General features: G+C 63.2%; 45 protein-coding genes, 1 tRNA gene and 2 rRNA genes (2 of these 48 cut by a window edge). 29 read left to right on the top strand and 19 right to left on the bottom strand.

What is annotated here, in order from left to right; genetic code table 11:
* Nucleotides 1-1042 carry the 5' portion of an ABC transporter substrate-binding protein gene (locus tag X757_RS149935; RefSeq protein ID WP_023669849.1) on the bottom strand. Its footprint begins 275 nt before the window's first position, so 1042 of the gene's 1317 nt are visible here — the first part of the coding sequence; it begins with the start codon at nucleotides 1040-1042; its stop codon lies beyond the left edge, outside the window.
* A 359-nt stretch (nucleotides 1043-1401) separates the two neighbouring features.
* On the bottom strand, nucleotides 1402-2085 hold the full coding sequence (locus tag X757_RS149940) for a TetR/AcrR family transcriptional regulator (protein ID WP_023704248.1): 684 nt from the start codon (nucleotides 2083-2085) through the stop codon (nucleotides 1402-1404).
* 111 nt (nucleotides 2086-2196) lie between these two features.
* Here X757_RS149940 and X757_RS149945 point away from each other — a divergent pair, with 111 nt between their 5' ends.
* From X757_RS149945 to X757_RS149955, 3 genes are read left to right on the top strand one after another with little or no spacing between them, the layout of a single operon-like run.
* Nucleotides 2197-3390 (top strand): Tm-1-like ATP-binding domain-containing protein, encoded by a 1194-nt coding sequence (locus X757_RS149945; protein WP_023726425.1) that lies wholly within the window; start codon nucleotides 2197-2199, stop codon nucleotides 3388-3390.
* Nucleotides 3391-3403: 13 nt separating this feature from the next.
* Nucleotides 3404-4258: a phosphoenolpyruvate hydrolase family protein gene (locus X757_RS149950; RefSeq protein ID WP_023726424.1), complete on the top strand. Its 855-nt coding sequence runs from the start codon at nucleotides 3404-3406 to the stop codon at nucleotides 4256-4258.
* Nucleotides 4259-4262: 4 nt separating this feature from the next.
* Nucleotides 4263-4679 (top strand): cupin domain-containing protein, encoded by a 417-nt coding sequence (locus tag X757_RS149955; protein WP_023698983.1) that lies wholly within the window; start codon nucleotides 4263-4265, stop codon nucleotides 4677-4679.
* A 171-nt stretch (nucleotides 4680-4850) separates the two neighbouring features.
* Here the strand turns inward: X757_RS149955 and X757_RS149960 are convergent, their stop codons facing one another.
* The gene (locus tag X757_RS149960; protein WP_023726423.1) at nucleotides 4851-6041 is read right to left on the bottom strand and encodes a Xaa-Pro peptidase family protein; all 1191 of its coding nucleotides are present in this window, start codon (nucleotides 6039-6041) and stop codon (nucleotides 4851-4853) included.
* A gap of 365 nt (nucleotides 6042-6406) precedes the next feature.
* Here X757_RS149960 and X757_RS149965 point away from each other — a divergent pair, with 365 nt between their 5' ends.
* The 6 genes from X757_RS149965 to X757_RS149990 all read left to right on the top strand — a co-directional run bounded on the left by X757_RS149965 (nucleotide 6407) and on the right by X757_RS149990 (nucleotide 12346).
* Nucleotides 6407-8011, top strand: coding sequence for an ABC transporter substrate-binding protein (locus tag X757_RS149965; protein WP_023669855.1), 1605 nt, complete (start codon nucleotides 6407-6409; stop codon nucleotides 8009-8011).
* A gap of 235 nt (nucleotides 8012-8246) precedes the next feature.
* Nucleotides 8247-9233, top strand: coding sequence for an ABC transporter permease (locus X757_RS149970; protein ID WP_023726422.1), 987 nt, complete (start codon nucleotides 8247-8249; stop codon nucleotides 9231-9233).
* The gene (locus tag X757_RS149975; protein ID WP_023726421.1) at nucleotides 9230-10060 is read left to right on the top strand and encodes an ABC transporter permease; all 831 of its coding nucleotides are present in this window, start codon (nucleotides 9230-9232) and stop codon (nucleotides 10058-10060) included. Before X757_RS149970 ends, X757_RS149975 begins: the two co-directional genes overlap by 4 nt.
* Nucleotides 10057-11058, top strand: coding sequence for an ABC transporter ATP-binding protein (locus tag X757_RS149980; protein ID WP_023726420.1), 1002 nt, complete (start codon nucleotides 10057-10059; stop codon nucleotides 11056-11058). Before X757_RS149975 ends, X757_RS149980 begins: the two co-directional genes overlap by 4 nt.
* The gene (locus X757_RS149985; RefSeq protein ID WP_023704256.1) at nucleotides 11055-11840 is read left to right on the top strand and encodes an ATP-binding cassette domain-containing protein; all 786 of its coding nucleotides are present in this window, start codon (nucleotides 11055-11057) and stop codon (nucleotides 11838-11840) included. Before X757_RS149980 ends, X757_RS149985 begins: the two co-directional genes overlap by 4 nt.
* Nucleotides 11837-12346: an L-2-amino-thiazoline-4-carboxylic acid hydrolase gene (locus tag X757_RS149990; RefSeq protein WP_023704257.1), complete on the top strand. Its 510-nt coding sequence runs from the start codon at nucleotides 11837-11839 to the stop codon at nucleotides 12344-12346. The genes X757_RS149985 and X757_RS149990 overlap by 4 nt, the downstream gene beginning before the upstream one ends.
* Nucleotides 12347-12356: 10 nt before the next feature.
* Here X757_RS149990 and X757_RS149995 read toward each other — a convergent pair whose 3' ends face one another.
* The 5 genes from X757_RS149995 to X757_RS150015 are packed head-to-tail and all read right to left on the bottom strand — an operon-like array spanning nucleotide 12357 to nucleotide 17394.
* Nucleotides 12357-13139, bottom strand: a complete 783-nt coding sequence (locus X757_RS149995; RefSeq protein WP_023686645.1) for a DeoR/GlpR family DNA-binding transcription regulator — start codon at nucleotides 13137-13139, stop codon at nucleotides 12357-12359.
* A gap of 2 nt (nucleotides 13140-13141) precedes the next feature.
* A complete protein-coding gene (locus tag X757_RS150000; protein ID WP_023692036.1) occupies nucleotides 13142-13945 on the bottom strand; it encodes an HAD-IIB family hydrolase in 804 nt (267 codons plus the stop codon).
* A 7-nt stretch (nucleotides 13946-13952) separates the two neighbouring features.
* Nucleotides 13953-15245, bottom strand: a complete 1293-nt coding sequence (locus X757_RS150005; RefSeq protein WP_084013567.1) for an iron-containing alcohol dehydrogenase — start codon at nucleotides 15243-15245, stop codon at nucleotides 13953-13955.
* Nucleotides 15246-15259: 14 nt separating this feature from the next.
* A complete protein-coding gene (locus X757_RS150010; RefSeq protein ID WP_023726418.1) occupies nucleotides 15260-16717 on the bottom strand; it encodes an FGGY-family carbohydrate kinase in 1458 nt (485 codons plus the stop codon).
* Nucleotides 16717-17394, bottom strand: a complete 678-nt coding sequence (locus X757_RS150015; protein WP_023726417.1) for a 4-hydroxythreonine-4-phosphate dehydrogenase — start codon at nucleotides 17392-17394, stop codon at nucleotides 16717-16719. Before X757_RS150015 ends, X757_RS150010 begins: the two co-directional genes overlap by 1 nt.
* A 237-nt stretch (nucleotides 17395-17631) precedes the next feature.
* On the opposite strand from X757_RS150015, the gene X757_RS150020 reads away from it, so the two are divergent.
* From X757_RS150020 to X757_RS1000000167965, 5 genes are all read left to right on the top strand, one after another.
* Nucleotides 17632-18945 (top strand): sugar ABC transporter substrate-binding protein, encoded by a 1314-nt coding sequence (locus X757_RS150020; RefSeq protein WP_023672935.1) that lies wholly within the window; start codon nucleotides 17632-17634, stop codon nucleotides 18943-18945.
* A gap of 67 nt (nucleotides 18946-19012) precedes the next feature.
* Nucleotides 19013-19942, top strand: a complete 930-nt coding sequence (locus X757_RS150025; protein WP_155922446.1) for a carbohydrate ABC transporter permease — start codon at nucleotides 19013-19015, stop codon at nucleotides 19940-19942.
* A gap of 10 nt (nucleotides 19943-19952) precedes the next feature.
* Nucleotides 19953-20786 carry a carbohydrate ABC transporter permease gene (locus X757_RS150030; protein WP_023726415.1) on the top strand — a complete coding sequence of 278 codons (834 nt, stop codon included), beginning with the start codon at nucleotides 19953-19955 and terminating at the stop codon, nucleotides 20784-20786.
* A gap of 12 nt (nucleotides 20787-20798) precedes the next feature.
* On the top strand, nucleotides 20799-21854 hold the full coding sequence (locus X757_RS150035) for an ABC transporter ATP-binding protein (protein ID WP_023726414.1): 1056 nt from the start codon (nucleotides 20799-20801) through the stop codon (nucleotides 21852-21854).
* Nucleotides 21851-22015 (top strand): hypothetical protein, encoded by a 165-nt coding sequence (locus X757_RS1000000167965; RefSeq protein ID WP_023726413.1) that lies wholly within the window; start codon nucleotides 21851-21853, stop codon nucleotides 22013-22015. Before X757_RS150035 ends, X757_RS1000000167965 begins: the two co-directional genes overlap by 4 nt.
* Nucleotides 22016-22037: 22 nt before the next feature.
* Here X757_RS1000000167965 and ggt read toward each other — a convergent pair whose 3' ends face one another.
* From ggt to X757_RS150060, 5 genes are read right to left on the bottom strand one after another with little or no spacing between them, the layout of a single operon-like run.
* Nucleotides 22038-23624 (bottom strand): gamma-glutamyltransferase, encoded by a 1587-nt coding sequence (gene ggt / locus X757_RS150040; RefSeq protein WP_023726412.1) that lies wholly within the window; start codon nucleotides 23622-23624, stop codon nucleotides 22038-22040.
* Nucleotides 23625-23665: 41 nt separating this feature from the next.
* Nucleotides 23666-24967 carry an FAD-binding oxidoreductase gene (locus X757_RS150045; RefSeq protein ID WP_031251324.1) on the bottom strand — a complete coding sequence of 434 codons (1302 nt, stop codon included), beginning with the start codon at nucleotides 24965-24967 and terminating at the stop codon, nucleotides 23666-23668.
* A gap of 2 nt (nucleotides 24968-24969) precedes the next feature.
* Complete coding sequence (locus tag X757_RS150050; RefSeq protein ID WP_023698836.1) at nucleotides 24970-26352, bottom strand: glutamine synthetase family protein; 1383 nt, start codon at nucleotides 26350-26352, stop codon at nucleotides 24970-24972.
* 6 nt (nucleotides 26353-26358) lie between these two features.
* Nucleotides 26359-27642, bottom strand: coding sequence for a glycosyltransferase (locus X757_RS150055; RefSeq protein WP_023726410.1), 1284 nt, complete (start codon nucleotides 27640-27642; stop codon nucleotides 26359-26361).
* 10 nt (nucleotides 27643-27652) lie between these two features.
* Entirely contained in the window at nucleotides 27653-28591 is a 939-nt protein-coding gene (locus tag X757_RS150060) for a GntR family transcriptional regulator (RefSeq protein ID WP_023698838.1), read from the bottom strand.
* Nucleotides 28592-28826: 235 nt separating this feature from the next.
* Between X757_RS150060 and X757_RS150065 the strand changes: the two genes are divergently transcribed.
* From X757_RS150065 to X757_RS150105, 9 genes are all read left to right on the top strand, one after another.
* The gene (locus X757_RS150065; protein WP_023698839.1) at nucleotides 28827-29891 is read left to right on the top strand and encodes a spermidine/putrescine ABC transporter substrate-binding protein; all 1065 of its coding nucleotides are present in this window, start codon (nucleotides 28827-28829) and stop codon (nucleotides 29889-29891) included.
* A gap of 94 nt (nucleotides 29892-29985) precedes the next feature.
* Nucleotides 29986-30828: an ABC transporter permease gene (locus X757_RS150070; protein ID WP_023726409.1), complete on the top strand. Its 843-nt coding sequence runs from the start codon at nucleotides 29986-29988 to the stop codon at nucleotides 30826-30828.
* A 186-nt stretch (nucleotides 30829-31014) separates the two neighbouring features.
* Nucleotides 31015-31806, top strand: coding sequence for an ABC transporter permease (locus X757_RS150075; RefSeq protein ID WP_023672946.1), 792 nt, complete (start codon nucleotides 31015-31017; stop codon nucleotides 31804-31806).
* Nucleotides 31803-32876 (top strand): ABC transporter ATP-binding protein, encoded by a 1074-nt coding sequence (locus X757_RS150080; protein WP_023726408.1) that lies wholly within the window; start codon nucleotides 31803-31805, stop codon nucleotides 32874-32876. The genes X757_RS150075 and X757_RS150080 overlap by 4 nt, the downstream gene beginning before the upstream one ends.
* A 10-nt stretch (nucleotides 32877-32886) precedes the next feature.
* A complete protein-coding gene (locus tag X757_RS150085; RefSeq protein WP_023726407.1) occupies nucleotides 32887-34161 on the top strand; it encodes a glycosyltransferase in 1275 nt (424 codons plus the stop codon).
* A complete protein-coding gene (locus X757_RS150090; protein ID WP_023672949.1) occupies nucleotides 34158-34508 on the top strand; it encodes a cupin domain-containing protein in 351 nt (116 codons plus the stop codon). Before X757_RS150085 ends, X757_RS150090 begins: the two co-directional genes overlap by 4 nt.
* Nucleotides 34509-34529: 21 nt before the next feature.
* Complete coding sequence (locus X757_RS150095; protein ID WP_023672950.1) at nucleotides 34530-34871, top strand: cupin domain-containing protein; 342 nt, start codon at nucleotides 34530-34532, stop codon at nucleotides 34869-34871.
* 23 nt (nucleotides 34872-34894) lie between these two features.
* Entirely contained in the window at nucleotides 34895-35239 is a 345-nt protein-coding gene (locus X757_RS150100; protein ID WP_023672951.1) for a cupin domain-containing protein, read from the top strand.
* A 20-nt stretch (nucleotides 35240-35259) separates the two neighbouring features.
* A complete protein-coding gene (locus X757_RS150105; protein ID WP_023726406.1) occupies nucleotides 35260-36768 on the top strand; it encodes an aldehyde dehydrogenase in 1509 nt (502 codons plus the stop codon).
* A 55-nt stretch (nucleotides 36769-36823) separates the two neighbouring features.
* Here X757_RS150105 and X757_RS150110 read toward each other — a convergent pair whose 3' ends face one another.
* Nucleotides 36824-37363 carry an invasion associated locus B family protein gene (locus tag X757_RS150110; protein WP_023672953.1) on the bottom strand — a complete coding sequence of 180 codons (540 nt, stop codon included), beginning with the start codon at nucleotides 37361-37363 and terminating at the stop codon, nucleotides 36824-36826.
* A gap of 270 nt (nucleotides 37364-37633) precedes the next feature.
* On the opposite strand from X757_RS150110, the gene X757_RS1000000168945 reads away from it, so the two are divergent.
* The 5 genes from X757_RS1000000168945 (at nucleotide 37634) to X757_RS150140 (ending at nucleotide 52747) form a co-directional block, all read left to right on the top strand.
* Complete coding sequence (locus X757_RS1000000168945) at nucleotides 37634-48562, top strand: hypothetical protein (RefSeq protein ID WP_156933431.1); 10929 nt, start codon at nucleotides 37634-37636, stop codon at nucleotides 48560-48562.
* A gap of 2069 nt (nucleotides 48563-50631) precedes the next feature.
* Nucleotides 50632-51138 (top strand): phage tail protein, encoded by a 507-nt coding sequence (locus tag X757_RS150125; protein WP_023672955.1) that lies wholly within the window; start codon nucleotides 50632-50634, stop codon nucleotides 51136-51138.
* 12 nt (nucleotides 51139-51150) lie between these two features.
* Nucleotides 51151-51672, top strand: a complete 522-nt coding sequence (locus X757_RS150130; RefSeq protein WP_023672956.1) for a phage tail protein — start codon at nucleotides 51151-51153, stop codon at nucleotides 51670-51672.
* Nucleotides 51673-51681: 9 nt separating this feature from the next.
* Entirely contained in the window at nucleotides 51682-52209 is a 528-nt protein-coding gene (locus X757_RS150135) for a phage tail protein (RefSeq protein ID WP_023672957.1), read from the top strand.
* 10 nt (nucleotides 52210-52219) lie between these two features.
* Nucleotides 52220-52747 carry a GNAT family N-acetyltransferase gene (locus X757_RS150140; protein WP_023712261.1) on the top strand — a complete coding sequence of 176 codons (528 nt, stop codon included), beginning with the start codon at nucleotides 52220-52222 and terminating at the stop codon, nucleotides 52745-52747.
* A 15-nt stretch (nucleotides 52748-52762) separates the two neighbouring features.
* Here X757_RS150140 and X757_RS150145 read toward each other — a convergent pair whose 3' ends face one another.
* Both X757_RS150145 and X757_RS150150 read right to left on the bottom strand, forming a co-directional pair.
* Nucleotides 52763-53341, bottom strand: coding sequence for a 2OG-Fe(II) oxygenase (locus X757_RS150145; RefSeq protein WP_023672959.1), 579 nt, complete (start codon nucleotides 53339-53341; stop codon nucleotides 52763-52765).
* Nucleotides 53342-53412: 71 nt separating this feature from the next.
* A complete protein-coding gene (locus X757_RS150150; RefSeq protein ID WP_023672960.1) occupies nucleotides 53413-53682 on the bottom strand; it encodes a hypothetical protein in 270 nt (89 codons plus the stop codon).
* A gap of 238 nt (nucleotides 53683-53920) precedes the next feature.
* On the opposite strand from X757_RS150150, the gene X757_RS150155 reads away from it, so the two are divergent.
* A complete protein-coding gene (locus X757_RS150155; RefSeq protein ID WP_023712260.1) occupies nucleotides 53921-54715 on the top strand; it encodes a SapC family protein in 795 nt (264 codons plus the stop codon).
* Nucleotides 54716-55037: 322 nt separating this feature from the next.
* Here X757_RS150155 and X757_RS150160 read toward each other — a convergent pair.
* The 3 genes from X757_RS150160 to X757_RS150170 all read right to left on the bottom strand — a co-directional run.
* Nucleotides 55038-55114: transfer RNA gene (locus X757_RS150160), tRNA-Met, on the bottom strand.
* Between the two features lie 320 nt (nucleotides 55115-55434).
* Nucleotides 55435-55549, bottom strand: a 5S ribosomal RNA gene (gene rrf / locus X757_RS150165).
* Between the two features lie 202 nt (nucleotides 55550-55751).
* Nucleotides 55752-57671, bottom strand: a 23S ribosomal RNA gene (locus X757_RS150170) (it continues 882 nt past the right edge of the window).

Genomic DNA, 57671 nt, shown 5'->3' with positions numbered 1-57671 from the left:
TCTGGGTCTCGTCCTTGATGAACCATTCAAGGAACTTCGTCGCCTCTTCCTGCTTCTTGGAGTAGGAAACGATGGAGATGCCCTGACCGCCGAGTGCGGCGAACTGATCGCCGTTCGGGCCTGGAGGATTGGCGAAGAAGCCGGTGTTCTTGGCGTTCGGGTTCGACGCCTCGTTGATCAGCGAGGGGAAGAACGCGAAGTAGTTCATGCTCATCGCGGCCAGGTTTTCGGTGATCGCCTGATTGTCCTCGACGAAGAACGACTTGGCCCAGCCCGGAGGCGTGAACGTGTAGAGTTCCTTGTAGGCGTCGAGTGCGGCGATTGCCTTGTCGGAGTTGATGAAACCGTCGACCTTGTAAGTCTTGTAGTCACCCAGTTCGCCGCCGAAGGAGAACAGCGCGTTTTCGAAGCCCATCGCCATCGCGTCATAGGAATTGTCGGTGTAGATGGCGATGCCGTATCGCTTCTGATCCGGACGATAGAAGAACTCCGCGATGTCGCGCAGCGCCTTGAAATCCTTCGGCACGTCGAGATCGTAGCCGTATTTGGCCTTGAAGGCTTCCTTTTCCTTCGGGTCCTCGAACCAGTCCTTGCGATAGGACCAGCCGACAGCGTCGCCTTCGAGCGGGATCGCCCAGTACTTGCTGCTGCCGCCCGGATACTCGGCGTAATATTTCACCGTTGCCGGCGCCATCACTTCGCCAAGCTTGTGCTTGTTGAAGAAGTCGGTCAGGTCGACATAGTGGCCACCGGTCGAGCCGGCGCCGAGCCATTGCGAGTCGCCGACGACCATATCATAGGCGTCGCCATGGGCGTTGAACTCGGTGAAAGCCTTGGTCTGGAAGTCGGACCAGGGCGTGGTTTCCACCGTGATCTTGACGCCGGTTTCCTTCTCGTACTCGTTGCCGAGTTCCTGCAGATAATTGGCCGGATCCCATTCCGCCCAAAAGATGGTGAGCTCCTTGTCCTGCGCGTAGACGGACGTTCCGCAGGCAAGTACTAAGCCGATACCAGCAAGCAGGCTGGTCATTGTCTTGCGCATAATGATTTCCTCCCTTGTGCGCATTCTACCTTGTCATGCGAGCCGGCGGTGAAGCCGGCCCTGGTAGTTCCTCCCGAGATCGCACCTTCCGGTTCCAAGCCTCCTCGCTTTGCCGGAAAATGGATTGCAGCTCTCACTTTTGATCCGCTTTTTCTGTCCTGATCTGGTATTACCAATTTTGGATAGCCGTCAAGCTCTTTCTTGGATCACCACCGGACCTTGTATAACCGGATTTTTCATGTATCCGACTGTTTTCCCTGAATTTTCCTACTCGTTGATATAGGAGAGCCTTGTTTCGGCACTGCCATCCCGGTTAACATCAATAGTGGGCATCCAAATCTGGTCGAACCAGATTGGCGCTATTTCGCCAATGCCGCTGTTGGGGCCGCATCGATTTCAGCCGTCGATTCCGCCACCGCGGCGCGCACAAGGGCGCCCGCCGCCCATTGCGCGACCGACCGCATGCCGCGGCTATCGAGCCCCCATATATCCTTCAGCACGATCAGCACTTCGACGCCGAACATCATCGACAGCGCCTGCGCCAGGCGCTTGAACTCGCGCGGCGGCAGCCGGCCCTTGAGCGGTGCGATGGCATCCTTCAGCAGCTGGACGCGATGTCCGCGCGTGAATTGCGGCTCGCCGCCCAGCGTGCCCGCCTGCCGCTGCGCCCATTGGTCGAGCGACAGTTTCAGCGCTGCCTTGAAAGTTGCCTCGAAAGCTTCGATGCGCGGCATGGCGGTATCGAACAATTCGGCAACGCGCCGCCCGGCATCGGTGGACGTCGATTGCCAGGTCAGGATCGGCCCAAGCCCCTCGTCAACCACCGCCTGCACCAGGGCTGCCTGGCTGGGGAAATAGCGATAGGCGGTGGCGCGCGACACTTGCGCCGCCTCCGCGACTTCGCTGACCGACGGGGTGACGCCCGCCTGCATCAGCCGCGTCGCCGTCTTCAGCATCAGCCGTTTTGTGCGGGCCCGTGGGCCGCGTTCTGCAGCCTCGTTGGCGTCGTCGTTCCCAGCGGCTTGTTGACGTGAGACTTCCATGTCAATACGATACGCGCGTCTCAAAAAATTGCAATGACCTTTGCCCACCGAAAGGCCGGCAAAGGGCGACAGGCGGCCCGGCGCCGGTCGGCCGGTGACGGGAGAAACGCGATGAAGCGCATCTACGTGGTGGGCACAGCCGACACCAAGGGCGAGGAACTTGCCTTCCTGGCCGATGCTATTGCCGCCACCGGCAGTTCGGTTGCCCGCGTCGACATCGGAACGCGCGGTGCCACGGTGCCGGTCGATATCCCGGCCAGCGAGGTCGCGGCGCATCATCCGGGTGGAGCCAGTGGCGTGCTCGGCATCGATGATCGCGGCACGGCAGTGGCCGGCATGAGCGCCGCCTTCACAAATTTCATTCAGTCGCGCGACGACATATCAGGCGTGATCGGCATTGGCGGCGGCGGCGGCACGTCGATCATCACTGCCGGCATGCGCGCGCTGCCGCTTGGGCTGCCCAAGATCATGGTCTCGACGCTCGCCTCCGGCGACACCGCGCCCTATGTCGACGTCTCCGACATCATCATGATGCCATCGGTCACCGATATGGCGGGACTGAACCGGCTGTCACGCGTCGTGCTGCACAATGCGGCGCAGGCAATCGCCGGCATGGCCGCCAGGCCGGCGCCGACTGCCACCGGCAAGCCGGCACTCGGGCTCACCATGTTCGGCGTCACCACGCCTTGCGTGACCGCCATCGCGGATCAGTTGCGCGCCAACTATGACTGCATGGTTTTCCACGCCACCGGCACCGGCGGCCGCTCGATGGAGAAGCTCGCGGACTCGGGCCTGCTCGCCGGCGTCATCGACATCACCACGACGGAAGTCTGCGACCTGCTGTTCGGCGGCGTGCTGCCGGCGACGGAGGACCGCTTCGGCGCCATCGCCCGCACCAAGCTGCCCTATGTAGGCTCGGTCGGCGCGCTGGACATGGTCAATTTCTGGGCGCCGCCGACCATTCCCGAGAAGTTTAGGGGCCGGCTGTTTTACGAGCACAATCCCAACGTCACGCTTATGCGCACCACGGCGAATGAATGCCGCGGCATAGGCGAGTGGATCGGCACCAGGCTCGCTCGCTGCGAGGGCCCTGTGCATTTCCTGATCCCCGAAAAAGGCGTCTCGGCACTAGATATCGAGGGCGGCGCCTTCTTCGACCTCGAAGCCGACGCCGTGCTGTTCGATGCCATCGAGCGCACCATCAGGCCGAGCGCCACGCGCCGCGTCACACGCCTGCCGTTGCACATCAACGATCCGGAATTTGCCAAAGCCGCAACCGCGGCCTTCCTCGACATCGCCAGATAGTGAGAGTCAACAAATGCCCGCAATACCGCGCAAGGACATATTGAAGAAGTTCAAGGCGATGATCACCGACGGCGTGCCCATCGTCGGCGGCGGCGCCGGCACCGGCTTGTCGGCGAAGGCCGAGGAAGCCGGCGGCATCGACCTCATCATCATCTACAATTCCGGCCGCTACCGCATGGCCGGGCGCGGCTCGGCTGCCGGCCTGCTCGCCTATGGCAACGCCAACGAGATCGTCAAGGAAATGGCCTACGAGGTGCTGCCGGTGGTCAAAAAGACGCCGGTGCTGGCCGGTGTCAACGGCACCGATCCGTTCGTCATCATGCCGCTGCTGCTTGCCGAGCTGAAGACGATGGGCTTTTCCGGCGTGCAGAATTTCCCGACCATCGGCCTGTTCGATGGCAGCATGCGCCAGAGTTTTGAGGAAACCGGCATGGACTTCGGGCTGGAGGTCGACATGATCGCCGAGGCGCACAAGCTCGATCTTCTGACCACGCCCTATGTCTTCAACCCCGACGAGGCGCGCGCCATGACAAAAGCCGGCGCCGACATCGTCGTTGCCCATATGGGGGTGACGACCGGCGGCTCGATCGGAGCCACGTCGGCCAAGTCGCTCGACGACTGCGTGGTCGAGATCGACGCCATCGCCAACGCGGCGCGATCGGTGCGCAAGGATGTCATCCTGCTTTGCCATGGCGGACCGATCTCCATGCCGGACGACGCGAGATACATCCTCGACCGCTGCAAGGGCCTGCATGGCTTTTATGGCGCGAGTTCGATGGAACGGCTGCCGGCTGAAGCCGCGATCGCCAGGCAGACGGCGGATTTCAAGGCCGTCACGCTGCACGACCAGAAGAAAAAGAAGGGATGAGATCATGACCGACAAGAGCAAGGTGTTCGTATACCCGAAGGACGTGAGCGCCTTCGGCTTTGACTGGGGCAAGCTGTCGCTGACAGTCGCGCCGGAAGTAAATGGCGCGACGCGCTTTTCCGGCGGCGTCGTCGACCTGCCGTCAGGCAAGGGCCACACGCGCCACAACCATCCCGGCGCGGAAGAGATCATCTTCGTCATCTCAGGCAATGGCGAGCAGATGGTGGAGGACGAGGAGGGCAATCCGGTCGTCGCCAAGGTCGGCCCCGGCTGCACCATCTATGTGCCGGAAAGCCGTTTCCATTCGACACTGAACACGGGCGATGGGCCGATGCAGCTCTTCGTCGTCTATTCGCCGGCCGGACCCGAACTGGTGCTGCGGGAGTTGCCGGATTTCAGGTTGATTCCGGCGGGGAAGTAATCGCGAAAGGCCCCCTTCATCCGGCCGCTTCGCGGCCACCTTCTCCCCGAGGGGGAGAAGAGGCAGAAGCCAGCGCCGGCGCAAACTCCTCTCCCCTCGGGGAGAGGTCGGATAGCCCCGAATTGCCCTTCGAAATTCGGATGGCAATCCGGGTGAGGGGGTAGCGCCGAGCTAGGCTATCCCACCTCTATTCCACCCCCGTGCCCGATCCCCAAACATCACATACCCCGCATCCGTCACCGCCAGCGTATCCTCCAGCTTGATGAACCCCCGCGTCGGGTGAAGCATGGTCGTCTCCACCGACAGCACCATGTTCGTCTCCAGCGGCTTGGCCGAATAGGTGCCTTCATAGGTGACCGGGTGGTTGGTCATCAGGAACGGCGCTTCATGGGTGATCAGGCCCATGCCATGGGCGAAGAAATCCGTATAGGGCGCGACCTTCGACGCCTTCAGCACGCCCTCCGCGTGCGAAATCATATCGCCGCCGATGGTGCCTGCCCTCACCTTCGAGAACGCCGCCTGCTGCACCGTCTCGACCTCGGCCAACAGATCTTCCAGCTCGGCATCCGGTTCGCCCAGAATGCCCATGCGGCAGAGATCGCCGATATAGCCGTGATAATTGCCGCCGGAATCGATCGACAGCACCTCGCCCTTTTCCCAAGCCTGCGGTGACGCCGCACGGTTGTGGCTGGAGCCCAGCGTCAGCAGGCAATATTCGAAATGCGCGCCGCGATTGGTCTCCTCGCGCCTGAGCTGCTCGATCATCTCGGCCTTGGTCGTGCCTTCGCGCGCCCACTGGATAGTCGCCAACATGGAATCGGTGATCAGCTCGGAGGCGATGCGCAGCTTCTCCAGCTCGGCGTCTGTCTTGATGGCGCGCATGCGCTCCAGCATGTCGGTCGCGTCGATCAGCTTCGCGTCCGGCAACGCCTTGCGGATCAGCGCATAGGCATCGGACGGCAGGAAGGCCGGCTCGATGCCGATGCGGGCGCCTGCCTTGCCGATCTTGCTGACATGCTCGACCGCAAGATTGGCGGCGTCGAGCGTACCCCAGCAGGCGGCATGCAGCGTCGGCGTCCAGAACGGGTTGTTCTGGTGCTCGGCGCCTTCCATGCGGTTGCCGATATAGGCGGCATGATCCGGCCCGCCCTTCTCATAGACGACAACAGGCAGATAGCGGCTGTGGCCAATCGCATCCATGGCGGCGAAGAAGATGAATTTGTAGCCACCGAGCAGATATTGCGTGTTGTGCTTGGACGTCGCCAGCAGCACATCGATGCCGGCTTCCTCCATCAGCCGGTCGACCCTTGCCTGGTCGAACGGGATATTGCTGACGGCATTCTTGCCCGGGGCAATGTTCATTGTTCTCTCCCTGATTTCCGTGGGATCGCCGGCCGCGCTGCGCCCGATTCCCTTGGCTGTCGGTCAAATCTGCATCATTTTGTCCACTCTGGTCCAGCCAGAAATAGGTCAAATTGCTTCAGCGGGCGGTCGCCAAGTCGTCTTTGCTGCATATCAAGGCAATCTGGTCCTACCAGAATATCAGAATGAAAGGGCCACCTCTAAACTGGTCCAGCGGACGAAAATTTCAAAGCCAAGCAAGGATGCGCCAATTCCGTCTCTGGCGAAACCCTTGGCAAGGGCCATAATCGCCGCGAGGATGCTGGCGGGTGCCGCCAGCTTCGAGGGGTGCGCCCATCTGGTCGCGGAGAGGACGGAGTTCGGTCATGTCAGATATTTCCAGACGCACGCTGCTTGGCGGCTCAGCTTTGCTGCTGGCCTCCACCGCCCTGCCCACATTCAGCTGGGCGCAGACGCCGAAGAAAGGTGGCCGGCTGGTGCTCGCCGCCGATTCCGAGCCGCGCAATCTCAACCCGGCAATCGTCGCCTCCAACGGCGTTTTCTTCATCTCCAGCAAGATTGTCGAGACGCTGGCCGAAGCCTCGTTCGACGGCAAGGACGGGCTCGAGCCCCGCTTGGCGCTCTCCTGGGAAGGTGCTGCCGACGGGCTCTCGGTAACCTTCAAACTGCGCGATGGCGTCAAATGGCATGACGGCAAGCCGTTCACCTCGGCCGACGTCGCCTTCTCGGCGCTGCAGATATGGAAGCCGCTGCAGAATCTCGGCCGCACCGTGTTCAAGGATCTGGCCAGCGTCGACACCCCCGACGATCTCACCGCCGTGTTCAAATTCGCCAAACCGACCCCGTTCCAGCTGATACGCAATGCCTTGCCGGCGCTGAGCAGCGTGGTGCCGAAACATATCTACGAAGTCGGCAAGATCGAGGACAACCCGGCCAACAATGCCCCCATCGGCACCGGCCCGTTCAAGTTCGGCGAGTACAAGGCCGGCCAATATTACAAGCTGACAAGGAATGCGAACTATTGGGGCAAGGACGAGCCCTATCTCGACGAGATCATCTATCAGGTGCTGCCGGACCGCACGTCCGCCGCGGCCGCACTCGAGGCCGAAGAGATCCAGCTCGCCGCCTTCTCCGCCGTGCCACTGGCCGACCTCGACCGCATCTCGAAAGTGCCGGGCCTGAAGGTCATCTCCAAGGGCTATGAGGGGCTGACCTATCAACTCGTCGTCGAGATCAACCATCGCCGCAAGGAACTGGCCGACGTGAAGGTGCGCCAGGCGATCGCGCATGCCATCGACAAGGATTTCGTCGTCAAGACGGTGTTCCTCGGCTATGCCGCCACCGCTACCGGTCCGGTGCCGAAGAACGACCCGCAATTCTACACCGCCGACGTGCCGACCTATCCCTTCGACGTCGCCAAGGCCAACGCCCTGCTCGATGAGGCCGGCTACACCAAGGCCGATGATGGCAAGCGGTTTGCGCTCAAGCTTTTGCCGGCACCCTATTTCAACGAAACAAAACAGTTCGGCGATTATCTGCGCCAGGCGCTGGCCGCGATCGGCATCGACGCCGTGATCGTCAACAACGACTCGGCCGCGCACATCAAGGCCGTCTACACCGACCACGCCTTCGACCTCGCCGTCGGCCCGCCGGTGTTCCGCGGCGATCCTGCGATCTCGACCACAATCCTGGTGCAGAGCGGCATTCCCGACGGTGTGCCGTTCTCCAACCAGGGTGGCTACAAGAACGCCGAGCTCGATGCGCTGATCGCCAAGGCATCGGAAACGCTGGATGCGTCAGCGCGCACCGACCTCTACAACGAATTCCAGAAACAGGTCGCGGCCGACCTGCCGCTGATCAACGTCGCCGAATGGAGCTTCATCAGCGTCGCGCGCGATACCGTGGGCAACATCGCCAACAACCCGCGATGGGCGGTGTCGAACTGGGCGGACACCTATCTGGCTGGCTAGCGATCAGCCCGGCATGCTTGCGCATCGGTTGGACGAATGCTCATCATCAGGGATGAGAGTTCCTTCACGCCTCTGTTCTGTCCTGCCGGATAGCGCCAACCTTCACCCTCCCCCTTGTGGGGAGGGTCGATCCGCGAAGCGGAGCGGGGTGGGGGGAGGCTCGATCCGGCGTACGCCNCCACCCCGCTCCGCTTCGCGGATCGACCCTCCCCACAAGGGGGAGGGTAAGGCAGCCATGACCCGTGCCCTCACCCTCATTCGCCGTCGCCTCGTCGGCAGCATCTTCGTGCTGCTGATCGTCATCATCGGCACATTCCTCCTCCTGGAAGCCGCCCCCGGTGACGCGGTCGACGCCTACATCGTCTCGACCGGCGGCGACGCCGGCATGATCGAATTGCTGCGTCATCGCTGGGGCCTCGACCAGTCCGAGCTGACACGGCTCGCCAACTATCTCTGGGCGCTGCTGCATTTCGACCTCGGCCAGTCCGTTACCTTCTCGCGGCCAATTCGCGATGTTATCCTGGAACGCCTGCCGACGACACTGCTCCTGATGGTCACCGCCACCGCGCTCTCCTTCGGGCTCGGCTCGGCGCTCGGCATCTACGCCGGCGCCAGACCCGGCAGCTTTCGCGACCGCTTCCTGTCGATCGGCTCGCTGGCGCTTTATGCGGTGCCGGGCTTCTGGCTCGGCCTGGTGCTAATCGTCGTCTTTGCCGTCGACCTGCGCTGGCTGCCGATCGGCGGCATCGAGAGCCTGGCCTCGGACAAGACCGGTTTTGACCGCGCCACCGACATCGCCGTCCACCTCGTCCTGCCGGTTTCCGCGCTCGGCTTCATCTATCTCGCGCTCTATCTGCGCATGATGCGCGCCGGCATGGCCGAGGCGTGGCGGCAGGATTTTGTACTCGCCGCCCGCGCCAGGGGGCTGTCACGCCGCCGCATCGTGCTCGCCCATGTCGCCCGCAACGCGCTCTTGCCGCTGGTCACCATGCTCGGCCTGCAATCGGCGCAGATGCTGGGCGGCAGCGTCGTCATCGAAAGCGTCTTTGCCGTGCCCGGGCTCGGCCGGCTGGCGCAGGAAGCGGTCGCTTCGCGCGACACGCCGCTGCTGCTCGGCATCATCCTCACCAGCGCCGTCCTCGTCATTGCCGTCAACCTTGCAGTCGACATCGCCTACGCCTTCCTCGACCCGCGCGTCGGCGCCAGCGAGGCCAGCGCGTGAGCGCGCTGCCGCGGTTCCTGCGCCGGCCGGAAGCGGTCGCCGGCGCGATCATCCTGGCGCTTCTGTTCGCCATGGCGCTGTTTGCGTCGCTGCTCTTCCCCGGCGACCCGCAGGCCATTGCCGGACCAGCACTGCTGCCGCCGTTCCAGGACTGGTCGCTGCCGCTCGGCACCGACCGGCTCGGCCGTGACGTGCTGTCCGAACTGTTCCACGGCGCCCGCACCTCGCTGGCGGTCGGCCTGGCGGCGGCAGCGGCGGCACTCTTCATCGGCGCGGTCGTCGGCACGCTGGCCGGCTTTGCCGGCGGCCTTGTGGACGAGGGGCTGATGCGCATCACCGATGCCTTCCAGACCGTGCCGAGTTTTCTCCTGGCGCTGGCCTTCGTCAGCGTCGTCGGGCCGTCGCTCGGCGTCGTCGTCACGGCAATAGCGCTTGGCGCCTGGACCGGACCGGCGCGTGTAGCGCGCGCCGAAGTGCTGTCGATCCGCGAGCGCGATTACGTCGCCGGCGCTCGCGTCATCGGCATGCATCCGCTTGAGATCGCTTTTCGCGAGGTGTTGCCCAACGCGTTGCCGCCGGTGCTGGCCTTGTCCTCGGTGATCGTGGCCGCCGCGATCCTCACCGAGGCAGCGCTGTCCTTCCTCGGTCTCGGCGACCCCAATCGCGTCACTTGGGGCGGCATGATCGCCGAGGGCCGCACTGTGCTGCGCACCGCGCCCTTTCTGTCGATCGTTCCGGGCATCGCCTTGGTGCTGACCGTGCTTGGCGTCTATCTCACCGGCGAAGGCGTGGTCGAAACGACGGCGGTGCGGAGGAGCCTGTCGTGACCGCACTGGCTGAGATACGCGATCTGTCAGTGCGCTATCGGCGAGATGGCAGCGAGGTGACGGCGCTGAAGGGGGTCAGCCTGGATGTTATTGCCGGCGAGCGGCTGGCGATCATTGGCGAAAGCGGTTCGGGCAAGAGCACGCTGGCGCTGGCGGTGGCTGGACTGCTGCCGGCGAGCGCCAAGATTGAAGGACATGTCAAGTGGCAATTTCAGGCGCCGCGATCCTTCCCACCCCCCTCTGTCCTGCCGGACATCTCCCCCGCAAGGGGGGAGATCAGCAGCTTTGCCGACGGCTTCCCTTCTGCAACGTTCGTGGTTGGCGAAGGCGGAGATGAGAGAGCAATCTCCCCCCTTGCGGGGGAGATGTCCGGCAGGACAGAGGGGGGTGTGACGGCACGCCGACCTCTCAAATTAACCGAGCCCAGCACGCTCCCCCTTCCCGGTCGCGACATTGGTTTCGTCTTCCAGGACCCCTCCGCCAGCCTCGACCCCGTCATGACCGTCGGCAAACAGATCGCCGAAGTCGCCCGCACCCACCTCGGCCTCGACTGGCCACAAGCTTACGCCAAAGCCAAAACCCTGCTCCAACGTGTCCGGCTGCCCGACCCACAAACCGCCATGCGTGCTTTCCCGCACCAGCTCTCCGGCGGCCAGAAGCAGCGCGTTGCTGTTGCCGCGGCCATTGCAGCCGGTCCGAAACTGCTGATCGCCGATGAGGCGACCAGCGCGCTGGACACCATTGTGCAAGCCGAAATCGTCAGCCTCATTCGGCAACTGGTGGCGGAGGACGGCATGACGCTGCTGTTCATCAGCCACGACATCGCGCTGGCCGCCGAACTCGCAGAGCGTATCGCTGTATTCCGGAACGCCGAACTGATCGAACTCGGCCCGACGGAGCAAATCATAAACGCCCCGCGCCATGCCTATACGCGAACGCTGCTCAACGCCCATCTCGGCCTCGACGCCGATCCGCTGCTACGACGGGCGCCGGCATGAACTTGCTCACCGTCTCCGGTCTTACCAAGCGATACCGTCGTGGCGGCAAGGCCATCGCGGCCGTCGACGGTGTCTCCTTCGCCATCGAACCCGGCGAGACGCTGGCGCTGGCCGGGCCCTCCGGCAGCGGCAAGTCGACGATCGCGCGGCTGGTGCTTAGGTTGATCGAGCCCGACGCCGGCACCGTCCAATTCGAAGGCGATGACTTTCTGCTCTTGAAGGGTGCGGCCCTGCGCACCAAGCGCGCGCGCCTTCAAATGGTGTTCCAGGATCCGCTCGCCGCGTTCAACCCGCGCGCCACGGTGGCTCGCGTGCTTGACGATCCCTTGCGCATCCATGCCATCGCTTCCCGCGCCGAGAGGCCGGCCCGCATTGCTGCCTTGCTGGATCGCGTCGGGCTGGCAGCCGATCTCGCCCCGCGCGCCATTCACGAAATCTCCGGCGGCCAGCGCCAGCGCGTCGCCATCGCCCGAGCCATCGCGACCAAACCGTCGCTGATCGTGCTCGACGAGGCGGTGTCGGCGCTCGACGTTTCGGTCCGCGGACAGATCCTTGAGTTGCTGCTCGACCTGCAAGCCAGGGAACGGATCGCCTATCTCTTCATTTCGCATGATCTCGGCGTCGTACGGGCCATCGCCCACCGCGTCGTTCTTCTCAACGCCGGGCGGATCGCCGAGAGCGGCGACCCCCGCAACGTAGTCGACGCGCCGCAATCGGCAATCGGCAAGGCGCTGGTTGCGGCGGCGCCAAGATTGGACAGAAGCAGCAGGCAAGTACCATGACCGAACCAGAAGCCAGAGCCGAAAAACTCTCGCGCGAACTCGATTCCGCCTTCCGCAACCGCGCCGATCTCTACCGTCTGTTTCTCGACGAGCTGACCGGCGAACTCGGCGCGGAAAAGGCCGAGGCGATCATGATCCGCACCATCGAGCAGCGCGGCAAGGAGGTGGCGGCGGCCGCCTTCGCCCGTTTCGGACCTAACGACGCGCCGGCCATCGGCGAGGCATTTTTGGCCGTCAGCCCGGATGGCGGCCTGATGTATCCGACCGATGTCGAGCGCGGGCCGGACCACATCGCCTTCAAGGTGAAGCGTTGTCCGCTGAAGGACGCCTGGGTCGAGGCCGGTGTCGGTGATGAAAAACTCGCCACGCTCTGCCGCATCGCCGGCGCTTTCGACCGTGGTCTGTTCGAGGCAACGGGCGTGCGCTTCGACAATGTCACCTGGACGCCGGGCCACGGCCCCGGCTGCTGCCACATCGCGCTGACCAACAGGGATGCCGCCGGATAGCCAATGCTGATCAGTCGGCGGCAAACACATGCAGCTCCGTGCCCGCCTGTTCGGCAGCAGTGCGCAGGTCGGCCTTCGGTTCGCTGTCGGTGACGATATCGGCAATGTCATCGAGCCCGCAGATGCGTTCCAGACTGCTGCGGCCAAACTTGTCGTGGGTCACCACCAGCACCGTCGACAGTGAACGCGATATCATTGCGCGTTTAACGGCTGCGGCGCCCGAGATCATGTCGCTCGGACCATCGGCGCTTATCCCCGATGCCCCGATAATGGCGACGTCGGCATTGTAGCGGCGCAGGAACTCGACGGTGTCTTCGCCAAGCACGCTGCCTTCGCGGCTGTCATAGGTCCCGGGGCAAAGCAGCACGCGGAAGGTCGGATTGGCGCCGGCCACCGAGGCCACGCCGGTGGAATTGGTGATGATGGTCAGGTCGCGCTTCAGCTGCGAAAGGTTGCGCGCCACCTCATAAGTGGTCGAACCGCCATCGATCATCACGATCTGGCCCTTCTGGACCAGGCCCGCTGCGCCGCGGCCGATGCGGGCGCGCTCCTCGACCAGGGTCAGGCCGCGCTCCGAAATCACCGGCTCTGATGTCACCAGCGAGATCGTCGCACCGCCATAGGTGCGGTTGATCAGCCCGGCATCGCCGAGTTCGATGAGATCGCGGCGGATGGTCTCGCCGGCGACGCCGATGCGCCGTGCAAGTTTGGAGATGCGGATGGACGCCGACCGGCGCACTTCCGAAAGGATAAGCGCGTGCCGCTCCTTCTTCGTCAGTCGGCCCTGATCCATGATTATTCCATTCCCTTTGCAGCAATCAGTGCGTCGGCAAGCTCGGCAAACCCTTGCGCGCCGCGCCCGCTTGTGACGAAGGCAGGAGATGCCGGAAGTTCGCCGGCGAAGTCCAGCACATTAGCGACACCGACGCTGTTGGGGAAGAAGCCGAACATTGGCGCATCGTTTGGACTATCGCCGACGAAGACAATGCTGTCCTTGTCGTGGTCTATGTCTATACCAAAACAGTCGCGCAAGAATAGCCGGCTTGTTGACAGTTTGTCGTATTTGCCGAACCAGCCATTGACATGGATGGACGAGATTTTCGCCGCCGCTCCATAGCGCTGAAAGATAGCGACGATCTTCAGCACTTCAGATTTGGGCAGCGGCGCGACATCCTCGCGAAAATCGATCGCCAAATCGGCTTCGCGATAGGCCTGGTCAGCGGCGACCGCCGCACCCGGAATTTCCGCGAGCACGGCGCGTTCGATCTCGCGCAGGCGCGCCGCGTCAGCCTGCCTTTCCCCGGCACTCCTGGCATAGTGACGAACGATGCGCTTGGCAGTGCCGTCATAGCGGAAATAGAAAGCGCCGTTCTCGCCGATCACGCCATCGACCGGCCATTGCCGCGCGATCAGGTCGCACCAGCCGGCAGGGCGGCCGGTCACCGGCGCGACAAGGAAGCCGGCCTGCTTCAGCCGCTCGAGCGCCGCATAGGCTTTTGCCGGCAGCCGTCCCTTGTCGGTCAAGGTGTCGTCGATATCGGTCAGAACGACGGCGATGTTGCGCCGGTCTAGCGCGGTGAAGTCGGCAAGCGGACGCAGCACCCGCTCAGGCTCCCGCCGCAACCGTTTCGAGCGAGGCAGCCGCGACGTCGAGCATGGTGAACCTGTCGCGGATCAGCCGGGCATTGGCGACCGCCTCGTCGTAGAAGCCAGCCGGTATGGCAACCTCCTGCGGCGTGGTCGGCGCGCCGGCGGCGCGCAGTGCTGCCGCGATCTCGCGCGCCGGGCGTGCCACCCGCACCAGCCTTTCACGATGCGAGCGCCATTGCTTGGCCAGCATGGTGTTGATGGCGTTTGCCCGTTCGCGGTCCAGCAGCTTGGGCTTGAATGCCGCCCAGCAGGAACGTCCGAGCGTTTCGCCGAAGATCTCGATGAAGCGTTCTGGCGTATCCGCGGACGGCGCGAGCTGCAGCTCCGGCAGTGCCAGCACGCGCTCCTGCAGCCGCGCCATCGTCAACGTCGTCACCGCTACGTGTTCGCCGTGATGCGCCTCAGGCAATCCCTGGCCCCGCATGTCGATATAGTGGGCGATCAGATGTTCGCCCTGGCTGGCCGGATAAGAGCCGCCGCACAGTGTCATGCCGAGACCGGACATGACCAGCGTGCGCACCAGCACTTCCATCGCCTCAAGGTCGCCGGTCCCGAGTTCGCCGGCCTTGGCGATGAGCGCCTTCTCGTCCTCGGCCAGAAGCATGAACGGCGCCTGCCTGTAGGGCGTGCCGAGCAATAGATGCGCCATCAGCCAATCGGTCTGCGCGGTCGGCCGCGCCATCGAATCGCCGAAGCCGGCAGCGATCAGCCGGTGCGGCGCCCGCGCCATGACATCGAGATCGAGGAAGACGCCGACCGGCAGGCTGGCCGTCAGCGATTTCTTCAGGCCGTCCTCGGTGATTGCCGCCGACACCGAGGTGTAGCCGTTCATCGATGGCGCGGTGCCGAACACCGCATAAGGTTTTTGGGTGAGATGGGCAGCATATTTGGTGATGTCGTTGATCGAGCCAGATCCGACCGCGACCAGGCCGCTGGCGTCTTTCGTGCGTGCGATCACCGATCGCACCGCGTCCATGTCCGGATGCGGATGGCGCGGCAGGATGATCTTGTCGACATCGCTGCTGCCACGCAGTCCGATCGACACCCTCTCACCCAGCGCCAGCCTTGTGTCGGGATCCATGACCACGGCGAGCTTGCGGCCGAGCGGCAGCGGCTTGACCAGCGCATCGGCCTCGTCGCCGAGACCGCGCCCTATGACGATGGTCTTCAGCGGCACCGACAGCATTCCCTGGCTGTCCGGGTCAGGCAGCGTGCCGGCAATAAGGCGATCGAGCATTTGTCTGGACATAGGATGCAGTCCGGTCAATCAGCATGAAGCGGGGTCAGGGCATCGAACAAGGTGCGATACCGGCGGTAACTTCTGTCGTAGGCGGCCTTGGCGGAAGGATCAGGGTCGATCGTCTCGATGTGGCCGGCCAGCCTTTCAGCCGCCTGCTGCACTGAGGAGGTAAGGCCGATGGCTGCGGCGGCAAGGATTGCCGCACCGATCGGCGAGGCATCGGCCGCACCCGCGATCTCGACCGGCCTGTCGCTGACATCGGCACGGATTTGCGCCCATACCCGGCTGCGCGCGCCACCGCCTGAGAGCCGGATGCGATCCGTCGCGATATCGAGATCGTCCAGCCGGTCGACCACGTCGCGCATGGCAAAGGCACAGCCCTCCAGCACGGCACGGGCACAAGCGGCTTTGCCGTGGAAGGATGTCAGGCCGTAGAAAGCGGCACGCGCTTCGGCGATCCAGCGCGGCGCCATGGCACCGGACAACGCGGGCAAGAACAGCAAATCGTCGCTGCCGGCAACCACCGTCGCCGCCAGTTCCGACATCGCCGCCGGCGAATCGACGCCGAAGGTTGTTAGAAACCACGTCACCGCGCCGCCCGAGAGCCATCCGGGATTGGAGATGAAATAGCCGTCGCCGAGAAAGCCATGGGTCTCGACCAGGCCGCCGGGGTCGAGGCGAAGCGTGCCGGACACCGCGCCGACCACTTCGGCCGTGCCGAGATTGCAGGCGACGACACCGGGCACGACGACCCCGGCGCCTATGGCGGCCGAAAAATCATCGCCGGTGCCAACCGCCAGCGGCGTGCGCACGGGCAGGCCGGTGAGCTCGGCGCCGGCGTGCGTCAAGGCGCCGGCGATCTCAGATGCATCGTCGATGCCGGGCAATTTATCTGCATCGATGTCGAAGGCCGCCAGCAGATCGCCGGCATAGTTGTGCTCCTTCAGCCCATAGAGCATGGTCGTCGAGGCCAGCGCGTGATCGATGACGGCACGACCGCACAACGCTGCGACCACGAATGATACCGGTTGATGCCAGAGCGCCACTCGGCGCGCTTCGGGCAGGTTGCGCGCGGCCCAGCGGATTTTCGCCGCCATATGCGTGGCGTCCAGAACGAGACCGGTGCGCTCGCGGATGAAGTCCGGATCGATGGCGGCGATCTCTGCCGCCGCGCGCCGATCCATCCAGATGATGCACGGCGTCAGGGCCTGGCCGCTGCTGTCGACCGCAACACAGCCGTCGAGTTGGCCGGCAATGGCAATGCCCTTGATGTCGGACGGCGCAAGCCCAGCCTTGTCGAGCGCGCCGGCAATGGCCGGCTTGAGCGCCGCCAGCCACAGCGCCGGATTCTGTTCGGCCCAGCCGGGCGCCGGGAAGGCCGGCTGGTACAACACAGCGGCCTCGCCACGCAGCCGCAATTCGTCATCGACAACGATCGCCTTCAGGCTTTGTGTGCCGAGATCGATGCCGATGACTGGCATTAGACACGCTCGCAATCCGCGAGAACATCCCGCAGTTGCGAGAGGATAGAACCTTTCGTCGGCGAATAGGAACCGTCGAACACCGCTGTGCCAATGGTAAAAGCGTTGGCGCCGGCCAGCTTGATCGCCTTGATCCGATCGGCTGATGCCACGGCGCCGGCGACGATCAGATGCCGCGACGGACCAAGCCCGCGCCGGGCTGCGCGCACCAGTTCGGCCGGGTCGGCCTCGGTGGCGCGATAGGCGAGGATGTCGCATCCCGCACAACCCTTCTCGGCGAAGGCGCGGCAGTCGGCCTCGACATCCTCGGCCGAACCGCCGAGCTTGGTCGGATGGCCGACCGGCCGACCCGGAAAAGGGTAGTATTCGGTGCCGCTCCCCTCCAGCAACGCCATGATCTCGTCGACCTGGGTTCCACCGAGCAGGCGCCGGACGCCGAGATCCCTGGCGATGCGCGCGGAATTAAGGCAGGCCTCAGCCGTCGTCGAGACAACTTCCATGTAAGTGGTGGCGCCTGTCCGGCCAATGGCGACAGCGAGCTTGCGCAGCACATCCGGCGCGACGCCAATATCCTTGAAGCCGACATGCTTCAGGCCGACCGGCTCAATCAAATCGACCAGGTCGAGACAGTCCTCGACCGTGCGATCGTTGCGCGTCAGCATGAAGATGAAGTCCATCCGAAAGGTCCCTCGCCTGGTCGGGAAAGCCGGTTTGCTGCCGGTCTGTTAACACCTTCCAACCATTTGTTGCAAGGTGCCACATTTTGATTTGCAGTACCACACATTTTATGACAAAACGGGCGCCGGCCCGCCAGGCACGACTTCTAGGGAGAGGGAAGAATGCTCAAGCCGCTGAGACGTACCGCGTCCAGACTGCTCGTCGCAGTCGTATTTGTGTGGCCCCTGACGTGGCAAGTGACACAAGCGGACGCGTGGGATCTGAAAGAGGCGTCGAAACCCTATAGCGGCCAGACCATCCGCATGGTCGGCGAGGCGCTGCCGCCGCTCGAAGCGCTGAAGAAGATGGCGCCGGAGTTTGAAAAACAGACCGGCATCCATGTCGAAGTCGAGATGTACGAGCACTCGGAAGCCGTCAACAAGGTGCAGCTCGATCTCAACTCGCACCGCGGCCGCTACGACGTCATCATCCAGCCGCATCGCGAACTCGGCAAGTTCGCCACCAACAACCATCTGGTCGAAATCGCCAAGATGATGGCCGACCCGGCTTTGCGCGATCCGAGCTTCGAGCCGGAGAAGCAGCTCTACCAGACCGCCTGGCACGAAATCTCCTGGTATGACGGCAAGGAGTACGGCTTCCCCTTCACAGTGCTCAACATGTTCATGTGGTATCGCTCGGACCTGCTCGCCGATCCCAAGGAGCAGGCAGGCTTCAAGGCCAAGTATGGCTACGGCCTCGCTCCCGCCAAGGACTGGAAGCAATACCGCGATATCGCCGAATGGTTCTATCGCCCCGACCAGGGTTTTTACGGCACCGCCCTGCAGGGCAAGCGCCATGAGGCACTGTGGTATGAGTGGCTCAATTTCCTTTATTCCTTCGGCGGCGACGTGCTCGACGTGAAGAGCGGCTCGGCCTGCGGCCCGGTCATCGTCAACAGCCCCAAGGCCGTCGCCTCGCTCGAATATTACAAGAGCCTGCTGCAATTCTCGCCGCCGGACAGCCTCAACTATTTCTGGGATGATGTCATGGCGCTGATGCAGCAAGCCAAGGTCGCCGAGCTGATCATGTGGAACGACGCAACCTATGCCGTATCGGTCGACACCACGGCCTCCACCGTGGTCGGCAAGGTTGGCTTCGATCTCGTGCCGCAAGGCGACGGCGGCAAGATCGGCCAGGTCGAGGGCTGGACCTATCTGATCCCGGTCTATTCGAAGAACCAGCAGGCCGCCTTCCTCTTCGTCCAGTGGATGATGGGCTATGACCGCCAGCTCGAGCAGCATCTCAATGGCGGCGCCTCGGGCCGGCCCGATGTCTATGCCTCGGCGGAGGTGCAGAAACTGCCCTACGCCAAGGCGTCGATGGAGGCCAACGAGCATGCGGTGCCGAAGGCGACGCTGCCGCAATCGGCCGAGATGACCGACATACTGGTGCGCGAACTGTCATCCTACCTCGCCGGCGAAAAGGAGGCGCAGGCCGCCCTCGACACCGCCGCCACCGACATCTCGACACTGCTCGGTTCTTGCGCACCCATGACCTATCCGGCACGATAGGCCTTGAGATGTCGCGCAGAGGCTACCCGCACAAGCGGGTAGCCGTTCTTGTCCGCAGGAAACGCCCGTGACGAACCGCACTCCATCGCCGCGCGGAATGCCGCTTCTCGACCGTGGGGTGGGGCCGCTCTTGATGCTGCCGGCGACGCTGCTCGTCGTCGTCTTCCTGGTCGGCCCGTTCTACTACATGGTCTACACCGCGCTGACCGACCTCAGCTTCGCCGACGCCAGCCATGCCGGCGCCTTCGTCGGTTTCGACAATTTCCGCAAGCTGATGCGCAACGACCCATTCTTCTGGGCATCGTTCCTGCTGACGCTGAAATTCGTCATCATCGCCGTCGGCCTGGAATTCCTGCTCGGCTTTGCGCTGGCCTTCCTGATCTTCCGCTTCGTCGCCAGCCAGCGGCTTCTCACAACACTGCTGCTCATCCCGATGATGATCGCGCCGGTCGCCGTCGGGCTGATCTGGCGGCTGCTGTTGCAGGGCGATTTCGGCATGCTCACCTTCTACATGCGCAAGGTCGGCCTGCTGGCGCAGAATTCGGCGGTGCTTTCGGCACCCGACCTGGTGTTTCCGACCATCGTCGCCATCGATGTCTGGCAGTGGACGCCTTTCGTCACCCTGATCATGCTGGCCGGGATGATGAGCCTGCCGCGCGCGCCGTTCGAGGCGGCGATGATGGATGGCGCAAAACCGTTTCAGATCTTTCGCGATGTCATGCTGCCGCTGCTGCGGCCCGTCATCGCGCTGGTGCTATTGCTGCGCGGCATCGATGCCTTCAAGGAGTTCGACAAGGTTTTCCTGATGACCGGCGGCGGTCCGGGAACGCTGACCGAACTGGTGTCGATCTACGCCTACCGCGTCAACTTCCGCAACTGGGATCTCGGCTACGGCGCCGCGGTCGCCTTCATGATCTATCTCGTCGTGCTGATCCTGTGCTCGGTCTTCTACAAGGCCGTCTACTGGTCGAGCCGCAAGCAGGCGGCGGCGTTTTGAGGGCGCTGCGATGATCGATCAATCCACCAACCGCGCCTGGAGGAGCTTTGCCTGGGCCGTGCTGCTGGTCGCAGTGGTTGTTGCGCTGACGCCCTACGTCTGGATGGTGCTAGCCTCGTTCAAGAACCGCGTCGACCTGTTGTCCTCGGTGCCGAAATGGGCTTTTACGCCGACGTTCTCCAACTATCCGGCGGTCTTCATCGACAAGGAATACTGGCCGCTGGCGATCAATTCGGTGCTGATCTCGGTATCGTCGACAGTGTTGTGCATCGTCATCGGCGCGCCGGCCGCCTACGGCTTTGCCCGCTCGAATTTTCCCGGCAAGGAAGACCTGTTCTTCTTCTTCCTGACCACGCGCATGGCGCCGCCGATCTCGATCGCCGTGCCGCTGTTCCTGTTCTTCACCTCGCTGGGCCTGATCGACACCATCTACGCCGTTGTGATCGCCCACACCTCCTTCAACCTGTCGCTCGTCGTCTGGATGATGCGCGGCTTCTTCGCCGAAATCCCCAGGGAGATCGACGAGGCCGCGATGATGGACGGCCGCTCGCGGCTCGGCGCATTCTTCTTCGTCGTCGCGCCGCTGGCCGCACCCGGCATCGGCGCGACAGCAGTGCTCTGCTTCATCCTGTCGTGGAACGAGTTCCTCTATGCCTTCATCCTCGTCGCTTTTGACGGGCGGCCGCTGACCGTCGGCATACCGGGGCTGGTGACGCCGCATGGCACGCTATGGGGCCAAGTCGCGGCGGTCGCGATCGTGGCAACGCTGCCGATCGTGCTTTTCACTTTCCTTGTCCAGAAACAGCTCGTCCGCGGCCTCACCTTCGGCGCGGTCAAGGGTTGAAGGGATCCTTGCATGGCAATTGTTTTCGACGGCGTCACCAAGGCCTTCCCGGACGGGACGGTGGCGCTGCAGGCGCTCGACCTTGCTTTCGAGCCCGGCGAATTCCTGGTTCTGCTCGGGCCCTCTGGTTCCGGCAAGACGACGGCCTGCCGGCTGCTCGCCGGGCTGGAGCGGCCGACCGCCGGGCGCATCATGGTCGAAGGCCTGGATGTCACCGATCTGCCGCCGCGCCTGCGCGGCATGGGCATGGTGTTCCAGAATTACGCGCTCTACAGCCATAAGAGCGTCTACGAGAACATCGCCTATCCCTTGCGCATCCGAAGAATGCCGGCCGCCGAGCTTGACCGCTGCGTCCGCGCCATGGCCGAGCTGCTCGAAATCACCCGTTACCTCGACCGCCGCCCTTCGCAATTGTCGGGCGGCCAGGCGCAGCGCGTCGCTGTGGCCCGCGCCCTGGTCTGGCAGCCTAGCCTCTGTCTGATGGACGAGCCGCTGTCCAATCTCGACGCCTTGTTGCGGCTCCACATGCGCACCGAGCTGAAGCGGCTGCATCGCGAGCTGAAAAAGACCTTCGTCTTCGTCACCCACGACCAGGAAGAGGCGATGACGCTGGCGACCAGGGTCGCGGTGCTGCGCGAAGGCGCGCTGATCCAGTACGACGACCCGCGCGAGATCTACCGGCGCCCGGCCAATCGCTTCATCGCCGAATTCATCGGCCGTCCAGCGATGAACACGTTCGATGGTGACGTCCGCGCCGGCGTCTTCCACGCCAGCGGTTTCACTTGCCCGCTGCCGGGAAAGCCTGATGGTCCCATCGTGCTCGGCATTCGCCCCGAGCAGATCCAGCTTGTCGACGCGACTGCCGGCGATGCCATCCTGTTTGCCGTCGACGTCGTCGAACCGGTCGAGCCGGACGTGCTGATCTTCGCCAAGAGCGAGGCGAATGCGCTGATCGTCAGGACAGTGAATGTCGATCGCGCCTTCGATCCCGGCCAGCCGCTTTATCTACGCTTTCCGCCGGCGGCGCTGCACACGTTCGATGCGGTTTCGGGAGCGCGGCTGCCGTGAGCTCGCTACTCGCTTTGGTGCCGCTCGCCGCCGCGGCACTTGTCTGGCGGCTGTTCTACAGCTTCAACCGGTCGCGGCGCTGGTTCTCGATGGGGGAACTCATCTTCTGGGACGCCATTGCACTGGTAATCCTGCAGCTTGTCTGGCTGATCTGGTTCTGAATGCGCATTCCAGTAACGCAGATCAGTAGCCCAGCGCACAACCGTCCTTGCGAGGATCGGAGGCACCGGTGAGCGTGCCCTTTTCCCAATCGATCAGCACCAGCTGGCCGCCGCCATGCGGCTCCTCGGCGATCGAAACCTGATGACCGCGCTGACGCAGGCCGGCGATCGCCTCAGCCGGAATCCCGCGCTCGGCCAGCACGGCATTGTCCTTGTAGAACACCCGTGGCGCATCCAGTGCCTGCTGCGGGTCCATCCCGAAATCGATCATGTTGGTCAACAGATGGACATGGCCGAACGGCTGGTAGCCGCCGCCCATCACCCCGAACGGCATCACCACCTTACCCCCTCGCGTCGCCATGCCAGGCATGATGGTGTGCATCGGTCGCTTTCGCGGCGCGATACGATTTGGATGGCCTTCCGTGAGGCGAAAACTGCTGCCGCGATTCTGCAGCACGACGCCTGTCTTGGGACCGACGACGCCGCTGCCGAAGGAACCGAAGGTCGAGTTGATGAAGCTGACTGCATTGCGGTCGCGGTCGACCACGGAGATATAGACGGTGTCGCTGCGCGGCAGCTCAAGCCGCGGCAGATGCGTCATGGCGAGGGCCGGATCGATGGCGGCGCGCAGCCGCTCCGCATAAGCTGCCGACAGCAGTTGTTCGACGGGGACCTGGACGAAATCCTGGTCGCCGATGAAAGTATCGCGGTCCTGGTAGGCAAGCCGGCCGGCTTCGATCTCGAGATGCAGCCGCTGGGCACTGTTCGGCTCCAACGAACCAAGGCTGAAGCCCGAAAGCACATTCAGCATGATCAGCGCCGTCATGCCCTGATTGTTCGGTGGCATCTGATGGATATCGTAGCCGCGATAGGACGTATTCACCGACGTGACGTAGTCGCCTTGGGTCTCGGCGAAATCCTCCAATGCATGCAGCCCGCCCAGCGCGCGAAGACGTTCCACCAGATCGTCCGCGACTTCACCTTCATAAAACCCTGCACGGCCTCGGTTGGCGATGATGCGCAAGGTGTCCGCCAAGTGCGGCTGCCGATGCACATCGCCGGCTTGCGGCGCCCTTCCCTCGGGCAGGAATATGCGCGCGGCATGTTCATCGGCTGAGAGCAGGGCGACCTCGTCGGCCCAGTCGAAGGCGACGCGATCATGAACGACATAGCCTTGTTCGGCATAGCGAATGGCTGGCGCCAGCGCGGCGTCGATGCCCTTTTTTCCGTGGTCCTCGAGTAGCCGGCACCATGCATCGATGGCGCCTGGTATGGTGACGGCATGCGGTCCGGCCGCAGGCAGTTCGCAATGCCCCCGCTCCAGATACCATTCGGCGGTTGCCGCAGCGGGCGAACGCCCCGAGCCGTTGAAAGCGAGAACATCGCCCTCGCCTTTGGGACTGTAGAGCACAAAACAGTCGCCGGCGATGCCGGTCGATTGCGGCTCGACGACGCCTTGCACCGCCGCAGCGCACACAGCGGCATCCATGGCATTGCCGCCGGAGCGCAGCATGTCGATGGCGGCCAGCGTCGCCAGCGGATGCGATGTCGCCGCCATCGCTTCTGTCGCGCGAACTGGCGAGCGTCCGGGGGACTGAAAATCACGCATGCAATCGCCTCCAATGATTTCGCGCCCGCCGGCCGCAGCCTTCAATGCTTGATGCGGTCGCGCATGGCGTACCACAACATCCCCAGCACATAGAGCGGGCCCCGCAGCGCCGTACCGCCCGGGAACGGCATCGGCGTCAGCGTCGAGAACAGGTCCAGCCGCGAGGCGTCGCCCGTAATCGCTTCGGCCAAGAGCTTGCCCGACAGCGTTGACAGGATGACGCCCTTGCCGGAATAGCCATGCGCGAAATAGACCTCGCCATAGTGCCCGACATGCGGCAGCCGCGACGTGGTCACCGACACCAGACCGCCCCAGGCATGATCGATGCGGCAGCCCTTCAGTTGCGGGAAGGTGGCCTCCATGTGCGGCCGCACGAAGCCGGCGATGTCGGCCGGCGGCGATGGCGTGTAGCGCTCGCCGCCGCCGAACAGCAGCCGACCGTCCGCCGACATGCGGTAGTAGTTGACGACGAAGCGCGTGTCGGACACCGCGACATTGGCCGGGATGACATTGTGTTTGCCCTCCAGCGGTTCGGTGGCGACGATGTAGCTGCCGACCGGCATGATGCGGCTGTTGACGCGCGGCTCCAGCCCATGCAGCAACGCGTCGCCGGCCAGCACGACATGTTTGGCCCTCACCGACCCCTGCGCCGTCGAGACCCGGATCGAAGGCTCGCGCTTCAGCTTTACCGCGACGGAATTTTCATGGATGACGACACCGGCCGCCACGGCGGCACGGGCAAGGCCGAGCGTGTAGTTCAGCGGATGCATATGGCCGCCAAGCGGCTCATACATCGCGCCATGATAGGGCGTGTCCACCTTGCCGCGTGCCTGCGCCGCCGACAGGATCTCGACGTCGCGGAACTTCATCACGCTCTCGAGGCATTTGGCCTCGTCTTCGAGATCCCTGAGGTCGGAGCCATTAACGGCACCGACGAGATGGCCGGTCAGCCGCAGATCGCAATCGATGGCGTGGCGCTCGATGATGTCGAGCACCAGGCCCCGCGCCTCGAAGGCGAGGTCGAACAGCGCCTTCGCCCGCTCGGGGCCGTAAAGCTTGACCAACCCCTTGGCGCCTTTGCGCAGGCCAGGGATCATCTGGCCGCCATTGCGGCCCGACGCGCCCCAGCCGATCTTGCCGCCTTCGAGCAGCACCACCTTCAGGCCGCGCTCGGCGGCATGAAGGGCGGCCGACAGGCCGGTGCAGCCGCCGCCGACCACCACCAGATCGGCGCCGACATCTCCCACCAGCGCCGGATGGTCCGGCGCCGGATTGGCGGTGGCGACATAATAGGAATTGCCGATATCGAGGCTCGAATTGAAACCCGTTGAGCCGGAGGCCATGATCACACCTTCAGCAGCAAATGGTCGCGTTCCCAGCTCGTCACCACGCTCTGGAACAGGTCGAGTTCGACGCTCTTGACGCGCAGATAGGTCTGGAAAAAATCCTCGCCGAGCAATGCCCGCACCGGCTCGCAAGCAATGAAACGATCAAGCGCCTCCTCCATCGTTTTCGGCAGCGTGCTTTTGATCTTGTAGGCATTGCCCGAGGCCTCAGCCGAGCGCGCCAGCTTCTGCTCGACGCCGAGATAGCCGGCAAGCAGCGAACCGGCGATCGCCAGATAGGGATTGCAATCCGCTCCCGGCAAGCGGTTCTCTACCCGCCGGGCGGCGCGGCCACCTGCCGGCACGCGCAGGCCGCAAGAGCGGTTGTCATGCGACCATTCGATGTTGGCCGGTGCGCTGTGGTTCGGCCGGATGCGGCGGAACGAGTTCACGTTGGGTGCGAACAGCGGCATGATCTCGGGCACATATCTCTGCAGGCCGCCGATGAAATGGCCGAACATTTCGGTGTCTGCATCATCTCTGTCGGCAAACAGCGCGGCGCCTGTCGTTTCATCGACGACAGACATGTGCAGATGCATCGAGCTTCCCGCCTGCGCCGCGATCGGCTTGGCCATGAAGGTCGCGTGCATGCCGCTCTGTTGCGCCGCTTGGCGAGTCAGCCGCTTGAACAGCAGCACCTGGTCGGCGAGCGGCACCGCGTCGCCGTGCAATAGATTGATCTCCAGCTGCGCGGTGCCGGACTCATGGATCAGCGTGTCGAGCGGCAGGCCGGCGGCTGCGGCATAATCATAGACGCGCCTTATCACCGGCTCGAATTCTTCCAGCGCCACCATGTCATAGGGATGCTGCGAGCCCTCGGCGCGGCCATTGGCGCCAACCGGTGCCGTCAGCGGCTGGTCGGGATTCGGATTGGGCGCGGTCAGATAGAATTCGATTTCCGGCGCCACCACCGCGCGCCAACCGCGCTTCCGGTAGAGATCGAGCACGGCGCGCAGCACATGTCGTGGCGAGGCCATCCAGGGCTTGCCTTGCATGTGGAAGGCGTCGGCGAAGACATAGGCTTTGCCGACGCCACCGCCCGGCGCCAGGCACAGCGTCGACATATCAGGCACCATGCGCATATCCGGGTCTTGATAGGCAAAGCCTTCGTCGATGGAACCGGAGTAGCGGCCATCGATGCTGACCAGGAAAGCGCTGCTCGGCAGGTAGAGTGCGCGGTCTTCCAGCGCCTTGAGGAATTTCACCGTCGGCAGCGCCTTGCCGCGCAGCACGCCATTCATGTCGGGCACCAGGCACTCGACCTCCGTGATGCCGTGCTGGGCGAGCCAGGCCTTGGGATCGTTGCCGGTGAAGAGAGCGGTGTTGGTATTTTTGTCCTGCATTTTGGTTCACGTACCTATGAGAGAGAGTATGGCTTGCGCGGCCACATCCGTTCCAGGGGTCAGCGCCATCTTGGCAGCATTGTCCCTGAGGCGGGCGCGCATCGCATCGTCGGCCAGCAGGCCGAGAATGGCTCTCTCCAATCCCCCTTCCGTCCAGGCGTCGCGGCCGATATGGTCGCCGACACCTGTCTCTCCCGCGCGTTGCGCATTGTCGTGACCGTCCCAGCAATAGGGCATGATCAGCGACGGCACGCCGAAGCGCAGCGCCTCGCAAAAGCTGTTGTTGCCGCCATGGTGGATGAACAGGTCCGACTTCGCCACCACCGAAGGCTGCGGAAACCAGGCGTCGAGATAGACATTGTCCGGCACCGCGCGATAGGCGTCGCGCAGGCCGCCGGCATTGACGATGAAGCGCGCCGGCAGCCTGTCGAAGACGGCGAGCATGCGCTCGATCAGCCCGACATCCATCGCGCCGAGGCTGCCGAAGCTGACATAGACCAGCGGGCCGCCATTGCGCGGAAACACCGGCACCTCGAATGGCCCTTCCGAACGCACGCAGCCTTCGAGATAGACAAAGCGTTTGGGGTCGAGCGGCTCGGCCCGCTCACGCCGTACGATCGCTGGCGTCAGCAGCAGATTGAGGTCGGGTGATGTCTCGAGGAACAGGCCCTTGGGCAACGGCGCCAGGCCGGCATCCGCACGAAAACGGTTGAAGCGCTCATGCGCGGGTGCGGAGGCCGCGAGATAGCGCGCTTCGAACGCCGCACGTTGCGGGTCGTCGGCACCCATCCCCGAGAGATAGGGCGGCACCTCGGCATCCGGCAGTTCCGTCTCGGCACAGGAGACGACGCGCACCCACGGGCAGCCGGCGGCGGCGATCGCCGGGAACATGATGACGTTGTCGAGCACCACCGCGTCCGGCTTCAGCCGCGCCAGCAATTGGCGCAGCGGCGCCTCGGCGTTGACGGCGGTGTCGACGATCGCTTGCCAGGTCGGCGCGACATAGGTCTCGAGCTGGTCGATCGGGCTCAGCCGGAAATGCGGCAGGTGCCGGCGCACGAAGGCCTGCCAATAGCTCTGGCGGTCGCTGTCGCTCAGCGGCTCATCCGTCGGCAGATGGTATTCCTGGAAGCCATAGTCGGTAAAGACGCCGGAGAAGCCGGCATGGCAGATGAAGACGGGGCGAGCGCCCCGTGCGCGCAATGCCTGTGCGATACCGACGCAATTCAACGCGGCGCCGAAACTGGCTTCGGGAAACAGCGCGACGGTCGGGCTGGCTTTACGCGTCAATTATTCCTCTTCAATCCGGCCGGCTGATCATGCTGAACAGTGCGGGAGCTCCGCGGCTGGCTGCTTGCGGTCGCTGGCTGCGGGAGAGCCGCAGGTGGATGCGAAGCAGATCGGCAGCCACCTCATACTGCCGGCTTTCAAGATAGTCGAGTATGCCCGAGTGTTCGCGCAACGATTGCCGCAGCCGAAACACGTTGACGCCGGAATAGATGCCCGGCAGCCGGCGCAGGCGGAGATGATCGGCCAATGCATCCGACACAAAACGGTTGGCGCAGCCCTCGGCGATCATGCCATGAAAATCCATGTCCAGCCGCTGGAACTCGCGCGTGTCGAATGTCTCGTCCGGCAGCGCTGCAAGCGCTTCCATGCCTTGCCGCAACATTGCTGCCCGCGCCCCGTCCAGCCGAAAGCCTGGCGTCAGGATGGCCGCCGGCTCCAGCACCAGGCGGAACTCGTAGCTTTCGCCTTGCGCCTCCGGATCGTCCGGCGCGCGGCGAAACAACCAGGATTGCCCAGGCGCACGATCCAGAAGATTCTCGTCGGTCAGTTTGTTAAGTGCTTTTAGTACCGTCTTGCGATCAGCGTCGTAGCGTCGCATCAGCCCCGCGATGGTCACCGTCTGGTCCAACCGTCGCGCCGAGCGGTCGCGCAGGATGGCTTCGGCGAGCTCGTCTTCCTCCGCACTGGGTAGTTCGGCGGCAATGGCGGGCTGGGCGGCGAGGTCGACCGTCAGATGATAACCGCTGTCGGCCTCCCAGCGCACCACGCCCCGTTCCGCGAGCAGGCCGAGTGCGGCGCGTACGGGCGTGCGCGAGACATTGCACAGCGAGGCGATCTGCTGTTCGGGCAGGCGGGCGCCAGGCTCGAAGCCACGCTGCCGCGCCACATCCAGGATGCGCTGCGCCAGATCGAGATGGTTGGTGCGAGGTCGTCTGGCTACGGCTTGCATGACTTTTCTCGAATGCGAATGTGGCGCATTGGTCTGGCTGATCGCCGGAACAGGGACAATCGGCCAAATTCCTCCGTCGGTTGACAGATTATGGATTGACGTACTTTTTTCTGCAATAGTACTGTCGGCACAATCGGCGAGAAAAGACCGAGGGAACAGGATCGAGGCAGGCGCGCGCGTCGCCGGCCTTGGTCCGGCAAATGATTTCGACGATCAAACCGAATGGGAGACTGCCATGACCGCTACCAGCCTGCGGCGCCGTGCGCTCAATACATCCTCAATCGCTCTCGGTCTCGCCCTGACGCTCTCGGGGCCGGCCGCCGCAGCCGACCTCGTTATTTCGAACTGGGATGGGTACATGGCACCCGACGCCATGGCCGCTTTCAAGACCGCCACCGGCGTTGCCGGCGAAGTGGTGGTGCACGCCACCAATGAAGAGATCATGGGCAAGCTGATTGCCGCCGGCGGCAAGGGCTATGACGTGGTCTTCGTCTCCTCGCCCTTCGCCGAAGTATTAAACAAGCTTGGCCTGACCGAGCCGATCGACCATGCCAAGATCCCCAACCTCGCCAACCTCTATCCCGAAGCGACCAAGCTGCCGCACGATGCCGGCAACGCTTTCTCCGTGCCTTACACCTGGGGCACGACGGGCCTCTGCTACCGCTCTGACCTTGTCAAGACGGCGCCCACGAGCTGGAGCGACCTGCTCGCCCCTTCCGACGAGATGAAGGGCAAGACCACCATGCTGGCGACCGATCGCTGGCTGCTGGCCGCCGGGCAGCTCGACAAGGGCTATTCGGTCAACGAGACCGACCCGGCCAAGATGGCCGAGGTCAAGGACCTCCTGATCTCCGCCAAGAAGACCCTGCTCGCCTATGACGACACCACCTTCTATTCCAAGCTGGTTTCCGGCGAGGCGCTGATGGTGCAGGCCTGGGACGGCTGGTGCAATTACGGCATCGCCGACAAGCCGGAGATCAAATACGTCATCCCTAAAGAAGGTTCGGACCTGTGGGTCGACACGATGGTGGTGATGAAGGCGTCCGAGCACAAGGACGACGCCTTCAAGTTCATCAACTTCATGCTCGACGCCAAGAACCACGCCTGGGCGGCGCAGAACATCGACTACAAGGTGCCGAACAAGCCGGCGATGGAAAGCCTGCCGGCCGACTTCCTGGCCAAATTCCCCAACATGGCGATGCCGGTGGCCGATCTCGTCAAGTTCGAGCAGTTGCGTGACGTCGGCGAAGCCCAGCGCGACTATTCCAAGATCGTCAGCGAGATCAAGGCCGCGCAGTAAGCGGCGCAGACTTCACGGCCGGCAGCACTTCTGCCGCCGGCCCTGAGCGGTACCCGAGAAATTGTCCCAGACCCGACTTCGTTCCTCTCTGCTGATGGCCCCGGCGCTGGTCTGGCTGACCGCGCTGATGGTTATCCCATGCGCCCTGGTGCTGGCGCTCGCCTTCTTCCGGCGCGGCGTCTATGGCGGCATCGACTACACCTTCACGCTGGGGAATTTCGGGCTGGTCTTCGACCCGCTCTATGCCGGCATCTTCCTCAACTCAGCACGTATCGCGGGTACCGCGACGCTCATCGCAGTCGTGATCGGCTATGCCGCGGCCTATGCAATTGCCGCCGCACCGCGCCGGTGGCAGCCAATTTTCCTGTTCTTCGCCGTGCTGCCGTTCTGGTCCAACTATCTGATCCGCACCTATGCCTGGATCGTGCTGCTGAACCGCGAAGGGCTGATCACCCAGCTCTTGCGCTGGTTCGGCTACACCGGCGAACCGCCCTCGATGCTCTATACCGAAGGCTCGGTCATCGCAGGCCTCGTCTACAACTATCTGCCCTTCGTCATCCTCGCCTGCTACGCGCCGCTGTCGCGCCTCAACCCGGAACTGACCGAGGCATCGCGCGATCTCGGCGCCTCCGCTGCCACCACCTTCCGACGTGTCATCCTGCCGCTGACCGTGCCCGGCATCGCTGCGGGCGCCGTCTTCGTCTTCGTGCTGTCGATCGGCAATTTCGTCACCCCGGCACTGCTTGGCGGCGGCCGCTTCCAGATGATCGGCAACCTCGTCTACGACCAGTTCCTGACCGCCAATGACTGGCCGTTTGGCGCGGCATTGGCGATGGCGCTGATCGCCATCATGCTTCTGGTGCTGATGGCGCAGGCGCTCGCCGCCGACCGCGCCGCGGGGCGTGCGGCTGAGGCAAAGGGTGACGCCGATGGCTGAGCGCTGCGCAATTCTTGCCTTCTCCCCGTTCACCGGGAGAAGGTGCCCCGAAGGGGCGGATGAGGGGCGGCGTCAACCTTTGCGACGCTCAGCGCTGCCCCTCATCTGCCTGCCGGTATCTTCTACCCGTGAACAGGGAGAAGGACTCTGGTCGTTCGCTTGCCTTCCAATTGTCGGAGGCCGGCGATGACCCATTCCTTCACCCGTACGCTCGGCATGCGGACGATCCTCACCCTCGTCTTCGCCTTCCTCTACATCCCGATCGCCGTGCTGGTGGCGCTGTCCTTCAACGAAGGCGGATTGCCGACGGCATGGTCGGGCTTTTCGCTGAAATGGTATGCCTCGCTGGCCGGCAACTCCGCCATCCTTTCCGCTGCGCTCAACACGCTGATCGTGGCGTTGGTCTCCACGGCCATCGCCACGCTGCTCGGCACGCTGCTGGCCATCGGCATCGAGATGCGCCGGCAATACGGCAGGGGTCTCGAGGCGCTGATCTTCGCACCGATGATCATCCCCGACATCGTCCTGGCGATCGCTCTGCTGTCGTTCTTCTCCATGCTAAACCTGACCATGGGCCTGCACACCATCATCCTCGCCCATGTCGTCTTCAACCTCGCCTTCGTCTGCTCGGTGGTGCGCGCAAGGCTAAAGAGTTTCGACTGGTCGATCGTCGAGGCCTCCGCCGACCTCGGCGCCTCGGCTCTGACCACCTTCCGGCGTGTGACATTGCCGGTGATCGCGCCGGCAGTGATTGCCGGCGCTCTGCTTGCCTTCACGCTCTCGGTCGACGAGTTCATCATCGCCTTCTTCACCGCCGGTGCCGGCCGCGCCTCGACCACGCTGCCGATGCAGATCTACGCCATGATCCGCTTCGGCATCACGCCGGAGATCAACGCGCTGGCGACCATCGTCATGGCGGTATCGATCACCGCGCTGACCCTGTCGCAGCGGCTCAACCGTGGGATAATCGGCCAATGAGCCAACCGCGCACGCTGCTGGCCATTGATAACGTTTCGAAGAAGTTCGGCCGGGTCACCGCCGTCGACGGCATCTCGCTCGACATCCGCGAAAACGAGTTCTTCGCGCTGCTTGGACCCTCCGGCTGCGGCAAGACCACGCTGCTGCGCATGCTGGCCGGCTTCGAGACGCCAACCGACGGCCGCATACTGCTCGATGGCAAGGACATCGCCCGGACCCCGCCCAACAAGCGGCCGGTCAATCTGATGTTCCAGTCCTACGCGCTGTTCCCGCATATGAGCGTGCGCGCCAATGTCTCCTACGGGCTGGAGATGGAGCGCTTGCCGAAAGCTGAAATCCGTTCCCGCGTCGACGCCATTCTGGCCACCACCGAGCTTGTCCCCTTCGCGGACCGTAAGCCTGAGCAATTGTCGGGTGGCCAGAAGCAGCGCGTCGCGCTCGCCCGCGCGCTGGTCAAACGGCCTCGGTTGCTGCTGCTCGACGAACCGCTCGGAGCGCTCGACAAGAAACTGCGCGGCGCCATGCAGTTGGAGTTGAAGCGCCTGCAGCACGAAGTCGGCATCACCTTCGTCATCGTCACCCACGACCAGGAAGAGTCACTCGTCATGGCCGACCGCATGGCGGTGCTCAAGGACGGCAGACTGCTGCAATGCGACGCGCCGCATGCGATCTACGAGCATCCCGCCGACCGTTTCGTCGCCGACTTCATCGGCGTGATGAATTTCGTACCGGGCAAGGTGTCTGCGGATGGCGTGATCGCCGCGAACGGCGCGCGCATTGCTGGCAAGGTTCCCGCCGCGCTCACACCCGGCGCTTCCGTCGTGGCCTCGGTGCGGCCCGAACGCATCCGGCTGTTCCCGTCACCCGAGACCGCGAACCGCACCACCGGCGCTGTCGAGGCACTGGCCTATCACGGGCTCGATTTGCAGCTGCATGTCCGCACGCCCTTGTCGCCAAAACCGTTCCTGGTGCGCGTCACCGCCGATGCCGCCGACCGCCGGCCGGCCTCGTCGGGCGACCAGGTCGAACTCGGCTGGGACGCCGCCGATGTCAGAATTTTTGCAGAATAGGAGAAGCCTTATGGCGCAGAGGACGATCGCGTTTTTTCCCGAAGCGGCCTACGGCCCGGCGCTCAATTCGGTCGGCATCGCGCAAGCGGTCGAGGCGCGCGGCTATAAGGCAGTGTTCCTGTCCGACCCCGGCTTTGTCGATGTCTACAAGGGTTACGGCTTCGAAGCGCATCCGGTGAACCTGTCGGAGCCGATGCCGCCCGAGCAGATGGCGAAATTCTGGGAAGACTTCATCAACGGCCACATCCCGAACTTCCGCAAATCGCCCTACGATCAGGTCGACAATTACGTGAAGGATTGCTGGACCGCGATCGTCGACAGCGCCAAATGGGCGCAGAAGGATCTGCCACGCGTTCTGGCCGCCATCGAGCCGGACGTGATCTGCGTCGACAACGTCATCCTCTTCCCGGCCATCAAGCAGTTCGGCAAGCCCTGGGTGCGCGTCATCTCCTGCTCGGAAAACGAGATCGAGGATGAGGACATCCCGCCGCATCTCTCCGGTTGCGGCGAGAACGACCATGTCGGCCACCAGCGCTATCGCGATCATTTCAATGCGGTGATCAAGCCCATCCACGACGACTTCAACGCCTTCCTCACCGCAAACAATGAAGCGCCATACCCGGTCGGTCAGTTCTTCGAGGCCTCGCCCTATCTCAATCTGCTGCTCTATCCCGAAGCGGCAAAGTTCAAACGCCGCCATCCGCTTGATACGACGAAATTCCAGTATCTCGAAGGCTGCGTGCGGCAGGAAAAGCCATACGCCGTGCCGACCTTCGCCGAGAACAATGACGGGCCGCTGCTCTATGTCTCCTTCGGCAGCCTCGGCGCTGGCGATGTCGATTTGTTGAAGCGCATAATCGCAACACTGGGCAAGACCCGTTACCGCGCGCTGGTCAATGTCGGCGGCTACAAGGACCAGTACACGGATGTGCCGGGCAACGTCATCGTCGAGAGCTGGTTTCCGCAGCCTTCGGTCATTCCGCAAGTCGATGCGGTCATCCACCATGGCGGCAACAACTCGTTCACAGAGTGCCTCTATTTCGGCAAGCCGGCCATCATCATGCCCTATGTCTGGGACGGCCACGACAACGCCACCCGCGTCCAGGAAACCGGCCACGGCTTCGGCATGCCGCGCTACGACTGGAGCGACGCCCAGCTGATCAGCAGGATCGAAGCCTGCCTGACTGACCCCAAGATGAAGATCAGGCTGGCGAAGACCTCGGCGCAGATGCAGGCCCAGAACGGGCCTGAGAAGGCAGCCGGGCTGCTGGAGGCGCTGCTGTGACCTCCTCCGCCCCACACCTCTACCAAGCCTCCACCCGCACCGACCTCGTCGACTGGGGCGCCCAGTCCGACGCGCTGGACGGCGCGTCGCACTCGACCGGCAGGCTGGTGCACAAGGGGCCCAACAACCAGCCGGAATCCGGCATCTGGGTGTGCACGCCCGGCCGCTGGCGGCTCTCGATTCCGCGCGACGAATTGTGCCATTTCGTCGCCGGCCGCGCGACGTACCGGTCGGATGCCGGGGAGGTGGTAGAAGTCGCAGCCGGGACCGTGGTCATGTTCCCTGCCGGCTGGACAGGCGAATGCACCGTGCATGAGACCATGCGCAACGTCTACATGCTGGCTTGAACAGCAACGGAGCTTCCCAATATGCCGACACCGCACTGGCCAAAGGCCTCGACCGTGAAACTGGAGGACTGGGGCGGGGGCAGCAACACGCTTGCCGGCTCGCCGCGCGCCTCGGGCAGGATCCTCTCGCAGAACCCGGACGGCTCAAGCGAATGCGGCCTGTGGTCGTGCACGCCAGGCAGCCGCAAGGTTACCTTTGCCGCCGACGAGTTCTGCCATTTCCTGTCGGGCCGCGGGACCTATGTCCGCGAGAATGGCGAAGAGATCCCGGTCGAGGCCGGCATGCTGGTGTTCTTCCCCGCCGGCTGGGCCGGCACCTCCACCATCACGCAAACACTGACCAAGGCCTTCATGTGCCGCTGAGCACTTTTTTAAAGGAAATCGCCATGACCACGCCCATCATGCAATCCCCGCTTGCCATCACCGACCTCGTCGACTGGGGCGTCATCCCGACCATGATCGAGGGCGTGTCCCACACCTCGGGCAAGCTGCTCTACAAGGGGCCGGAGGGCCGTTCGGAATGCGGCCTGTGGGTCTGCACCCCCGGCAAATGGCACTGCCATGTCACCCGCGACGAGTTCTGCCACTTCCTCGAGGGCCGCTGCACCTATGTGCACGAATCGGGCGAGGTCATCCAGATCGAGCCGGACACGGCGGCGTTCTTTCCTCAGAATTGGAAAGGCGTCTGCACCGTCCATGAGACCATCAAGAAGGTCTACATGATCCGCTGAGCGGACCTGAAAGGACGACCATGCAATTCTCCGCTGAACGGCCGGCTTTCTTCGTCAATCCGGACTACCGGCCGATGACCGGCACGGCAAAACCGGTGATCGATCCGGCGACGCTGGAGACCGTCGGCTCGATCTCCGCCGCAACGGACGGTGAGGTCGATGCGGTGCTGTGTGCCGCAACCACGGCACAAGCCGCCTGGAAGCAGCTCGATGCCAAGAGCCGGGCAAAGCATCTGCATGCGGTCGCCAACGCCATCGAGGCGGCGGACTTCACGCGCTGCGCCGAGCTGATGGTGCGCGAGATGGGCAAGCCCTATCCCGAAGCGATCGGCGAGATCGCCAATTGCGCGCCGATCTTCCGCTACTATGCCGAGATGGCGCGCGACGACGCCGGCAAGATCGCCGGTACGACGCAGGCCGGGTCGTTCCAGTATGCGCGCTACGAGCCGTATGGCGTCTCCGTGCACATCATGCCTTACAACTTCCCGATCCTGCTGATGTGCTGGACCGTTGCGGCCTCGCTTGCCGCCGGCAATGGCTGCATCATCAAGCCGGCCGAAGCCACGACGCTGTCGACACTCGATTACATGACCGTGTTCCGCTCGCTGCCCGAAGGGCTGGTCTCCTGCCTGCCCGGCACGGCCGCCACCGCGCAGGCGCTGATCGCCTCCGAGCGCACCCACGCTGTCGCCTTCACCGGCTCGGTCGCCGCCGGCAAAGCGGTGGCAGTCGCCTGCGCCGAGCGCATGAAGCCTTGCGTCATCGAAGCCGGCGGCAGCGATCCGCTGATCATCAGCGAGCACGCGCCGCTCGACGTGGCGGCAGCCGGCAGCGTCACCGCCGCCTTCCACCTGACCGGCCAGGTCTGCACCTCGGCCGAACGCTTCTTTGTCGTCGACTCGGTTCACGATCGCTTCGTCGAGCTGTTCGCCGAGAAGACGCGGGCGCTGCGCATCGGCAATGGCATGGACAAGACCGAGATCGGCCCGCTGGTCAGCGAAGCCGCCCGGGCGAAAGTGATGCGGCTGGTCGATGATGCTATCAGCAACGGCGCTATAGCCGTTGCCGGCGGGCGCATTCCGCCGGCGCACAACACTGGCTGGTTCTACGAGCCAACGATCCTGACCGGCGTCACCCCCGATATGGCGATCGTGCGCGAAGAGTGTTTCGGACCGGTCGCCGCGATCTGCCGCGTCAAGGATTTCGACGAGGCGATCCGGCTTGCCAATGACAGCCCGTTCGGCCTCGGCGCCTCGGTGTTCACCACCGACCTCGCCGAGGCGCATGAGGCGGCCGAGCGGCTCGAGGCCGGCATGGTCTGGGTCAACAACCCGCTGATCGACAATGACGCCTTGCCCTTCGGCGGCTGGAAGGCATCAGGCCTTGGCCGCGAGCTGGGACGCCAGGGACTCGACGCCTTCCGACGCTCCAAGATGGTCATCATCGACCACAGACCGGCGATCCAGGACTGGTGGTATCCTTACCCCGACAGCTGGTTCCGCGAGACAGGCGGCCGCAAGCACGTGTGAGCCCGGCCAGTCCATAACGTAAGCTGATGCTTACGCATCTGCCGAGATAGGCCGGCTATTTCAACGCTTGAAGCTTGTCGATCGCGGCAGTGAATCCGGCAAGCGAGACCGGAATGGTCACCGGCTTGCGCGTCACCGACTCCATGCCGATGTTCAGGTTGGTTCCCGATTTCATCGCCTTGACGAGGTCCGCCGACAAAGGGGTCGCGGCATAGGCGCCGTTCTGGTCGCTGGTCTGGATGGCGATGGTCGTCTTCTGCCCCTGGTCGATCTGGTACGAGGCGCCGGAAGGCAGGAACAGCCCGTGCGGCAAGGCCAGCAGCATGGCGAGGTTGCCATTGCCGTTGTCGCGGCGAACCGTAACGGTAAGAACGCGCTGCCCCGTCTTGGCCTCGGTAAGGTTTTGGGAGACCTGGCATTGAAGCTCGATGCCGGCCGATCCGCTGGCGCAGTTTAGCGCCCACGGATTGCCTTCTGCAGGCTTGGTCTCGGCAGATGTGGTTGACTTCGGCTCTTCGGCAAGCGCCGACCCTGCCGTCACGACCAGCCATAGCGCGCCGACCCAGGCGGCCCGGCCACAAACGGTTCTCAGCAATGAAGCCACCCGATCCTCGTCGTGTCAGGGTTTCGCCGAGCGCGTTGATACAACAGCCGAGCCTGGCGGGGAAGCCAATACGGTACATGAGCTCGGGCTAAATTACTGTTGCTGAATTGTCACAATAAACAACTTTGAAATCTTGTACGTGTAAAGCAAACAATCATGCTCGCTATACACTGGGATTCGGATAGTATTAGCGACGGAGCGTGTACTCGTCGGGGTTCGCAAGGGATGGAGACGACCGAGAAAACTCGGCAGATCAATGACATGGCGACGCACGGAAGAAGCTTCCGGGCGAATAGCAAGTATCGCCGGTCAGGTTTTTCCAGGTATCTCTGGAAGACGACTGCGCTGTCCACTCTGGCACTTGCCCTTTCCGGCATAGCCGCCCATGCCGGCGACACCGGACTGTGGCAGCCGCAGGTCCGCGCCATCATCGGCGCCAACAACAATGGCGGCAACACGGCGATCGAGGGTTTCCTGCCGCTGAAGCAGAACCTCGAATCCGTTCTCTTTCTCGATGTGCGCTCGAAATACGATTTCGACGACGGCTTCGGCCAGGACGTCGGCCTCGGCGTTCGCCGCATCGTGAATCCGGATCTGATGATCGGCGGCTACGCCTATCTCAACATCCAGAACCACGACAGTAACCAGTTCGTCGCCTCGACGCTCGGCCTCGAGGCCATCACCTCAAAATACGATGCGCACGTAAACGTCTATCTGCCGATCAGCGGCGACCGCAGCACGGCCGGGCAAGAGTCGAGCCTGTCGCTGGTCGGTCATCAGCTGATCGAGCAGATATCGGCCATCGCCCACCGCGATTACGCGGCCTGGGGCATCGAGGGCGAGGTCGGCGTTCAGGTGCCGCTCAACCTGCCCGAGAACCATTCACTGCGTTTCGATGTCGGCGCCTACCATTTCGGCGATCCCGACGGCGACGACGGCAGCATCACCGGCGCCAAGGCCGGCCTGGAATATTCGATCGGCGACGTCATCGGCAAAGGCACGTCGCTGACCTTCACCGGCGAGGTGCGCAACGACAACCGCGATGACACCCAGTTCGCCGGCAGCATCCGGCTGACGGTGCCGCTCAACGCTTTCGACAAGGGCTCGTCTTCGGCCGATGACGGCGCCGAGCCGGTCTATCCGGTCAGCCCCGGCCTGCGCAAACGCGTCAACGAGCGCGTGCGTGGCGACATCGGCGTTCGCATCGAGAGCCAGGACAAAGTTACCGGCACGTCGACGCGGGTGGCGATCAATGCCGCCACCAACACGGCATTCGGCCAGTTCTTCTTTGCCGATGGTGACAACGACGCGCTCAGCCTCGGCACGATCGGCGACCCGACCACGCTCGACAATGCGGTCGCCGGCGCCGGCGCGAACGGCGTCGTCGTCGCGCTCGGCGGCAAGGGCAACATTACGACAGCCGGTGTGACGCTCGCCAACGGCCAGACCGTCATCGGCGGTGGCGGGGGCGTCCAGGCGCGGCTCGTCGACGGCAGCATCGGCACCTACAATTTCGGCGGCTCCAACGGCACCCTCCAGGGCACCAACCCCGCCAACAACGTCCTGACGCTCGCCAATGGCAACACGCTGAGCGGCATCATCATCACCGGCGGCAAGGACGGCATCTTCGGCAACAACATCGCCGGCGCCACGCTGACCAAGGTCACGGTCACCGGCACCGGCGGCCACGGCGCCGACTTCACCGGCACCTCGACCGGCGTCAATGGTTCGAACTTCACCGCGACCGGCAACGGCCTCGACGGACTGCATATCGAAGGCGACGGCACCTATAACTTCACCGGCACGACGCTGCTGCAGGGCAATGGCGACGACGGCCTGGATATAACCGGCCACGGCACCTACACTTTCGCCACCCTCAACGCGCTCGACAACAACGATGCCGGCATTACCGTGAAGGGCACCGGGGTCGCCGGCTCGATCACCATCAACGGCGGCCAGGTGTCGGGCAACAAGGCGCTCGGCGACGACGGGGTCGGTGTCTTCATCGATCCGATCACCGCCCATATCGTGCTGGATTCGATCACCCAGACCGGCGGCGCATCGGGCGTCGTGCTCGAGAATCTTTCGGGCAGCTTCACCGTCAACGGCGCGACGACGATCTCGAACACGACCGGACCGGCCATCGCGATCACGGATTCGCCGGCCGCGATCCGCTTCGGCGACATCGACATCACCAATCCCGGCACCGACGGCATGGTGTTTGCGGGCGCCAACACATCAATAATTGCCGGCAACATCGTCATTGCTGGCCTCGGCTCCGGCGTCGGCCTCGATTTCTCCGGCAGCCAGACCAATTTCACGGCGCAGTCGCTGAACATAAACGGCACCGGCGGCACGACGTCCATCGGCATCGACCTTGTCCAGACCAACGGCGGCACGATCATCATTACCAATGGCGGCATCATCGCCAATGTCGGCACCGGCGTGCGGCTCGGCATTGCCGGCTCGCCGGCCGACACCGCCAACGCCCAATTCACCTTCGGTGGCGGCTCGATCGGCGGCAACCTCGCCTCGCTCGACGCACGCGGCCTCAATTCCGGTTCGGGCCAATACGCATTCGGCACGGCGACGTTCAACGGGCCGCAACTGTTCGACCAGACGCAGTTGATCTTTGTCGCCGCAGGCGGCACAGGCGACGGTACCTCGCTTTCGGACCTGGCTTCGATCACCGACGCCGACAACAATACCGACGGCACCGCGATTTTCGTGCTGGTCAATCGCGGTGTCATCGACGACACCGACGGCTTTACGCTCGAAGCGGGGCAGACCCTGGCCTCTTTCGGCAACGGCCGCACCTTCTCGGTCGGCGGCCTGCCGATCAATGTGACCGGCGACAACGTCGATCACGGCAGCACCATCTCGGATGCGGCCGGCGCCGCAACGCTGACCGCTTCGGGCAGCGGCGACGTCGTCACGCTGGCCAACAATACCTCGCTCCAGGACTTCAACATCTCCGGCGGTACCGCCAATGGCATCCATGGTAGCGGCGTTACCGGCGTCGTGCTGACCGGCATGACCGTGTCGGGGGCCGCCCTCAATGGCGTGCTGTTCGATGGCGCCAACGACGTTTCCGGCAGCAATCTGAGCTCGACCGGTAATGGCGGCGCTGGGCTGTCGATCCAGGGCGACGGCACCTACAATTTCACCGGCACGACGACGGTGTCGGATAATGCCGGCGACGGCTTGCTGATCAACAGCAATGCCATCACCAGCTTCCAGACGCTCAACGCGACCAGCAATGGCGGCAGCGGCGTCCAGGCCACGTCAACTGGCACCGGCTCGCTTTCGATCGACGGCGGTACCGTCAACAACAACACCACATCCGCCTTTACGGCGTCGAATATCGGGCTCGGTGTCACGCTCTCCAACATCGGCCACGTCGGCGGCACAACCGGCGTCAGCCTTTCGGGCGTCAGCGGCAGCGTCAGCGTTACCGGCCCGACGACGATCGGCAGCACCACCGGCGACGGCATCTCGATCAGCGGCAGCACGGCAACGGTCGGCTTCAGCGGCGACGTGCTCATCAGCCAGGTGCTTGGCAATGGCATCGCGCTCAACGGCAACACCGGCGCCGTCAGCTTCGGCTATGCGGAAATCGGTGCGCCGGGCCTCAACGGGATCGATATTGGGGGGAATACCGGGTCAGTCACATTCTCTGGCCCCACCATCGTTGTCATCGGTTCTGCCGATGGCAGCGCGGGCATCAACTTCAGCGGCACAAACAACGACGTCAGTTTCGGTACGACGACGGTGTTGCTCGGCGAAGGGCTGAACCAGACGGGCATTGACTTCAGCGGCTCGTCAACGACAGCCGATTTCGGGCTGACCAGCATTACCGGCACCGGCGACCTGACCTCGCGCGGCATCGACCTGTCGTCGACGACCGGCAACAAGACGATCACCTTCCTGCAGGGCTCCAAGATCGACAATGTCGGCGTCGGTGTCGAATTGTCGTCAGGCGGCACCACGGCCACGTCGGCCAACGCCAACTTCACCTTCGGCGACGGCAATTCCGCCGATGGGCTGGAATCCTTCATCACCGCGGCAACCGGCGGCTACACTGTCAATACGATCGGGCTGGATCCGGCGCTCGGCAACTACGACTTCGACGATGTCTTCTTCACCGGCGATGCCCAACTGGCGGTAACTGTCGGCGGGGTCGTCATGATCTCGCAGACAGGCGGCACTGTTCACGCGGGCACGAACGGGCTGAGCGCCGATGTCACCACCGTGACGGCCGCGCAGGCCGATGCCATGGTCGGCACGCAGACCTACGCCTTTGTCGGCACCGTCGATCTCAGCGCGACGCCGTTCACGCTCGATTCGGGACAGTCGATCACCGGTTTCGGCAACGGCAATTCCATCCTCACCTCCGGTACGTTCCAGCCGGTCAATGTGCAGGGCAATCTCGGCGCCACCGGCGGCAATGTCACCGGCGATGAGGGCGTGGTCAAGAGCACGGGCGACACCCTTCATCTGCTCGGCAGCAATCAGGTGCGCAACACCGCCTTCGACTACAGCGGCGGCAGCGGCTCGGTGTTCGTCATCGACCAGAGCATGGGTGGCTTCAACAATTCCGGCGGCACCGTTGTCGAAGGCGTCACCGTCAGCAATGTCGCTGCCGGCCAGACGGCGTTCAACGTCGACGGCCTCACCGGCAACCTGTCGATTATCAACAACAATATCAACGTTGCCGGCACGCTGCTCGATGTCGACGGCGGCAACGGCAACATTACGGTCACCCGCGGCAACTTGCCCAACAGCGCGACGCCCGGCACGCTGACCGGTGGCGGCATCGCAATCGCCAACCGCACCGGCGGCTTGGTCAACTTCACGGACAAGGCGACGATCGGCGACAGCGGCGTATCGCTGACCAACAACACCGGCGCCACAATCACCTTCGCCGATGTCGACATCACCACGGACGCCGCAACGGCGTTCACTGCAACCGGAGGCGGCTCGGTCAACGTCACGACCGGAACGATCAATGCCACCAATGCGGGAGCGGTGGCGCTCGACGGCATTGCGGCCAACATCAATTTCGCCTCGACAAGCGCCAGCTTCAATTCCGGCAGCGGTGTCGACCTGCAGCATCTGACCGGTACGGTCGCGCTCGGCACCGGCACGCTGACCAACACCGGTTCGGGTACAGCCTTCAATGTCGGCTCGGCGGCCGATCAGAGCGGCGGCAATGCAATCATCTCCTATGCCGGCACCATCGCCAGCAACGGCACCGGTGCCGCCGTCTCGATCCAGGAACTGACCGGCGGCTCGGTGACGGTGTCGGGCAATCTGACCGACGGCAACGCAGCCGATGGCGGCCAGATCTTCATCGGTGGCATCGCCAACGGCACGGCGGCGACCGTCACCTTCTCGGGAAGCAGCAAGAAGATAAGCTCTGGCGCGACGACAGCTGTACAGATCGGCTACACAGGCCCCCTCTCCGCCATCGTCCCGTATGACAACACGGACGGCACGATCAACTTCACCAATGGCGGCCTGGATATAACGACAACGACCGGAGAAGGCTTCGGCGCCGCCTTCGGCGGCACCGTCAGCGTGTCCGGCACCGGCAACAAGATCGCCTCCGGCGGCAATGGTCTGTTCATTGTCTTCGCCGACGTCGGCGTCGCCGGCGTCACCTTCGACAGCGTCTCGGCCGTATCGACATCGGACGCTGCCGGCGTCTTGCTGACAGGGTCCAATCTGGCGGGCGACGTCAACATTGGCGGCCTGAAAGATACCGGCTACATGGGCGCCTCGCTGAACGCCCTGCTCGGCACCGGTGCGGTGAATTTCACCGGCACGACCGATCTCGACGTCAGCTACCGAGGGTTTGATATCGGCGGCCCGCAAGTGGGCACCATAAACATCGCCAACGTCGCCGGCTCCACCCTGACCATCGACGGTGGGGAAGCCGGCATTGTCACGAACGGCCTGCAGGCAGGAATCATCAACGTTGGCGGCAATGGCGGCGTCGCCAGCATCGGCGCGACGACAAGCACCACCGGTGCGGCTATCGCCGTCAGCGGCGGTAACGACCTCATTCACGCCACGCTGAACTACAACGGCTCGATCAAGGTCGACACCGGCATGGTCGTGCAGGCCGTGGCCGACTGGAGCGAGCTCAACATGAGCGGTTCGGTCGTTTCGACTACGGCAGCAACTGGCATTGGTACGGCGGCCTTCGTCTTCACCGGCAACGCCAACGGCGTCTACAATATTTCAAGCACGATCGATCATACCGGCACGGGCATCGGCGTGCGGTTTGACGGATCGTCTAACGGGACGGCCACCTTCTCCGGTGCGTCGAAGATCTTCAACACCAGCAGCGGCACCAACGACGCGATCGTCAAGTTGCCCAGCATCAGCCCGACCCAGGGCATGGGCACGCTCAACTTCACCAATGGCGGCCTGGTCATCACCACCTCGAGCGGCGCCGGCTTCACCGCCAGCACTTTCGGCGCCGGCACGGTCAGCGTCAGCGGCACGGGCAACTCGATAACCACGACGACAGGCACCGCGCTCAACCTCGACAACGCGACGGTCGGCGCCGGCGGCATCAATTTCAGCTCCATCTCGGTCAATGGAGCGGCGACCGGCGTTTCGCTCAACAATGTCAGCGGCGGCACGCTCAATCTCGGCACGGTGAACCTGCAAGGCATCACCTCGACCGGCGTCGACATTTCCGGCACGCTCGGCTCGACGGTAAACTTCGCCAGCCTGACCATCGCCATGCCCGGCGACAATTCGACCGGCATCACCTTCGCCGATGCAGTCGTCAACAGCATCTTCACGACTGGCGGTTTCACGCTCACCAGTGCTTCCTCGACCGGCACCACCGCCGTCAACCTGTCCAACACCACCGGCACCGGCACCATCCAGCTCGGCGATCCGAACACGGCCGGCGCATCCTCCAGCATCGGCGGCGCCGGACCCGGCATCGGCTTCCAGTTCACCCCGACGACGGCGATCAACTTGATCTATGGCGACGGCGAAAGCGCGGTCGACAAGCTGTCGACGGTCAAGGCAATCGACATCCTCAATTCCACCGGCGTTTTCCCGGTCGGCGGCACCTATAATTTCCAGGATGTCGACGGCGCCAATGGCGGCTTCATCGGCGACCTCTCCGAGGCCCAGGGACCGACCACCTATTATGTCGACCAGGACGGCGACGGCGACGGCACCGCCGCCAATCCGGGCTCGATTGCCGGCGCGGAAGCGTCGGGCGCCTCGGTTGTCATCCTTGTCGACACGTCGCAGAACGGCACCAGCAACCTCATCGACATGATGCAGGCTCAGCAGAATGGCGGCGGCAACAACACGCTCAACCTTGCCGATGGGCAGATCCTGATCGGTCTCAAGGCCGGCGATTCCATCGATACCGCGCCGCTGGGCGCCGTCGGCGGCGGCCTCGGCGGCAATTTCAGCTTCAGCGGCATCAATGCCTCGACCGTCATCACGGCAGCGTCCAATGTCGACAGCGTGCTGGCGACGCTGACGACCGCGAACGGCAACACCATCGATTTCTCCGGCAAGGCCGGCATCGAAAATGTCATCGTGCAGAACACCGGTGCGGGCCTTGGCATCTCCGGCACCAACATCACCGATCTTATCCTGCGCCGCGCCACGATCGCCGGCGGCACCGGTGGCGCCCTGTCGCTTACCGACGGCGCCGCTGCCAGCCAGATCGCACTGTCGAACCTGATCCTGTCGGCAACCGGCGGCGACATTGCCAAGGTTGACGGCACGGTCGGCGCCGGGCTGATGAAGGTCAGCGCCTTCTCCGACATCACGCTTCTGGGCAACAATGGCGAAACCGGCGGCTTTGGGGTGAGCGGTGTCACCTTCGATGCCGTTCCAGCGACCGTCGGCATCGACCAGGTCGACGGCGGCGCCTTCGTCGCCGGCACAAGCAGCAATGGCGTCGGCGGTTATGGCCTGACGCTGTCCGGTGTATCCGGCGATATCCAGTTCGACAGCATCACCGCCTACGGTGGCGTCAACGGCATCGCCCTCAATGGCGTTGACGCCACCGTCACGGTCAGCGGCGCCACCACCATCACCGGCACCACAGGCTTCGGCATCAGTGCGATCAACACCAATCCCGGCACTTTCAACTTCAACACGGTGACGGTGAACAACGTCGCGACGACCGGCGGCGGCATCAACTGGGTCAGCGGCAACCTCAACATCGCCGGCCTCGCCAACATCGACACGAGCAGCGGCGTCGGCTTCTCGCAAAGCGCCGGCACGGTGAACTTCCTCAACGGCCTGACCATCGATACCACCAGCGGCACCGGCATTGTCGGGACCGGTGGCGTTATGGGCATCACCGCTTCCGCTGCAGCCCAGACGGTAAATTCGACCAGCGGCCAGGCGATCAACCTCATCAACGTCGCCGCCAGCATTGCGCTCGACTCGACCTCGTCGGGCGGCGGCACCAACAATGTTGGCCTGGCCAATGTCACCGGAACAGTCAGCCTCGGATCCGGCGCATTGAGCGGCGCTTCGGGCGTCGCATTCCAGCTCACCGGCGGTGCTGCGACCGTCAGCTATGGCGGCACGGTCACCAAGACCACCGCCGGCAAGATCGTCGACATCTCCGGCGTCACCGGCGGCACGGTCACACTGTCCGGCGCGCTCAGCGCCACCGGCGGTTTCGACAATGGTATTTATGTCCACGGCAACTCCGGCGGGACCATCACTCTCAGCGGTGGCACGAAGACGCTGACCACTGGCGCCAATACGGCGGTCGACTTGACGACCAACACCGGCGCGACGATCAACTTCGATACGGGTGGCCTGATGATTACCACCACCTCCGGCACGGGCTTCAACGCCAGCGGCGGTGGCACGGTCAGCGTCGGCGCGCTCCTCAGCGACAACAGCATCACCACGACGGCCGGCGGCACCGCGTTGAACCTCAATGGCGTTACGATTGGCGCTGCGGGCATGAATTTCGACAGTGTTTCGGCCAATGCCGCCGCAACCGGCATCTCGCTGACCAATATCGCCTCGTCGGGCGGCGGCGCCATCATTCTCGGCACGGTCAACCTGCAAGGCATCACCACGCGTGGTGTCGATGTTTCCGGCGCGCTTGGCGCGGCGCTGTCCTTCAACGATCTCGACATCGGCCTGAACAGCACCACGGGCGTGGCCTTCGACCTCAACGGTGCCACCATCAATGCGGCGGTGACGGCCAATGACTTCGATGTCACCAATGCCGCCGCCGCCGGCACCTCGATAGGCGTCGACCTGCGTGGCGCCACTGGCGGCCAGACGGTACGCCTCGGCGATGCCGTTGTCGGCGGCGCCAGCTCCAGCATTGCCGGCGTCAACACCGGCGTGTTCCTCAACAGCGCCACCAACCTCGCTTTCACCTATGGCGACGGCGAATCGGCGACCGACCAGCTCTCGACCATCGGCGCCAATGTAGGCATCGACGCATCCAGTGCGCCGGTTGCCGGCACCTACAATTTCCAGGATGTGAACTTCCAGTCGGCTCCCGGCCTGGGCTTCGGAGTCGGCAAGGTCTATTTCGTCGGCGCGTCCGCGACCGGTGACGGCAGCGGTCGCGACCAGAACAATCTCGCGACGCTGGCCACCGCCGAAGCAGCAGCCGTGGCGACGGACATCCTGGTTCTCGTCAACGATGGCGGCACCATCACCGCGGCAGGCAGCAATGGCAACGACACGCTGGCTCTCGCCACCGGCGAGCAGGTGCGCGGCTTCGGCAACGGCAACATCAATCTGGCGCTGACGGTGCCCTCCACCATCCAGCTCGCCAGCAACAGCATCTCGATCATCGACCAGACGCCCAATGGCGCCGCGACGCTGACGACGAGCGCCGGCAACAATGTCATCACGCTCGGCGCCAGCGGCAACATCATCGACAGCTTCATCCTGAATGGCAGTCCGGCGGGTGCCGCGCGTGGCGTCAAGGACAATGGCGCGGGTGCTGCGAATACCGTCATCAGCAACATGACCATCAGCAATTTCGCCACGCAGGGTATCGAGATTACCCCGTCGAACAGCACGACGATCAACAACGTTACTTTCTCCGGCAACGCCAGCGATGTGTGGCTGAACGCGTCCAACACCACCATCACCAACGTCACCAGCACCGGCGCCACCGGCATTGCTTTCAAACTCGACAACACCACCGGCACGACGACGCTGACCAACGTCAACATCACCACGGCGGCGAGCGGAACCGGCATCGCCTTCGGCGGCGCGTCGGGCGCTGGCGGCACGATTGCCGGTACCAATGTCGATATATCGGGCGGCAGCGGCCTTTCGGTGACCAGCGGCAACGCGGTGATCAGCTTCGACGGCGCCAGCTCCATCATCAGCACGTCGGGCGCGGCGGCCACGATCTCGACCCGCGCTGGCGGCAGCTTCACCTTCGCCGGCTCGGTGATCGCCAACGGCGCTGCGAGCGGCATTAGTATTTCCGGCGCGACGGCGGCCAATACGGTGAGCTTCACCGGTACGGTCGATCTCGGCAGATCGGAAGAGCACACGTCNCGGCACCACCGGATTCAGCGCCATCAATGGCGGCACGGTCAATGTGACGACCGGCACGGTGAGCTCCACTTCCGCGCAGGCGGTCAACCTCAACGGCATCGCCACCACCACCGGCATCAATTTCACCTCGACCAATTCGACCGGCGGCACCAACAACGTGTCGCTGACCAATGTCACCGGCGCCGGCACTGTCAGCCTCGGCTCCGGTGCGCTCGGCGGCGCGACCGGCGCGGCCTTCCTGGTCACCGGCGGCTCGGCCAATGTCAGCTATGCCGGCTCGGTCACCAAGACCACGGCCGGAAACGTCGTCAGCATCTCCACCCGCACCGCCGGCACCACGACATTGTCGGGCACTCTCAGCGCCACCGGCGGCGTGGCCAACGGGATCCTCGTCAACGCCAACACCGGCGGCACGATCAACTTCTCCGGCGCCAGCAAGATACTGACCACCGGAGCCAACAATGCCGTCGACCTGACGGCGAACACCAACACCGCGGTCAACTTCACCGGCGGCGGCCTAGCCATCACCACCACCTCCGGCACCGGCTTCAACGCCACGAGCAACGGTACTGGCACCGTGACCGTTATCGGCTCGGGCAACACGATTTCGACCGGCAGCGGCGTCGCGGTCAACCTTGACAGCGTTGCCATCGCGGCGGGCGGCGTGACCTTCGCTTCCACGAACAAAGGCGCCGGCGGCACCAGCGCCGTCATCCTCGATACCGTCACCGGTTCGGGAGCGATCGACCTCGGCACCGGCGCGCTGGTGGGCGGAACAAGCGCCGTGATCCGTATCGGCGATGGCCTAGGCACCGCCAACAGCGGCGGCACGGCGGCCTTCACCTATGCCGGCGCGATCACCAGCGGCAGCACCGGCCAGGCGGTCAACATCCAGGATCGCGCCCTGACCGCCGGCAACATCAGCCTGTCGGGCAACATCACGCATAATGCGGCGGGCCAGATCGGCATCCTGCTGGACGACAATGTCGCCGGCATCATCACCTTCTCCGGCGCGTCGAAATCGATCACCTCGACCACGGCGGCTGGCGTCAGCCTGAGCGACAATGCCGGCGCGACGATCAACTTCACCAATGGCGGGCTGGTCATCGCCACGACCAGCGGCGCCGGTTTCAGCGCCACCGGCCCCGGTCCGGCAGCCACCACCGGCGGCACGATGACGGTGCAGGGCACCGGCAACACCATCGTGTCCGGCACGGGCACGGCCCTTAATGTCGCCAACACGACGATCGGCGCCGGCGACGTGACGTTCAGGAGCATTGCGTCCAATGGTGCAGCCAACGGCATCGTGCTCAACAACACCGGCACCAGCGGCAATCTGGTGGTGACCGGCACCGGCGCGACGGGGGGCAGCGGCGGCACGATCCAGAACTCGACCGGCGATGGCGTCAGCCTGACCGACACTCAGGATGTCAGCCTGAGCAACATGATTATCAGCGACAATGCGGGCAACGGCATAAAGGGCCTGCGCGTCAACGGTGTGGTGCTCAACGGTCTGACCCTGAACAGCAATGCCGATGCCAACACCGAGTCCGGAATCCTGTTCAACGAACTTACCGGCAACGCCTCGCACGTCACCACGTTCACCAACCTCACGGTCTCCAACTCATTCACCCATAACGTGCAGGTCATCAATTCCGGCGGCACGTTGGCGAACCTGGTGGTGAGCGGCGGCACGTTCTCGAACAACGGCGCCTCGAACAATGCCGGCAGCGACTTCATCTTCGAGGCGGACGGCGCCGGTGTCGCCGGCGCGCCGACGATGACGCTGACCGTCGACGGCGCAACCTTCACCGGCAACAACGCCTATCCCGGACCGGGAGTCATCCCTGGAACCGGTCTGTTCGTCATTGCCAATGACGGCACCGTCAACGCTCACATCGGCGAGACCACGGGAAATCTATTCAACAATCTGAACAACGGCATCAACCTTACCCAGAGCAGCAATTCCGGCGCCGGCACGGGCGGCAATCTGAATTTCACCGTCCGGAACAACACCGTCACCAACAGCGACTCGACGGCCATCAACGTGTTCAGCAGCGGCGACCTCGCACGGACGCTTGACGGCACAATCGCCAACAACGTCATCGGTACGCAAGGCGTAGCAACCTCGGGATCGCGAACCGGCAACGGCATCAGGGTTGGGCATGAAAGCCTCGGCGTCGCCAAGGTGCTGATCGACAACAACATTATCCAGAGCATCGGCGTCAACGGCATAAGCGGTGGCGACAGCGTCTCGATCACGCAGCTCGTGCAGCCGGGCACCGTGCACGCGACGGTCACCAACAACACCATTCGCGACAATGCCGACAGCCGCGGCATCACGGTCACCGCCACATTTGCCGGCGCTATCATCAATGCCGACGTTCATGCCAACACCATCACCAACGTCAACAACGCCAATGCCATCCGCTTCCTCGCGGACGGCCTCGGCGGCGCCGACGGCACGATCAACGTACCGCAGGCGAGCGAGGCCGGTATCGAAACCGTCAATGGCGGGGCAACGGCACTGACGGACACCCGGACGTTCTTCAACCAGCCGCTGCCACTGCTGCCTGCCGCGACACCGTAGTCAGCAACCTTGGATTTCGTCCTAGGAAATATATTTTATGAATTTGATATCGACTTGTTGTCTTACTTAGGCATAATACAAGAATTCAGACAGTAAGCGGCCAACGGAGGGAACGGGGATGAGTGAGCCTTATTTAGGTGAAGTCAAGATCATTTCCTGGAACTATGCACCGCGCGGCTGGGCATTTTGTAACGGCCAGTTGTTGCCGCTTAACCAGAACCAGCCATTGTTCTCACTTCTTGGCACCAGGTACGGCGGCAACGGCCAGACAAATTTTGCCCTTCCGGATATGAGGGGACGTGCGCCGGTTCATACGGGCGGCCCTATTGGTGCAATTGTCGGCGGCCAGGGCGGCGAAGAGTTTCACACGCTCACGCTCGGCGAAATGCCGACACACAACCATTTCGTCAACGCATCGAACACTGCCGGCAACGTCAACAATCCATCCGGCGCGCTGTTGGGGGCGAACGCCAGCCCGATCTATCAGCCGCCTGGCAGCGCGGTGGCTATGGCGAAGGAAAACATCACTTTCGTCGGTGGCGGCCAGCCGCATGAGAACAGATCGCCCTATCTCGTCTTGAATTTCATCATTGCCCTGCAAGGCATATTCCCGTCGCGAAATTAAGAGGACGCTTCGATGAGCCAACCTTTTGTCGGCGAGATCAGGATGTTCGGTGGCAATTTCCCTCCGAATGGCTGGGCGTTCTGCCAAGGCCAGTTGATGCCGATCTCCGAGAACGAAACCTTGTTCAATCTGATCGGTACGACCTATGGCGGCGACGGGGAGGAAACATTCGCCCTGCCCAACCTCGCATCCCGCATCCCCGTCCATGCTGGCAAGGGCCCGCTGGTCAGCCAGACCTATATCATCGGAGAACTGGGCGGGGTCGAATCCGTCACTGTTTCAACCCAACAAATGCCGAACCATTCCCATACCTGGACCGGTTCGTCGAATATCGCCAAGAATCCGGGTCCGTCCGGCGGTGTCCTGGCGACATCGAGCCTGCTGACGCCCTATGTGGGTATCGCACCTGATGGCAACATGGCCGCCGGAGCCATTTCGCCGGCCGGCGGCAGCCAGCCTCACGACAATATGGTGCCGTTCCTCGCCGTCAGTTTCATCATCTCGCTATTTGGCATCTTCCCCCAGCAAAGCTAGAGACTTGCCATGACCAATCCGTTCGTCGCCGAAATTCGAATTTTTGCCGGAGATTTCGCCCCGACGGGGTGGGCGACCTGCGATGGCCAGCTCCTGCCAATCTCGCAGAATACGGCGCTGTTTTCGCTGCTGGGCACAGTTTACGGCGGCGACGGCAAGTCGACCTTCGCGTTGCCGAATATGGCTGGCTCCGCGCCCATGGGGCAAGGACAGGGCAATGGCTTGTCGGAGCGGTTTCTCGGCGAGACGGGTGGCGAAACGTCCATCACCCTTCTGCAAACGGAAATGCCGCAACATAATCATTTTGTCGCGATATCCACCGAGAGTGGCGCCCAGGGAACTCTTACCGATGCGGTTGTTCTGGGGAAATCGGGGGGCGGAACGCTGTATCAGAACAACACTTCGCAAAATCTGGTCCAGATGGACCCCCAGGCACTGAGCATGACGGGCAGTACGTTGCCTCACAACAACCTGCCTCCCTATCTGGCGATGACGTTCATCATTGCTATGCAAGGCGTTTATCCGGCGCGTCCGTAAGCGCCACTCCATGATCCAGCTTCCGATTGTGGACAACGGGCCTGTTATATTTTGCTGGGTGCGCGCGGCGCGGATTGATCTGACGTTCCGCCCGATGGCGGACACCGATCTGCCGTTCCTGTCGGCGCTCTACGCCTCGACCCGCACCGAAGAACTTGCCGTCACGCCGTGGAGCGACGCGCAGAAAACGGCGTTCCTCGACATGCAGTTTCAAGCGCAGCACGCGCATTACCAGAAATACTATCCCAACGCCGACTGGCTGGTGATCGAGCAGGCAAGGCAAGATATCGGTCGCCTGTATATCGAGCGCTCGGCGAGCGAGCATTGCATCATAGATATCGCCTTCCTGCCGGCGCATCGCGGCAAGGGGTCTGGCGGTGCGTTGCTCGCCGATCTCATCGATGAGGCCGCCGCCGTCGGCAAGTCGGTCTCGATCCATGTCGAGAAGAACAATCCAGCGCGGCGGCTCTACAAGCGCCTCGGCTTCACCGTTGCCGAGGACAAGGGCGTCTACGACCTGATGATCCGTTCGCCGTAAGGGCCGTGCCGGTCGTCACGTGCCGCGATACCAGGAGACGATGGTGAAACGTTCGTTGCACGTGACCGGGGTGACTTCATGCGTCGTTTCCGAGCGAAAGGCGACGAGAGAGCCCGGCAATGCCGGCATGGCAATGCGCAGGTCCGGGCCGCTGTAAGGCCCATGCAGGACCAGCGAGCCGCCTGCATAGCTTTCTGGCGAAGGGTTGTCCGATTGACGGTTGAGAAAGATCACCACCGAGATCTTTCGGAACCGCGACTCGTCGTGAATGAGCGGCGTGTTGCCATCCTGGTGCGGCACAAAGAAATCGCCTTGCCGATAGTGAAGGAACTGAGGTTTCTCGACCTGGCCGAGCAGCAGCCCGAAATGCCGCTCCAGAGCCGCCTTCTGCTGCGCCAACAGGGCACTCACTCGCTCTTCAGTGGCCTGCGAAACATCGGCGCGCACGGTCTTTCGGATCTCCGGCCATGCCATCTTCTGGTCGGCACGCCCCAGCAGGCCGGCCGGACGGCCCAAGGCCGCCCGAATTTCCGCGCACAGTGCGCTACACGCCGCTCCGTCAAATACGTCCGCAATCTCGATATAGTCGATCATATGTCGAGCCGCCGCGCTGCCAAATCGCCCTGATGGCCGGAGCGTCCCCGTGGCCGATCCGGTCGAAAAAATCAGTTGAATACCGCCTCGTAAAGCCGCCCTGCCTCATCGGCAGCGATCGGCACGATGAAGATCTCATGGGCGCCGCTTTTGCCGTTGAACCGATAGATAGCCTGCGGCAGCGCCGCGTCGCGCGGCCCCCTGAACAGCAGCGTGAAGCCACCGCCGTCGCGCGGGCTGTTGGCAATGGGCTGCACCGCGCTCAGTTCCATCGTGAGCGTCTGACCGCCGGCTTCGACGGAAAAGCTCTGCCCCTGCTCGAAATCCGAAAGCGATGCCATGCGCCTGCCCTGGTTCGTCTGTCTTTCAGACGGCTCTCTTGAGATGTCTATCCCGTCAGCCAATCTCGCCGCTTCATGGCGTGCTGTCTATAGAGCTCGATCTCCAGAAGTACAAAAGAGCACGATCAAACAAACAGATAGATTTATCTTGGCCACGTAGGGTGAAGCAGCCGTCAACGCGTTGCGCACCGGCAGCCACTGGCCTAAACCGGAATGGTATAAGAGGAGAACACTAGGGATGACTGACGCGAAAACAGACACGGCCCCGGCCGGAAGCACCGCGACCAACACGCTGCCGCTGTTCTACAAAAAACCCGAGGCGCTCAATCCGCTGCGGCACGGCTCACTCGGCCTTACGGCGCGGGCCGATTTCTCCTTTGCCCGCACCGCGTACGCCATCCCCGTCGTCGCATCGGAAATGCCGGCGGCGATGCGCTCCTATCCGATCGTTTTCATTGGCGACGCCAAGGCGCCTGTCATCATCACCGGTCTGCGCCAGGACCAGAACCTGTTCGTAGGCGCCGACGGCAAATGGGCGGAGCCGCATTACATTCCCGCCTATGTCCGCCGTTACCCCTTCATCCTCGCCGATGAATCGAAAACGACCGGCCGCCTGACGTTGTGCATCGACCGTGCCAGCGAACGCGTCGTCGAGCAGATGCCTTCGTCCAAGGACAGCGACGAGATCGCGCCCTTCTTCGACGGCAACGAGCCGGCCGAGGCCTCGAAGCAGGCGCTCGCCTTCTGCAGCCAGTTCCAGACCGACTTCAATGCGACTCGCGCCATGATCGACAAGATCGACGCGCACGGCCTGTTCGCGCCGCGGCAGAGCAAGGTGACGCTGGAGGGCGGCGAGACCCTCAACCTCACCGACTTTCAGGTGATCGACGAGCCGGCCTTCAACAAATTGAGCGACGAGGCGTTTCTCGATCTCAGGAAATCCGGCGCGCTTGCGCTGCTCTATTGCCATCTCGCCTCGAGCAACAGCTGGACCTCGCTGGTCTTCCAGGCGTCATTGCGGCGAGCTGGCTGACGCGGCCCGCGACGAAAAGCTTCGGCAAGGCGCGGGTTGTTTAAATCAACGGTTCGCGCCTTCGTACGACGATCTCTCCGCCGCTCGAATCATGCTGTTGTCGTGCAGATCGCTTGCCATGACGGGCTGGCGAACTCCCAATGCTCGACGTGTAGCTCTCGCCGAAATGCGCCGAGGCGGCATCACCCCCCGGTTCGCGGACCTGTCAATAAAGTCGAGTACGCCAGCCTTGCTGCCCTCCTCGATCGTTGAATATCCGGTCGCGGCCATCGATCACGGTCCGAACGCAAAAAGCCCGCGTGAAGCGGGCTGTTTTTGATGTTGGTTGCGGGGACAGGATTTGAACCTGTGACCTTCAGGTTATGAGCCTGACGAGCTACCGGGCTGCTCCACCCCGCGTCACCTCCAGGGCAAGCTCTTGCTTGCTCCGGACTCTCCAGGGCAAGCTCTTGCTTGCTCCGGACTCTCCAGGGCAAGCTCTTGCTTGCTCCGGACTCTCCAGGGCAAGCTCTTGCCTGCTCCGGATCTGAAGCAAGCGTTTGCTTGCTTATCTGGACGTAAGCCTGGGCCTATGAACAGGATGGCTTACAGATAGGTATATGGCTGACCAAATGAAAGGGCCGCTTGCGCGGCCCGTGATCCCTTGGCGGGCCTTTTCGTAGAGAGAAGATTTCAGTTTCATCCGGTTTGCGGATGAGAGTTCAACGTGCGTTTTGCAGACCTGGCAGCGACCTACTCTCCCGCGTCTTGAGACGAAGTACCATCAGCGCTGGAGCGTTTCACGGCCGAGTTCGGAATGGGATCGGGTGCAGCCGCTCCGCCATAACCACCAGGTCGGCAAAACGCACGTTATATCGAGAAGCTGTTTTTTTCGTGCCAAGGCGACGTTTGTGTTTTGCTTACGGGCGTAAGCCCGCAAGCGCGACTGCGCGTCGCCGGTTTTCCGGCGCCCTCGCGGAGCATAGGCCCTGTAAGGGCCGCTCATGCGTGAGCGCTGGTCAGATCATCGTGTTCACGATGAGCATAAGGAATGAGAACGATCAAGCCGATCGAACTATTAGTACCGGTAAGCTTCAAGCGTTGCCGCTCTTCCACACCCGGCCTATCAACGTGGTCGTCTTCCACGGTTCTCAGGGAATACTCGTTTTAAGGTGGGTTTCCCGCTTAGATGCCTTCAGCGGTTATCCCGTCCGGATATAGCTACCCTGCTATGCGGCTGGCGCCACAACAGGTCCACCAGAGATCCGTCCATCCCGGTCCTCTCGTACTAGGGACAGATCCTTTCAATATTCCTACACCCACGGCAGATAGGGACCGAACTGTCTCACGACGTTCTGAACCCAACTCACGTACCGCTTTAAATGGCGAACAGCCATACCCTTGGGACCTGCTCCAGCCCCAGGATGCGATGAGTCGACATCGAGGTGCCAAACAACCCCGTCGATATGGACTCTTGGGGGTCATCAGCCTGTTATCCCCGGCGTACCTTTTATCCGTTGAGCGATGGCCCTTCCACGCGGGACCACCGGATCACTATGACCGACTTTCGTCTCTGCTCGACTTGTCAGTCTCGCAGTCAGGCAGGCTTATGCCATTGCACTCAGCGAACGATTTCCGACCGTTCTGAGCCCACCATCGCGCGCCTCCGTTACTCTTTAGGAGGCGACCGCCCCAGTCAAACTACCCACCATACATTGTCCCGGACCCGGATAACGGGCCGCGGTTAGACATCCATAGTAATAAGGGTGGTATTTCAAGGGTGGCTCCACCTGAGCTGGCGCCCAGGTTTCAAAGCCTACCACCTATCCTACACATGCCACTACGAATGCCAATGTAAAGCTATAGTAAAGGTGCACGGGGTCTTTCCGTCTAACCGCAGGAACCCCGCATCTTCACGGGGAATTCAATTTCACTGAGTCTATGCTGGAGACAGCGGGGAAGTCGTTACGCCATTCGTGCAGGTCGGAACTTACCCGACAAGGAATTTCGCTACCTTAGGACCGTTATAGTTACGGCCGCCGTTTACTGGGGCTTCGATTCAGAGCTTGCACCCCTCCTCTTAACCTTCCAGCACCGGGCAGGCGTCAGACCCTATACGTCGTCTTGCGACTTCGCAGAGCCCTGTGTTTTTGATAAACAGTCGCTACCCCCTGGTCTGTGCCACCCTCCTCTACTTGCGTAGAAAAGGGTCACGCTTCTTCCGAAGTTACGCGTGCAATTTGCCGAGTTCCTTCAGCATAGTTCTCTCAAGCGCCTTGGTATACTCTACCTGACCACCAGTGTCGGTTTCGGGTACGGTTTATAAGGAGGAGCTATTTCCTGGAACCGCTCCGCTGCCCGTTCAATCCGATAAGATTGGACAACTTGTGCGATCCGTCACTACCTCCAAGCCCACGAATATTAACGTGGTTCCCATCGACTACGCGTTTCCGCCTCGTCTTAGGGGCCGGCTAACCCTGCTCAGATTAGCTTTAAGCAGGAACCCTTGGTCTTTCGGCGGGGGAGTCTCTCACTCCCCTTACGTTACTCATGTCAGCATTCGCACTTCTGATACCTCCACCACCCCTCACGGGTATGGCTTCGTCAGCTTACAGAACGCTCCGCTACCGCTTGGCCCTTGCGGACCAAACCCTAAGCTTCGGTGTATGGCTTTAGCCCCGTTACATTTTCGGCGCAAAGACCCTTATTTAGACCAGTGAGCTGTTACGCTTTCTTTAAATGATGGCTGCTTCTAAGCCAACATCCTGGTTGTTTTGGGATCCTCACATCCTTTCCCACTTAGCCATAACTTGGGGACCTTAGCTGTAGGTCAGGGTTGTTTCCCTTTTCACGACGGACGTTAGCACCCGCCGTGTGTCTGCCGACTAGTACTCCCAGGTATTCGGAGTTTGGTTAGGTTTGGTAATCCGGTGAGGACCCCTAGCCCATCCAGTGCTCTACCCCCTGGGGTATTCGG

The organism is Mesorhizobium sp. LSHC412B00 (assembly GCF_000503035.1).
Taxonomy (GTDB): Bacteria; Pseudomonadota; Alphaproteobacteria; order Rhizobiales; family Rhizobiaceae; genus Mesorhizobium.
This window is presented reverse-complemented; position numbering and strand designations above follow the sequence as displayed.

Excerpts from the sequence above, each read along its gene's own strand:
- X757_RS150140 (WP_023712261.1), top strand. The coding sequence starts at position 52,220 with ATGATCCAGCTTCCGATTGTGGACAACGGGCCTGTTATATTTTGCTGG.
- X757_RS149950 (WP_023726424.1), top strand. The coding sequence starts at position 3,404 with ATGCCCGCAATACCGCGCAAGGACATATTGAAGAAGTTCAAGGCGATG.
- X757_RS150075 (WP_023672946.1), top strand. The coding sequence starts at position 31,015 with ATGACCCATTCCTTCACCCGTACGCTCGGCATGCGGACGATCCTCACC.
- X757_RS150010 (WP_023726418.1), bottom strand. The coding sequence starts at position 16,717 with ATGCCAGTCATCGGCATCGATCTCGGCACACAAAGCCTGAAGGCGATC.
- X757_RS149965 (WP_023669855.1), top strand. The coding sequence starts at position 6,407 with ATGTCAGATATTTCCAGACGCACGCTGCTTGGCGGCTCAGCTTTGCTG.
- X757_RS150095 (WP_023672950.1), top strand. The coding sequence starts at position 34,530 with ATGCCGACACCGCACTGGCCAAAGGCCTCGACCGTGAAACTGGAGGAC.
- X757_RS150060 (WP_023698838.1), bottom strand. The coding sequence starts at position 28,591 with ATGCAAGCCGTAGCCAGACGACCTCGCACCAACCATCTCGATCTGGCG.
- X757_RS149955 (WP_023698983.1), top strand. The coding sequence starts at position 4,263 with ATGACCGACAAGAGCAAGGTGTTCGTATACCCGAAGGACGTGAGCGCC.
- X757_RS150100 (WP_023672951.1), top strand. The coding sequence starts at position 34,895 with ATGACCACGCCCATCATGCAATCCCCGCTTGCCATCACCGACCTCGTC.
- X757_RS149940 (WP_023704248.1), bottom strand. The coding sequence starts at position 2,085 with ATGGAAGTCTCACGTCAACAAGCCGCTGGGAACGACGACGCCAACGAG.
- X757_RS149985 (WP_023704256.1), top strand. The coding sequence starts at position 11,055 with ATGAACTTGCTCACCGTCTCCGGTCTTACCAAGCGATACCGTCGTGGC.
- X757_RS149995 (WP_023686645.1), bottom strand. The coding sequence starts at position 13,139 with ATGGATCAGGGCCGACTGACGAAGAAGGAGCGGCACGCGCTTATCCTT.
- X757_RS150105 (WP_023726406.1), top strand. The coding sequence starts at position 35,260 with ATGCAATTCTCCGCTGAACGGCCGGCTTTCTTCGTCAATCCGGACTAC.
- X757_RS150085 (WP_023726407.1), top strand. The coding sequence starts at position 32,887 with ATGGCGCAGAGGACGATCGCGTTTTTTCCCGAAGCGGCCTACGGCCCG.
- X757_RS150150 (WP_023672960.1), bottom strand. The coding sequence starts at position 53,682 with ATGGCATCGCTTTCGGATTTCGAGCAGGGGCAGAGCTTTTCCGTCGAA.
- X757_RS149945 (WP_023726425.1), top strand. The coding sequence starts at position 2,197 with ATGAAGCGCATCTACGTGGTGGGCACAGCCGACACCAAGGGCGAGGAA.
- X757_RS149960 (WP_023726423.1), bottom strand. The coding sequence starts at position 6,041 with ATGAACATTGCCCCGGGCAAGAATGCCGTCAGCAATATCCCGTTCGAC.
- X757_RS150080 (WP_023726408.1), top strand. The coding sequence starts at position 31,803 with ATGAGCCAACCGCGCACGCTGCTGGCCATTGATAACGTTTCGAAGAAG.
- X757_RS150050 (WP_023698836.1), bottom strand. The coding sequence starts at position 26,352 with ATGCAGGACAAAAATACCAACACCGCTCTCTTCACCGGCAACGATCCC.
- X757_RS150070 (WP_023726409.1), top strand. The coding sequence starts at position 29,986 with ATGGCCCCGGCGCTGGTCTGGCTGACCGCGCTGATGGTTATCCCATGC.
- X757_RS150030 (WP_023726415.1), top strand. The coding sequence starts at position 19,953 with ATGATCGATCAATCCACCAACCGCGCCTGGAGGAGCTTTGCCTGGGCC.
- X757_RS150045 (WP_031251324.1), bottom strand. The coding sequence starts at position 24,967 with ATGGCCTCCGGCTCAACGGGTTTCAATTCGAGCCTCGATATCGGCAAT.
- X757_RS150145 (WP_023672959.1), bottom strand. The coding sequence starts at position 53,341 with ATGATCGACTATATCGAGATTGCGGACGTATTTGACGGAGCGGCGTGT.
- X757_RS150155 (WP_023712260.1), top strand. The coding sequence starts at position 53,921 with ATGACTGACGCGAAAACAGACACGGCCCCGGCCGGAAGCACCGCGACC.
- X757_RS150005 (WP_084013567.1), bottom strand. The coding sequence starts at position 15,245 with ATGTCCAGACAAATGCTCGATCGCCTTATTGCCGGCACGCTGCCTGAC.
- ggt (WP_023726412.1), bottom strand. The coding sequence starts at position 23,624 with ATGCGTGATTTTCAGTCCCCCGGACGCTCGCCAGTTCGCGCGACAGAA.
- X757_RS149970 (WP_023726422.1), top strand. The coding sequence starts at position 8,247 with ATGACCCGTGCCCTCACCCTCATTCGCCGTCGCCTCGTCGGCAGCATC.
- X757_RS150130 (WP_023672956.1), top strand. The coding sequence starts at position 51,151 with ATGAGCCAACCTTTTGTCGGCGAGATCAGGATGTTCGGTGGCAATTTC.
- X757_RS149990 (WP_023704257.1), top strand. The coding sequence starts at position 11,837 with ATGACCGAACCAGAAGCCAGAGCCGAAAAACTCTCGCGCGAACTCGAT.
- X757_RS150135 (WP_023672957.1), top strand. The coding sequence starts at position 51,682 with ATGACCAATCCGTTCGTCGCCGAAATTCGAATTTTTGCCGGAGATTTC.
- X757_RS150125 (WP_023672955.1), top strand. The coding sequence starts at position 50,632 with ATGAGTGAGCCTTATTTAGGTGAAGTCAAGATCATTTCCTGGAACTAT.
- X757_RS150035 (WP_023726414.1), top strand. The coding sequence starts at position 20,799 with ATGGCAATTGTTTTCGACGGCGTCACCAAGGCCTTCCCGGACGGGACG.
- X757_RS150015 (WP_023726417.1), bottom strand. The coding sequence starts at position 17,394 with ATGGACTTCATCTTCATGCTGACGCGCAACGATCGCACGGTCGAGGAC.
- X757_RS150065 (WP_023698839.1), top strand. The coding sequence starts at position 28,827 with ATGACCGCTACCAGCCTGCGGCGCCGTGCGCTCAATACATCCTCAATC.